This window comes from Dechloromonas hortensis, from assembly GCF_009469765.1.
GTDB lineage: Bacteria > Pseudomonadota > Gammaproteobacteria > Burkholderiales > Rhodocyclaceae > Azonexus > Azonexus hortensis.
Window position 1 is genome coordinate 1 of record NZ_SSSQ01000018.1, and the last position, 57671, is coordinate 57671.

Below are 57671 nucleotides of genomic sequence, written 5' to 3' on the forward strand. Positions count from 1 at the left end.
GTGTTCGGCGATGACGAGAATGGTCATGATCAGATCACCTTGGCTTCGTTCTTGAGTTTGTTGACGAGTTCGGCGACATCGGCGACCTTGATGCCGGCCGAGCGCTTGGCCGGTTCGGCAACCTTGAGGGTGGTCAGGCGCGGGGTCACGTCAACGCCGAGGTCGGCCGGCTTGACGGTGTCGAGCGGCTTCTTCTTGGCTTTCATGATGTTGGGCAGCGTCGCGTAGCGCGGTTCGTTGAGGCGCAGGTCGGTGGACACCACGGCCGGCAGGCTGAGGGCCAGGGTTTCGAGGCCGCCGTCGATTTCGCGGGTAACGGTCGCCTTGCCGTCGGCGATGACGACTTTCGAGGCGAAGGTGGCTTGCGGCCAGTTCTGCAGGGCGGCGAGCATCTGGCCGGTCTGGTTGGCGTCGTCGTCAATGGCTTGTTTGCCGCAGATGACGAGTTGCGGTTGTTCCTTGTCGCACAGGGCCTTCAACAGCTTGGCGACGGCCAGCGGTTGCAGGTCGACGTCGGTCTCGACCAGGATGCCGCGGTCGGCGCCGATGGCCATCGCGGTGCGCAGGGTTTCCTGGCAGGCGGCGACGCCGCAGGAGACGGCGATGACTTCCGTGGCAATGCCGGCTTCTTTCAGACGCACGGCTTCTTCGACGGCGATTTCGTCAAACGGGTTCATGCTCATCTTGACGTTGGTCAGGTCGACACCCGATCCGTCCGCCTTGACGCGAACCTTGACGTTGTAATCAACTACCCGTTTTACGGGGACGAGAATTTTCATGGGAATTCCTTTTCCGGTGGCACGTCATTCCGGGCTTGACCCGGAATCCAGTCGCATTGCCTCTGGATTCCCGCCTACGCGGGAATGACGGAGAGGGATTACTCGATGGCGAGCGCGGAGTTGGCGTGCTGGCGCAGGACGTATTTCTGGATCTTGCCGGTCGACGTCTTCGGCAATTCGCCGAACACCACCTGCTTCGGCACCTTGAAGCGGGCCAGGTGGGCGCGGCAATGCTCGATGATCTCGGCCTCGCTGGTCGGCACGCCGTCCTTCAGTTCGATGAAGGCGGCCGGCACTTCGCCCCACTTCTCGTCGGGCTTGGCGACCACCGCGGCGGCGATCACCGAGGGATGGCGATAGAGCACATCCTCGACTTCGAGCGACGAGATGTTCTCGCCGCCTGAGATGATGATGTCCTTGGAGCGATCCTTGATCTTGACGTAGCCGTCGCTATGCACCACCGCCAGGTCGCCGGTATGGAACCAGCCGCCGGCGAAGGCTTCCTCGGTCGCTTTCGGGTTCTTCAGGTAACCCTTCATCACCAGGTTGCCGCGGAACATGATCTCGCCCATCGTTTCGCCATCCCAGGGTACCGGTTCGAGACTGACCGGATCGCGCACTTCGATCGCTTCCTGCATGTGATAGCGGACGCCCTGGCGGCCGTTGCGGGCAGCGCGCAGGTCGATCGGCAGCTTGTCCCATTCCGGATGCTTGGCACAGACCGAAGCCGGGCCATAGGTTTCGGTCAGGCCGTAGACATGGGTGATATTGAAGCCCATCTGCTCGGCACCTTCGATGATCGCGGCCGGTGGCGCGGCGCCGGCGATCAGGCCATTGACCTGGTGCTCGATGCCTTCTTTCAGCGCGGCCGGGGCGTTGATCATCATGCCGTACACGATCGGCGCACCGCACATGTGGCTGACCTTGTGCTCCTTGATCAGGCCGAAGATCAGCGCCGGATCGACCTTGCGCAGACAGACGCTGGTTCCGGCATTGGCCGCCAGCGTCCACGGGAAGCACCAGCCGTTGCAATGGAACATCGGCAGCGTCCACAGGTAGACCGAATGCGGCGGCATGCCCCAGGAAATGATGTTGGAGGCCGAGTTCAGGTAGGCGCCACGATGGTGATAGACAACGCCCTTCGGATTACCGGTGGTGCCCGAGGTGTAGTTCAGGGCGATGGCATCCCACTCGTTGTCGGGCAATTGCCAGGCGAAATCGGGCTCGCCTTCGTTCAGCAGGGCCTCGTAATCCTTTTCGCCGAGCGCTTCGCCGCCGGTGAATTCCGGGTCGAGGGTATCGATGACGATCGGCTTCGGCCCTTCGAGCAGCGCCAGCGCGCCTTTGACGATGACGGAGAATTCCGGATCGGTGATCAGCACCTTGGCTTCGCCGTGGGCCAGCATGAAGGCGATGGCTTCGGCGTCGAGGCGGGTGTTCAGGGTATTGAGCACGGCGCCGATCATCGGCACGCCGAAATGGCACTCGAACATCGGCGCCGAGTTGGGCAGCATCACGGCGACCGTGTCGCCCTTGCCGATACCGCGATTCTTCAAGGCGGAAGCCAGCTGACGACAACGGTCGTAGCTTTCCTTCCAGGTGTATTGACGCGCCCCCTGGATGACGGAAATTCGCTTCGGATAGATAAACGCCGAGCGCTCGATAAAGCTCAGCGGGGAAAGCGGAACATAATTGGCCGGGTTCTGTTCGAGCCCGACGGCGTACGGATTTGCCACAAATATCTCCTCACGATTCTTGCGAAAACGCTGTTCTCTTTTTTGGGGCTTTTTTTATAGCTAGCGAGGATGGCAAAACACTCTTGCTGAACTATTGGCAGAATGTAACGAATGGTTACACCCACCAAGTCAGCCAACCGAGTGCTCTAGAATCGCCCCATGGATACTGCCCCGCCCGCCCCCGACATTGCCCAGCGCTACGAGATGCTGCAGGCCGGGCTCGATCTGCTCGACCAGGGCATCACCGTTTTCGACGGCAATCTGCGCCTGGTTGCCTGGAACCAGCCCTTTCTGCGGCTGCTCGATTTCCCGGACGATCTGGCCCAGGTCGGCACACCGTTCGAGACTTTCATCCGCCACAATGCGCTGCGCGGCGAATACGGCCCGGGCGACCCGGAAAGCCAGATTGCCGAGCGCGTCGCCGCCGCCGCCAATTTCGCCGCCCATGTCACCGAGCGTCAGCGGCCGAACGGCCGGGTCCTGCTGCTGCGCGGCGAACCCTTGCCGCACAAGGGCTTCGTCACGCTGTACAGCGACATTACCGAACAGCGCTACATCGAAAACCTGACCGAGCATCAGAACATCCAGCTCGAAGAACGCGTCCGCCGGCGGACGGCACAGCTGGAAAACGCCAACGCCAACCTGACCCGGGCCAATACCGAAAACACCCGCATCACCGCCGCGCTGCGCCGCAGCGAGGAACGGCTGCGCCTGATCAACGACACCATTCCCATCCTGATCGGCTACGTCGACAAGCACGAGGTCTATCAGTACGCCAACAAGGGCTACTCAGACTGGTACGGCGATCCGGTAAACGGTGTGATTGGCCGGGCGGTGCGCGACGTCGTCGGCGATCACGTCTACGGCCAGGTCCGCGACCCGGTACGCAAGGCGCTCGGCGGCCAGCAGATGACCTACGAATACCAGATGGAGCGCCAGGGACAGACCGTTTTCGCGCGCAGCACGCTGGTTCCGGAAACGACGCCGGAAGGCGAGACGCTCGGCTTCTTCGTCTTCTCGCACGAAATCACCGAACAGAAACGGATGCAGGCGGCGCTGGTCCAGGCCCAGAAAATGGAGGCAATTGGCCAGTTGACCGGCGGACTCGCCCACGACTTCAACAACCTGCTCACCGTCGTCATCGGCAACCTGGCCGCCTTGCAGGATCACCGACCGAACGATGCCGAGGTCAATGAATTCGTCGAACCGGCGCTGCAATCGGCCCGCCGCGGCGTGCAACTGATCAAGCGACTGCTCACTTTCTCGCGCCAGCAGCCGCTGGAGCCGCAGGCGGTCGATATCGGCCGGCTGATCAGCGGCCTGTCGAAACTGGTCCGCCGCTCGCTGCCCGAGTCGATTGCGGTGTCCACCGACCTGGCCGGCGCTTCGCTGCATGCGCTGGTCGATCCGGGACAACTGGAAAGCGCCCTGCTCAACTTCGCGCTGAACTCGCGCGATGCGATGCCGGAGGGCGGCCGCCTGCATGTCGCGGCGCGCGCCGTCGAGCTGTCGAGCGATGCCGGCGCCTTCGACGTGCCGGCCGGCAGCTACGCGATGATCGAAGTCGCCGACAACGGCTGCGGCATGGACGCGGCGACGCTGTCCCGCGTCTTCGAGCCCTTCTTCACCACCAAACGCTTCGGCCTGGGCAGCGGCCTCGGCCTGTCGATGGCCTACGGTTTCGTCAAGCAGTCGGGCGGCGGCATTTCGATCCAGAGCCAGCCGGGCCAGGGCACCACCGTGCTGATGGTGCTGCCGTTGACCACGCCGGAACTGGACGTCGATCTGCCGGAGGACGACATCCAGCTCGCGCACGGCGGCGAACTGGTCCTGCTCGTCGAGGACGAACCGAACGTCCGCCGCGTCGTCCGCCAGTTGCTGATCGATCTCGGCTACCCGGTGATCGAGGCGGAAAATGGCGCCCAAGCACTGGAAATGATCGAACATATCCCGGATATCGCCATCGTCGTCAGCGACGTCATCATGCCCGGCGGCATCAACGGCCGGCAACTGGCCGATGCCGTGCTGTCCGGCCACCCGCAGATGCGCATCGTGCTGATGAGCGGCTATACCGACGAAGGCGACGAAGCGGGCGTGGTCAGCGATCTGCCCATCCTGGCCAAGCCCTTCGTCCGCCAGGACCTGGTGCGGGCCTTGCAACGAGCCAACAAAGAGAAATCATGAGCGAAGCGGATGCCCACAAACTGATCGTCATCGTCGAGGACGACCCCGATGTCGCCCGCATCATCGAACAGGTGCTCAGCGACTTTTCCTTCCGCACCGTCTGGTGCCGCAGCGCCGGCGACCTGCTGCGCCGCCTGCGCTCGCTAAGCCCGGACCTTTGCATCATCGATCTCGGCCTGCCCGACATGGATGGCCTCGAAGTCATGCAACGCGTGCGCAGCCAGTCTGGCTGCGGCATCGTCATCCTGACCGGGCGCGCCCACGTCAGCGACCGCGTCATGGGCCTCGAACTGGGCGCCGACGACTATGTGCTGAAGCCATTCGAGCCGCGCGAACTGGTCGCCCGCGTCCGCAGCATCCTGCGTCGCCGGGAAACGGCAAGCAACAGCGGCGCCCGCCAGGTCGCCGAATTCTCCGGCTGGAAATTCAATCTCGGCAACAACGCGCTGCATGCCCCGAACGGCGAGGAACACCTGCTCAGCACCTCGGAAGCCGAATTACTGAAGGTCTTCGTCAACAACCCGAACCGCATCCTGCAACGCGAGCAACTGATGGGCACCCGCGACCTGGCGCCAACCGACCGCAGCATCGACGTCCGCATCTCCCGACTACGCCGCAAACTGGAGCCCGACCCGCAAAGCCCCGCTTTCATCAAGACAGTCTATGGCGCCGGCTATCTCTTCCTGGCGACGGTTAACTGGCCGACGGAGAATCAGGCGGGGGGTTGAGTCGTCAGGCCGCTTCGCGCCCTGAGCTGAAGTTGATGAGTTGGAGGGGCGGACCGTCGGGAACTGGAAGTTGAAACACAGGGTTAGAGACCACCAGTACTCGAATAACGTTATTGTCCATACTGTTGTTCCAGTTCAGAGGCGGCGAGATGTGCCTCTTCTGCGAACTGAAGCAGGTTTAGCCTACATTGCCACCGATCCTTGCCAAACCAGCCGGAGACTTCGACGGTTGACTCCTGCACTCGATTACTAAATGACTGACCATCTTCGGCAACTGAGTCGTAGCGTCCATACTGAAAAAGGAAGTAGCCGGCATGGATGACCTTGTTCGCGCACTCGCGCAGAGTAGTTGGCCCACGTCCCTGAAGGAAGGAGATCGCTGTTGTTTGACGCCCCGCTTGCTCTAGGGGCTTTGGGTTCGATAGCGAAGCACAACGATCAATTAGCGCCCGCAGATTAACGGCAAGCTCAATAGCCTTTGTATTAATCACTGATTCGTAGTGCTCGTCAAAATCCTGATACAGCGAAGACTCACGCCTCGGTAATTGCACTGTTGCAGCGACATGGAAGTTCGCATGAATGACGGAAGCAAGCTCAACGCAGAGCTTCTTCACTCCGTTGGCATCGTGTCCAAATCCCATAATGTTTAATGGCTATTCAACGGACTCACTGGTCCATATATTGATAATTGGATTACATGGCAACACAGCCCTAACGAGTGGCCGCTATCGAGAAAAACTGAATGGCGACCTCTGGATGACTGCTGGCGCATAAAAAAGGGGCTGAAAATCAGCCCCTTTCTCTCGAACACCTTTGCCTTATTCGTCTTCGTCGTGCAACTGGAACTTGCTGGCCAGTTGCTGCTGGATGGTTGGCGGCACCGCGGCGTAGCGGGCGAACTCGATGGTATAGCTACCCTGCCCGCCGGTCAGTGACTTCAGGCGGGACTGGTAGTCGTTCAGCTCGGCGAGCGGCACTTCGCCGCTGATCGCCGCCATGCCGTGGCCGCGGCCATCGGTCCCGGTGATGTGACCGCGGCGACCGGACAGATCGCCGCTCAGATCGCCGATCGCCGTTTCCGGGACGACGATCTCGATATTGACGATCGGCTCCAGCACGATCGGCCGGGCCGCCCGGATCGCCTCGATGACCGCCTTGCGACCGGCCGTCACAAAGGCGACTTCCTTGCCATCGACGGCATGGGTCTTGCCGTCGAAAACCGTCACTTTCAGGTCGTCGACCGCATAGCCAGCGACCACGCCACCTTCCAGCCCTTGTCGCACGCCTTTTTCGACGGCCGCCATGAAGACGCCGGGAATGACGCCGCCCTTGACGGCATCGACGAACTCGAAGCCTGCGCCGCGCTCCTTCGGCTCGATGCGCAGGTGCACTTCGCCAAACTGGCCGGCACCGCCGCTCTGCTTCTTGTGGCGATGCATGCCCTCGGCCGGGCCGGTAATCGTTTCGCGGTAAGGAATGCGCGGCGGCTTGGTATCGACTTCCAGCTTGTACTGGCTGGCCATCTTTTCCAGCTTGGCCTTCAGATGGATTTCGCCGAGGCCGCGAATTACCGTTTCGTTGCTGCTCGGATGGCGCTCGACGACGAAAGTCGGATCTTCCATCGCCAGCTTGCCGAGAATATCGAACAGCCGCTGCTCGTCGCCCTTCTTGCGGGTTTCGACGGCCAGGCCGGCCATTGGTTGCGGAAATTCGAGCGGTACCAGGTGGATGTGATCCTCATCGTGCGAGTCGTGCAGCACGCAGTCGAAGTCGATTTCATCGACCTTGGCGATGGCGCCGATATCACCCGGCAGCAGTTCGTCGACCTCGACGCTGTCCTTGCCCTGCAACTGGTAGAGATGGGCGACCTTGAACGGCCGCTTGCCGTCGCCGACGAACAGTTGCATATCCTTTTTCAGCGTCCCTTGATGGACGCGGAAGATGCCGATCTTGCCCATGTAGGGGTCAGCCACCACCTTGAAGACGTGGGCCAGCACATGCTTGTCCGCTGCCGGCTCGGCCTGGAACGCCGTCGTTTCGCCGCCCGGTTCGCCCCGGTAGAACGACGGCGGGTTGCCTTCGGCCGGGTTGGGTGCCAGCGAGGCCAGCACATGCAGCAGTTCCTTGATGCCGGCGCCGGTCTTGGCCGAGACAAACAGGATGGGGATCAAATGGCCGGCGCGCAGCGCCTTTTCGAACGGCGCATGCAGATCGGCGACACTCGGATCGGCACCGTCTTCGAGATATTGCGCCAACAGATCTTCGTCTTCCTCGACGATCTGGTCGATCAGGGCGCGATGGGCGGCGGCGACCGACTCGAAGTCGGCATCGCCAGAGGCCTGCTCAAGCACTTGGACAACTTCCGCCGCGCCATGGACCGGTAGGTCGAGCAGCATGCACTGTTTGCCAAAGCGCTCGCGGATATCGGCGACCAGACTCGGCAAATCGAGGTTGTCGGCATCGATCTTGTTGATGACGATCATCCGGCAAAGCTTGCGCTCGGCGGCGTGGCGCATCATGCGCTCGGTCATCAGTTCGACGCCGGTCTGCGCGTTGACGACGACCAGTGCGGTATCGACCCCGGCCAGTGCGGCGATCGACGGGCCGGCGAAATCCGGGTAGCCCGGGGTGTCGATCAGGTGAATATGGGTGTTTTCGTAGCCAAAATTGACGATGGCCGAGTTCAGGGAGTGGCCGGCTTCCTTTTCCTGGGTATCGAAATCACAAACGGCGCTGCCTTTTTCGACACTGCCTTTGGCCGTAATGGCGCCAGTCGCGAACAACAGGGCTTCGGCCAGTGTCGTCTTGCCTGCGGCGCCGTGACCAACCAGCGCGATGGAACGAAGAGTTTCGGTGCTGTACTTGGACATCTTGTTCTCCCTGAACTTATTGGGTTTACCCCTAAATCATATTACGCCTGCCGCCATGCGGTTGACGATGTACGGACCGCCTTTGTAGAGGATCAGAATGGCGAGCAGGATCAGCGCGAGGCCGACGAACAGCTGCTTGCCCGGGCGCGAGAAATCCTTCCAGTGCCGCCAGGCAAACCAGAGCGGACCGATCACCGGCAGCAGCAGGGTCGGCAGCCAGTTGCGCCAGCCGAAAGTAAAGGAAGCCGGCAAGGTGCCTACGTAACCAACCAGCAGCAGCGAACCGCCGACCGCGACCAGGATGGCGATCAGAAAGACGAAGGCGGTGAATCCGGCATCCATTATTTCTTGACCTTCTGCGGCCGTTCCCAGCCAGTCAAGGTGATCTGCTTGGCACGCGACACGGTCAACGCGTCGGGCGGGGCATTTTTGGTCAGCGTCGTCCCTGCCCCCAGCGTGGCACCGCGACCGACGGTGACCGGCGCCACCAGTTGGGTATCGGAGCCGATGAAGACATCGTCCTCGATGATGGTCTTGAACTTGTTGGCGCCGTCGTAGTTGCAGGTGATGGTGCCGGCCCCGACATTGACGCGCTGGCCGATCTCGGCATCGCCGATGTAGGCCAGGTGATTGGCCTTGGACTGGGCGCCGATGGTGCTCTTCTTGACCTCGACGAAGTTGCCGATATGCACTTCCGGACCGAGTTCGGTACCCGGACGCAGCCGGGCGTAGGGGCCGAGCACGCCGTCCGGGCCGATCACCGCATCCTCGAAATGACAGAAGGCGGCGATCCGCGTGCCGGCGCCGACCTTGACATTTTTCAGCACGCAATACGGACCGACCTCGACCGCATCGGCCAGTTCGACCTTGCCTTCGAATACACAGCCGACGTCGATGGCGACGTCGCGGCCGTGGCTCAATTCGCCACGAATATCGATGCGCGCAGGATCGGCCAGGCGAACACCGGCGACCAGCAATTGGTCGGCGATATTGCGCTGGTGCTGGCGCTCCAGTTCGGCCAGTTGGACCTTGCTGTTGACGCCGAGCACTTCCCATTCGCCTGCCGGCTGCGCGGTGTGCACCGGCAGGCCTTCGGCGACGGCGAGGGCGACGATGTCGGTCAGGTAGTACTCGCCCTGGGCATTGTCGTTTTTCAGCTTGCCCAGCCAGTCGGCGAGGCGAGCGGTCGGGATCGCCATGATGCCGGTATTGACTTCGCGGATACCCTTTTGCTCGGCCGTCGCATCCTTTTCCTCGACAATGCACTGCACGCTGCCGGCGGCATCGCGCACGATGCGGCCGTAGCCGGACGGATTGGCGAGATCGACAGTGAGGATGGAGAGGCCATCCTTGCCGGCTTGGAGTAGGCGCTTCAGGGTCGCCGCCGTGGTCAGCGGCACATCGCCGTAGAGGACCAGGGTCTGGGCCGCCGCCCCTAGTTCGGGCAGTGCCTGAGCGACGGCATGACCGGTGCCCAGTTGCTGCGCCTGCTCGGCCCAGGCGACATCGGCGGCGGCCAGCGTGGCGCGGACGGTGTCACCGCCATGGCCGTAGACAACAATCAGCTTTTCCGGCGCCAGCGTGCGCGCGGTATCGATGACGTGCTGGGCCAGCGCCTTGCCGGCAACCGGATGCAGCACCTTGGGCAGATTGGAATGCATGCGCTTGCCTTGGCCGGCAGCGAGGATGACGATATTCATGGTTTATGGGTTTCTATCTGGGACCGGCCCGGGGCCGGCCGGGTTCATGCGGATTTCTTGTCGTCCTGACCGGCCATGATTTCGCCGAGCACGGCCTTGCCGCGTCCCGAAACCCCCCAGTGCAGGACGTTCTTGTCATTGATGCGGGTTTCGATGACGCCCATCGATTTCATCACCGTCAGGCGATGGCTGACGAAATCGCGGGCCAGGCCGGTCCGTTCGCAGATCGCGGCCAGATTGCCATAGACGAAGCTCTCTTCGGCCAGCGCACGCAGAATCTCGACATCGTTGTAGGAGAGGACTTCGCGCACTTCCGGCTCAGCCGGCTTTTCGCTTTCGACCTTGGCCGGCAAGACCACCGGCTCGTCGCGCCGCTGCTTGAGGTGGCCGACCTCGCGCTTGACCTGATCGAGTTGCCCCATCAGGCGCTGGGCGACGTTTTCGAGCAGGCGTCGGGAAGCGATCACGTAAATCAGGCAAAAACCGGCGAAAGCGTAGAAATCGACCGGTTTGGTGCGCGCCCCTTCGAGCAGGGTGCTGGAAATCATGTTCAGGAAGAGCGGTACGGTCAACGCCGCCACCACCCCTAAAACCGGATACTTGATCCAGTCCCGGCGCCCAGGTTCGCCCTGGCGATCGGCCAGAAAGTAGTTGGCCGCGCCGCCCAGCATGCCGGCCAGCAGCATGATGACCAGAATGAGCAGCATATGCGTATCGATACCGCTATTGGGTGCGGTGACCTGAAAAGCCGTTTGCAATTCGCCTGACATTGTGTTCCCCCCTGTTTTTCGCCATTCTCACACGATTGCCGCGGACTGTCGAAGCCGGTTGGAATAAGGACAGGCTCACCTCCCACCCTGCTTGCGCCGGTCGCTCTTGCGTTCGGCCAGCAGCGCCCATTCGCCGTTGGCCTGCTGGTGTTCAAGACGGACCGTGAAGCCCCACAGGGTGGCCAGGTGTTCGAGAACGACCAGGCTGGCCGAGGACAGCGGCCGACGCTGGTGGGCGAAATGGCGCAGGGTCAGCGAACGGTCGCCGCGCAGGTCTACATTCCAGACCTGGATGTTCGGATCGCTGCTGCCCAGGTTGTACTGTTCGGCCAGATTCCGGCGCAAGGCACGGTAGCCTTGTTCGTTGTGGATGGCATCGACTTTCAGCTTGGCCTGGCTGTCGTCGTCGAGCACTGAAAACAGCCGGAATTCGCGCATCAGCCGGGGCGACAGGTACTGGGCGATGAAGCTTTCGTCCTTGAAGTTGCGCATCGCGAATTCGAAGGTTTCGCGCCAGTTGGAGCCGGCGATATCGGGAAACCACTCGCGGTCCTCATCGTCCGGCCGCTCGCAGATGCGCCGGATGTCCTGCCACATGGCAAAACCGAGAGCGTAGGGATTGATGCCGGAATACCATTTGCTGCTGTAGGGCGGCTGGTAGACGACATTGGTATGCGACTGCAGGAATTCGAGCATGAAGCCGTCGTTCACCCGCCCCTCGTCGTACAGCGTGTTGAGCAGGGTGTAATGCCAGAAGCAGGCCCAGCCTTCGTTCATGACCTGGGTCTGGCGCTGCGGATAGAAATACTGGCCGATCTTGCGCATGATGCGAACGATCTCACGCTGCCAGGGTTCGAGCAGCGGCGCGTTCTTTTCGACGAAATAGAGCAGGTTTTCCTCCGGCTCCTCCGGGAAGCGCCTTTCCTCGGCCTCGGCAAACGGCGCATCGTGGCGCGGCAGCGTCCGCCACAGATCGTTGACCTGCGCCTGCAGGTAGGCCTCGCGTTCACGCTGCCGCGATTTCTCCTTCTCCAGCGACAGCGGCGGCGAGCGCTTGTAGCGATCGACGCCGAGATTGGACAGGGCATGGCAGGCATCGATCAGTTGCTCGACGGCATCGAGGCCGTGGCGCTCCTCGCACTCGGCAATGTAGTTCCGGGCAAAGACCAGGTAGTCGACGATGGCGTCGGCGCTGGTCCATTGCTTGAACATGTGATTGCCCTTGAAGAAGGAGTTGTGGCCGTAGGCGGCGTGGGCAATGACCAGCGCCTGCATGGTCAGCGTGTTCTCCTCCATCAGGTAGGCGATGCAGGGGTCGGAGTTGATGACAATCTCGTAGGCCAGCCCCATCTGCCCGCGCTTGTAGCGGTTTTCGGTCTCCAGGAAGTGTTTACCGAAGGACCAGTGATGGTAATAGACCGGCATGCCGATTGCTGCGTAGGCATCCATCATCTGCTCGGCGGTGATCACCTCAAGCTGGTGACGATAGCAATCAAGGCCGAACTGGCGGGCGAGGCGGCCGATCTCGGTGTCGTACTGGGCAATCGACTCCAGCGTCCAGTCCGAACCTTCGGCAATCAGGCGGGAGCGTTTTTTGGTCATGCCAGACGCTTTCTGAACAATTCGCGGAAGACCGGGTAAATATCGCTGGCGGCGCCGATGCGCTGCAGCGCGAAAACGCCGGCATGAGTGACGGCCAGTTGTTCGTATTCCTGCCAGAGGTTTTGCGCTTCGCCATCGGTGATTTCGATATAGGCGAAGTACTGGACCATGGGCAGGATCGAGTCGGCCAGGATTTCCCGGCAGAGCGGCGAATCGTCGTTCCAGTTGTCGCCATCGGAAGCCTGCGCACCGTAGATGTTCCAGGTGCTGCTGGCATAGCGCTCGGTGATGATCTGCTGCATCAGCTTCAGGGCGCTGGAAACGATGGTGCCGCCGGTTTCGCGCGAGTGGAAGAAGCCATCCTCGTCGACCTCTTCGGCCGCCGTGTGGTGACGGATAAAAACGACCTCGATGTGCTCGTAATTGCGATTGAGAAAGAGGTAGAGCAGCATGAAGAAGCGCTTTGCCATCTGCTTCTTGGCTTCATCCATCGAACCGGAAACGTCCATCAGGCAGAACATCACGGCCTGCGTCGACGGTTCGGGGATGCGGATGCGATTGCTGTAACGCAGGTCGAACGGATCGATAAAGGGAATGGCCTCGGCGCGCGCCCGCAGGCAGGCGATTTCGCGCTGCAGACGCTCAACTTCTGCCTCGTCGACCGGCATTTCATCGAGCACCTGCTCCAGCTCGGCGAGCAGGCCACGCAAGCGGGCGGCGTACGGCCCGCCGATGGCGACCCGGCGCCCGGCGGCACCGCGCATGGTGCGCACCAGATTGATGTTGGTCGGCACGCCGCTCTGCGTATAGCCGGCCCGCACCCGCTTGTATTCGTCGATGCGCGCCAGTTGCCGCTTGATCAGGTTGGGCAGGGCCAGTTCATCGAAGAAGATGTCGAGAAATTCGTCGCGGGTCAGGGTGAAGACGAAGTCGTCGATCCCTTCGCCGTCCGGACTGGCCTGGCCGCTGCCCTGCCCTTGCCCGCCGGCCGGCGGCCGGTCCATCTGGTCGCCTTGCTGGAAGCGGTCGTTGCCCGGATGCACCGACTCCCGCACGCCCCCCTTGCCATGGTGGAACTGTGGCTCGGAGATATCCTTGCCCGGGATGCCGATCTTCTCGCCATTCTCCAGGTCACGAATGCCGCGTTTGGTGATGGCATCGGCCACTGCCTTGCGAATCTGTCCCTTGAAGCGGCGGATGAACCGGCTCCGATTGATGGAACTCTTGTTTCTGCTGTCCTGCCGCCGGTCGACAATGCGTACCGTCATGCTGAAGCTCCCTTGAGGAAGCAGAGAGAAGCTCTCCGCCCCCTACCCTGTCAAGATGACTTGCGGACCCGCAGATACCATTCGCAGAGCAGGCGGACCTGCTTTTCGGTGTAGCCCTTGGTAATCATGCGGTCGACGAAGTCCTGATGCTTCTTTTGCTCGTCGGCACTGGCCTTGGTATTGAACGAGATGACCGGCAGCAGTTCCTCGGTATTGGAGAACATCTTCTTCTCGATCACCGCGCGCAGCTTCTCGTAACTCGTCCAGGACGGGTTCTTGCCATCATGCTTGGCGCGGGCCCGCAACACGAAGTTCACCACCTCGTTGCGGAAGTCTTTCGGATTGCTGATGCCAGCCGGCTTTTCGATCTTTTCCAGTTCATCGTTCAGGGCGCTGCGATCGAGCATCTCGCCGGTGTTCGGATCGCGGAATTCCTGATCCTGGATCCAGAAGTCGGCGTAGGTGACGTAGCGGTCGAAAATGTTCTGGCCATATTCCGAATAGCTTTCCAGGTAGGCGGTCTGGATTTCCTTGCCGATGAACTCGGCGTAGCGGGGACTGAGGAATTCCTTCAGGTGGCGCAGGTAACGATCCTCGATTTCCGGCGGAAACTGTTCCTGCTCGATCTGCTGTTCGAGCACGTACATCAGGTGCACCGGGTTGGCCGCCACCTCGCGATGATCGAAGTTGAAGACCTTGGACAGGATCTTGAACGAGAAGCGGGTGGACAAGCCGTTCATGCCCTCGTCGACCCCGGCAAAATCGCGGTATTCCTGATAGCTCTTGGCCTTGGGGTCGGTATCCTTGAGGTTTTCGCCGTCATAGACCCGCATCTTGCTGTAGATGCTGGAGTTTTCCGGCTCCTTGAGGCGCGACAGCACCGAGAACTGGGCCATCATGCGCAAGGTATCGGGCGCGCAGGGCGAGTTGGAGAGCGACGAATTGAACATCAGCTTCTCGTAGATGTGCATCTCGTCGGTCACCCGCAGGCAGTACGGCACCTTGACGATGTAGATCCGGTCGAGGAAGGCCTCGTTGTTGCGGTTGTTCTTGAAGGTCAGCCATTCCGCCTCGTTCGAGTGGGCGAGCACCATGCCGTCGAACGGGATGGCGCCGAAACCTTCGGTGCCCTTGTAGTTCTGCTCCTGGGTCGCGGTCAGCAGCGGGTGCAGGACCTTGATCGGCGCCTTGAACATTTCGACGAATTCCAGCACGCCGCGGTTGGCCAGGCACAGCCCGCCGGAGTAGGAATAGGCATCCGGATCGTTCTGCGAGTAGGTTTCCAGCTTGCGGATATCGATCTTGCCGACCAGTGAGGAAATGTCCTGGTTGTTCTCGTCGCCTGGCTCGGTCTTCGACACGGCAATCTGCGACAGCACCGACGGATGCAGCTTGACCACCCGGAAGCGCGCGATGTCGCCACCGAATTCGCGCAGCCGCTTGACCGCCCAAGGGCTCATGATGGTGCCGAGATAACGACGCGGAATGCCGTAATCCTCTTCGAGAATCGGCCCGTCTTCATGCAGGTTGAAAAGGCCAAGCGGCGACTCGTGCACCGGCGACCCCTTGATCGCATAGAAGGGCACTTTCTCGATCAGGTATTTCAGGCGTTCGGCCAACGACGACTTGCCGCCGCCGACCGGGCCGAGCAGGTAGAGGATCTGCTTCTTCTCTTCCAGGCCCTGCGCGGCGTGCCGGAAGTAGGAGACGATGTGCTCGATCACCTCTTCCATGCCGTAGAACTCGCGGAAGGCCGGATACAGCCGCAGCATCTTGTTAGCAAAGATGCGGGAGAGTCGCGGGTCGCTGCGGGTATCGACCAGTTCCGGCTCTCCGATGGCCAGCAACATGCGCTCGGCGACGCTGGCATAAGCCGTCTTGTCGTTCTTGCAGACTTCCAGGTATTCCTGGACCGACAACTCCTCTTCCTGTAGCGCTTCATAGCGACTCTGATAGCGGGCGAATATCGACATGGCTGCCTCCTTGAGGTTTGCTTCGACTACTTGGCGGTACTCCCTTTTCTTCTTAACGGCTCGACCGGCCGTTTGGTTTATGCCACCAGACGCGGGCGGCGGCTAAAGTTGTTCAACACTTCGTCAATCCGGGTCATTCCCCAGAGCAACTCTTCTTCGCTGATGACCAGCGGCGGGGCCAGGCGCAACACCGTACTGTGCGTATCCTTGCTCAACACGCCGTGTTCAAGCAGGGCCACCGCCAACTCGTGGGCATCGGCATGCTGCGGGTCTAGCTCGATACCGGCAAACAACCCGCGCCCGCGCACCGCCCGAATGATCGGCGACCTCTCTGCCAATTGGTGTAGTTGGGCGAGCAAAAGTTCGCCCAATCGGGCGGAATTTTCGATCAGGCCTTCTTCTTCGAGCACATCGAGCGCCGCCAGCGCGACGCTGCTGGCCAGCGGATTGCCACCGAAAGTCGAGCCGTGATCGCCCGGCGTAAACACCTGCATGACATTTTCGTCGGCCAGGAAAGCCGAGACCGGCAGCAAGCCGCCACCCAGCGCCTTGCCGAGAATCACCCCATCCGGCCGCACGGCCTCGTGCTGACAGGCCAGCAACTTGCCGGTGCGCCCGAGGCCGGTCTGGATTTCGTCGACGATGAGCAGCACGTTTTGCCGCTTGCAGATCGCCCAACAGGCAGCGAGATAGCCGCTCGGCGGCACGATGATGCCGCCCTCGCCCTGAATCGCTTCGACCAGGAAGGCGGCAGTATTTGGCGTGATGGCCGCAGCCAGGGCGGCCGGGTCGCCATAGGGAACACGCTTCAAGCCGGGCGGGAAAGGACCGAAGCCATCCCGATACTGCGCTTCCGACGACAGCCCGACGATGGCTATCGAACGGCCATGAAAATTGCCCTCGCAGGCAATGATCTCGGCCTGATCGGCGGGCACGCCCTTGATCCGGTAAGCCCATTTGCGCACCGCCTTGAGCGCGGTTTCGACCGCCTCCAGCCCGGTGTTGGCCGGCAAGACGCGGTCGTAGCCGGTGAGCAGGGCCAGGCGACGCAACAACAAGGGCAGCCGGTCGTTGGAATAAGCCCGCGAGGTAACCGCCAAGCGCGAGGCCTGTCCGGTCAGCGCAGCCAACAGCCGGGGATGGGCATGGCCGAAGCTGGTCGCCGAATAGGCCGACATCATGTCGAGATAGCGGCGACCATAGACATCAGTCAGCCAGCAACCCAGCCCTTCCTGCAAGACCACCGGCAAGGGCGCGTAGTTCCGGGCCCCGAAGCCGGCCTCCCAGCGGCGCAGGGTTGCGCCGTCCGGGGCCGAGGCGGCGTCCAGCAGATCGAGAACGATCCTGGCCGTCCGTCCCTCCGGATCGAGCAGCGGGTTGTACTCGGCAATTTCCAGACCGACACAATCGCGTTCACGCAGGATGCCCCGCAACGCCTGGCGCAGATCCGCGACGGCCAGGCCGCCGGCCACCGGGGTCGAAACGCCGGGAGCAGCATCCGGGTCAAGCGCATCGAGATCCAGACTGATGCCCCACGGGCCATCGCTGACGATAGCCCGCGCCTCGGCAAAAATCTCGGGCAGACCGCGTTCATTGATCTCGGCCATCTCGAATATTCGTACCCCGAGCCGATCGAGCCGTTCGCGCTCTGCCGCTTCGTAGCTGCGGATGCCGAGCAACACGGTACGCGCCGGATCGAGCGCTGGTCCCGGAATATCGGTCAGCGCCGGGTCACCCTCGCCGAACAAGGCGGCCAGCGGCATACCGTGGGCGTTGCCGGATGGACTGCTGGCCGGCGTATGAGCATCAAGATGGGCATCGATCCAGAGCAGGCCCGGCGCTTCGCCCAAGGCCCGGGCAATGCCGCGCCATGTCCCGGCCGCCATGCTGTGATCGCCACCGATGACCAGCGGCCGCTCGCCTGCCGCGATGCTGGCCGCCGTCGTATCGGCCAATTTGCGCAGCAAAAGAGCCATGCCTGCGGTCGACTGCTCTGGAAGCAGGATTTCCGGCCACAGCGCTGCCAAGCCATTGTGCCGGATGACCGAAGGCAAACCGGCCCGCCGCAGACTTTCCGGGCCGCTCGCGCAGCCGGCAACGGGCGCCCCCAATGAACTGGCTACCCCGATGCAACGCACCGTCGGGTTAAGGGAAACGAGTCGGCGCATGATGCGGCTCCTTTCTGCCTGCCAGAAATCCTGCCTGTTGCCGATTGGACTACCGCGACGGCGGCAGGTTCGCTCAACCTGAACGTCATGGGTAAATTCCATAAAGAAAAAGCCCCGCCGGTCTTGCGACCGGCGGGGCTTTTGGGGGGGCTGTACGGCTTAGCGCGGCAGCGAAGTGCTGCCCATCAGGAACTGATCGACTTCACGAGCGGCCTGGCGACCTTCGCGGATCGCCCAGACCACCAGCGACTGGCCGCGACGCACGTCACCGGCAGCAAAAACCTTGGCGACGTTGGTTGCATAACAGCCTTCGCCATCGGTCGTTGCCTTGGCATTGCCGCGGTTGTCCTTGTGGACGCCGAAGGCTTCGAGCAGGCTACCCACCGGATTGGTGAAGCCCATGGCCAGGAAGGCGGCATCGCACGGCAGTTCGAATTCCGAACCGGCGACTTCGCTCATCTTGCCGTCCTTCCATTCAACGCGAACAGCCTGCAATGCCTTGACGTTGCCTTTGCCATCCTCGATGAACTTCTTGGTGGCAACCGCGAAATCGCGCTCGCAACCTTCGTTGTGCGAGGAAGAAGTGCGCAGCTTGTACGGCCAGTACGGCCAGGTCAGCGCCTTGTTTTCCTCGGCCGGCGGCATCGGCATCAACTCGAACTGGGTGACTGAAGCCGCACCATGACGGTTCGAGGTACCGACGCAGTCGGAACCGGTATCGCCGCCACCGATGACGATGACGTGCTTGCCCTTGACGTTGATCGGGTTGGCCTTGCCCTGCTGAACTTCCTTGTTCTGCGGAATCAGGAATTCCAGCGCGGCATAGATACCCTTCAGCTCGCGGCCCGGCACCGGCAGATCGCGCGGCACTTCCGAACCGGCCGCCAGAATCACCGCATCGAAATCCTTGGCCAACTGCGCGGCGGAAACGACTTCGGTCGCATCGTTGTTGATACCGGCCGGCAATTCCTTGCTGCCAACCACAACCTTGGTCTTGAAGGTAACGCCTTCGGCTTCCATCTGGGCAACACGGCGATCAACCACCGTCTTTTCCAGCTTGAAGTCGGGAATGCCATAGGCGAGCAGGCCACCCAGGCGGTCGCTCTTTTCGAACACGGTCACGGCGTGGCCGACGCGAGCCAGCTGCTGGGCAGCAGCCAGGCCGGCCGGGCCGGAACCAACCACGGCAACCTTCTTGCCGGTCTTGGTCTTCGGCGGCTGCGGCACGACCCAGCCCGATTCCCAGCCCTTGTCGATGATGAAGTGCTCGATCGACTTGATGCCGACCGGCGCTGCATTGATGCCCAGCGTACAGGCAGCCTCACAGGGGGCCGGACAGATACGGCCGGTGAAATCCGGGAAGTTGTTGGTCGAATGCAGCACTTCCAGCGCCTGCTTCCAGTTGCCGCGGTAAACCAGATCATTCCAGTCCGGAATGATGTTGTTCACCGGGCAACCGTTGTTGCAGAACGGAATGCCGCAGTCCATGCAACGCGCGCCCTGAACCTTTGCATCGTCGTCGGACAGGGTATGAACGAATTCCTTGTAGTGCTTCAGACGCTGTTCTACCGGCTCGTAGGCCTCATTGAGACGCTCGAACTCCATGAATCCAGTCGGCTTGCCCATTATGCGGCCTCCTTCTGTGCAGCAGCGGCCATCTCGGTGAGCGCCCGCTTGTACTCGTGCGGATAAACTTTGACGAACTTCTCACGGTAGGCATCCCAGTTGGCCAGGATAGCCTTGGCGGTTGCGCTGCCGGTGAACTCGGCGTGACGCATGATCAGCTCCTTGAGCTGCGTCTCGTCAGCCAGGCCTTGGTGCAGCGGCTCGCCAGCGGCGTGACGGCTGGCCGGCAGCACCTTTTCGAGGGCAACCTGAGCCAGATTGGCGCGTTGCTTGAAGCTGCCATCCTCGTCCAGCACGTAGGCGATACCGCCCGACATGCCGGCGGCAAAGTTACGGCCGGTCATGCCCAGCACCACCACGGTGCCACCGGTCATGTATTCACAGCCATGATCGCCGACGCCTTCGACAACCGCCGTACCACCGGAGTTGCGAACGCAGAAACGCTCGCCGCCAACACCGGCCAGGAAGGCTTCACCATCGGTGGCACCGTACATCACGGTATTGCCGACGATGATGTTTTCCTGCGTGTTGCCACGGAAATCCGGGCTCGGCTTGATGATGATGCGACCACCCGACAAGCCCTTGCCGACGTAGTCGTTACCTTCGCCGGTCAGTTCCAGCGTCACACCCTTGGCCAGGAAGGCACCGAAGGCCTGGCCGGCGGTACCGGTCAGCTTGACGTGGATGGTGTCGTCCGGCAGACCGGCATTGCCGTAGCGACGGGCGACTTCGCCCGACAGCATGGTGCCGCAGGTGCGGTTGACGTTGATGATCTTGGTCTCGATCTGGACCTTCTGGCCCTTTTCGAGGGCCGGCTTGGCTTGCTCGATCAACTTGTGGTCGAGTGCCTTTTCCAGACCATGATCCTGCGCTTCGGTATGGCGGCGCGGCACTTCGGCCGGCACCGCCGGCTGGAAGAAGATCTTGGAGAAGTCCAGACCCTTGGCCTTCCAGTGTTCGATACCGGCGCGCATGTCGAGCAGGTCGGCACGGCCGACCAGATCGTCGAACTTGCGGATGCCGAGCTCGGCCATGATCTCGCGAACTTCATCGGCAACGAAGAAGAAGTAGTTCACGACATGTTCCGGCTGACCGGTAAAGCGCTTGCGCAGTTCCGGGTCCTGCGTGGCAACGCCGACCGGGCAGGTGTTCAGATGGCACTTGCGCATCATGATGCAGCCTTCGACGACCAGAGGTGCCGTGGCGAAGCCGAATTCGTCGGCACCGAGCAAGGCACCAACGACGACGTCGCGACCGGTCTTCAACTGACCATCAACCTGAACGCGAATACGCGAACGCAAGCGGTTCAGCACCAGCGTCTGCTGGGTTTCGGCCAGGCCGAGTTCCCACGGCGTGCCGGCGTGTTTGATCGAGGACTGCGGCGAAGCACCAGTACCACCGTCAAAACCGGCGATCACGACGTGATCGGCCTTGGCCTTGGCAACACCGGCGGCAACCGTACCGACGCCCACTTCCGAGACCAGCTTGACGGAAATGGAAGCGCGGTCGTTGGCATTCTTCAGATCGTGAATTAGCTGCGCCAGATCCTCGATCGAGTAGATGTCGTGGTGCGGCGGCGGCGAAATCAGGCCAACGCCCGGTACAGAGTGACGCAGGAAGCCGATGTACTCGGAAACCTTGTGACCCGGCAACTGGCCGCCTTCACCCGGCTTGGCGCCTTGCGCCATCTTGATCTGGATCTGGTCGGCATTGACCAGATACTCGGTGGTCACACCAAAGCGGCCTGAAGCAACCTGCTTGATCGCCGAGCGCAGCGAGTCGCCATCCTTCAGTTCGATATCACGCTCGATGCGACCGGCACCGATGATCTCGGACAGCTTGGTACCGCCCTTGACAGGGGCGAAACGCTTGGCATCCTCGCCACCTTCACCGGTATTCGATTTGCCGCCGATGCGGTTCATCGCGATCGCCAGCGTGGTGTGCGCTTCGGTCGAAATGGAACCGAGCGACATGGCGCCGGTAGCGAAGCGCTTGACGATTTCCTTGGCCGGTTCAACTTCTTCCAGCGGAATCGGCGCGCCTTGCGGCTTGAAACCGAACAGACCGCGCAAGGTCAGGTGACGCTTGGTCTGATCGTTGATCAGCGCGGCGTATTCCTTGTAGGTCTCGGACTTGCCCGAGCGCGTCGCATGTTGCAGCTTGGCGATGGAGTCCGGCGTCCACATGTGCTCTTCGCCGCGCGTCCGGTAGGCGTACTCGCCACCGGCATCAAGCATGCTGGTCAGCACGGGGTCGGCCGAGAAGGCTTCTTCGTGCAAACGAATGGCTTCTTCAGCCACTTCGAAGACACCGATACCTTCAACGTTGGACGGCGTGCCGGTGAAGTATTTCTCGACGAAATCCTTCTGCAGACCGATCGCTTCGAAGATCTGAGCGCCGGTGTAGGACATGTAGGTCGAGATGCCCATCTTGGACATGACCTTGTTCAGACCCTTGCCGATTGCCTTGACGAAGTTCTTGACGTACTTCTCTGCCTTTTCGGCATCGCCCTTGGCAAAGCCTTCGATGGTTTCGAGGGCCAGATAGGGGTGGACCGCCTCGGCACCGTAACCGCCCAGCAACGCGAAGTGGTGCGTTTCGCGGGCAGAACCCGTTTCGACAACCAGGCCGGTGCTGGTGCGCAGGCCCTTCTTGACCAGATGCTGATGGATGGCGGAAGTTGCCAGCAGCGCCGGAATCGCCACATGATCCTTATCCAGCTTGCGGTCGGAAACGATCAGGATGTTGGCGCCGGAACGAACGGCATCCTCTGCATCGGCGGCCAGCGATGCCAGACGCGCTTCGACGCCAGCCTTGCCCCAGGCCACCGGGTAGCAGATGTCCAGTTCGAAGGAGCGGAACTTGCCGGAGGTGTACTTCTCGATATGGCGGAGTTTCTCCATATCGGTCCGGGTCAGTACCGGCTGCGACACTTCCAGACGAATCGGCGGGTTGATGTCGGTGGTGTTCAGCAGGTTCGGCTTTGGGCCGACGAAGGAAACCAGCGACATGACCAGTTCTTCGCGGATCGGATCGATCGGCGGGTTGGTCACCTGCGCAAACAGTTGCTTGAAGTAGGTGTACAGCGTCTTGTTCTTCTTCGACAAGACCGGCAATGCGGAGTCGGTACCCATCGAACCGGTCGCTTCTTCGCCGTTCTGCACCATCGGCTCCAGGATCACTTTGATGTCTTCCTGGGTATAGCCAAAAGCCTGTTGACGGTCGAGCAAGGAGGCACCGGCTTCGGCACATTGCTCGGCAGCGGCCGGCACTTCGTCGAGCTTGATGCGGATCTTTTCGATCCACTCACGATACGGTTTGGCGTTGGCCAGGGAGTTCTTCAACTCCTGGTCGTCGATGATCCGGCCTTGTTCCATGTCGATCAGGAACATTTTGCCCGGCTGCAGGCGCCATTTCTTGACGATCTTCTTTTCCGGAATCGGCAACACGCCCGATTCGGAAGCCATGACCACGAGGTCGTCGTCGGTCACCAGATAACGGGCCGGACGCAGACCGTTACGGTCGAGCGTCGCCCCGATCTGGCGGCCGTCAGTAAAGGCCACGGCGGCAGGGCCATCCCACGGCTCCATCATCGCGGCATGGTACTCGTAGAAGGCGCGACGGTTTTCGTCCATCGTCGTGTGCTTTTCCCAGGCTTCCGGGATCATCAGCATGACGGCCTGGGCCAGCGAGTAACCGCCCCCCATGACGAGCAGTTCGAGTGCATTGTCGAAGGAGGCGGAGTCGGACTGACCCGGGTAATGCAGAGGCCAAACTTTCTTCAGGTCATCACCGAGGATCGGTGAGGAGATGGCCTGTTCGCGCGCCTTGAACCAGTTGACGTTGCCGCGCACGGTGTTGATTTCACCGTTGTGGGCGATATAGCGGAACGGATGCGCCAGATCCCAGGTCGGGAAGGTATTGGTCGAGAAGCGCTGGTGCACGAGGGCGAGCGCCGAAACGGTACGCTTGTCCTGCAGGTCGAGGTAATACACACCGACCTGGTCGGCCAGCAGCAGGCCCTTGTAGTTGACGGTACGGGCCGAGAAGGACGGCACGTAGAATTCCTGACCGTGCTTCAGCTTCAGCGACTTGATCGCATTGGCGGCACGACGGCGGATGATGTACAGCTTGCGTTCCAGCGCATCGGTTACGAAGACGTCTGGACCGCGGCCGACGAAGATCTGGCGAATGACCGGCTCTTTGGCACGGACCGTCGGCGACATCGGCATTTCGGAATTAACCGGCACTTCGCGCCAGCCGAGAATCACCTGACCTTCAGCCTTGACTGAACGCTCGATCTCTTCGACACAGGCGTGACGCGAGGCGGCTTCCTGCGGCAGGAACACCATGCCGACGCCGTACTCGCCAAGCGGTGGCAACTCAACGCCTTGCTTGGCCATCTCTTCGCGATAGAACTGATCCGGAATCTGGATCAGAATACCGGCGCCATCGCCTTGCAGCGGGTCAGCACCAACAGCGCCACGGTGATCCAGATTTTTCAGGATCAACAAGCCCTGTTCGACGATGCTGTGACTTTTCTGGCCTTTGAAATGGGCAACGAAGCCCACGCCGCAAGCGTCGTGCTCGTTGGCTGGGTCGTACAAACCCTGCCGCTCAGGTACTGCCGGTTCCATCACACTAGTTCCTTCAAAAGACTCGGCCAATGAAATCAAGGACCAAAGATAAAGAAAGCCGGCCTCCCGAAAAGCTAGCCGGCTTGTACGAAATTTCGGGGCGACCGCAGAATATACCGCCAAACCCCTGTCAATTCAAGATGCTGCGACGCACCAATCCCGTTCAACTAAGCCTCAGACACTCCCTGTTTGGGTGCATCTGACTTCAATTGCCGCCCGAATCAAGGCATCACTCGCCTGATCCGAGAGCACCGCCTCACCAATTCGCTTAAGCAGCACAAGGCGCAGACGACCATCCTCAACCTTCTTGTCATGACTCATCAATTCTAGATAGCGCTCAACACCAAGCGGCGCCCCGTGCACCGGCAAACCGGCACGGAGGAAGAGTGACTCGATTCGCAGCACATCGCCGGCAGCCAGCCATCCCATCCGACATGAAAGCTCAGACGCAATTACCGTGCCGGCCGAAACAGCCTCGCCATGCAACCACTCGCCGTAGCCCATCCCTGTTTCAATGGCATGGCCAAACGTGTGACCAAGATTCAGCAAGGCTCGCTCACCAGCCTCCCGTTCGTCAGCAGCCACAACCTCGGCTTTGTTGGCGCATGAACGATGAACTGCGTAGGCCAATGCTTCTTTATCCCGCACTAGCAACTTCTCGATATTTGCTTCCAGCCAGCAAAAAAACTCGGGGTCGCGGATCAGGCCATATTTGATCACCTCGGCCAAGCCCGCTTTCAATTCACGATCAGGCAGAGTGTCGAGGGTTGATATATCCGCCAGAACCAGACGTGGCTGATAGAACGCCCCGATCATATTCTTGCCCAGAGGATGATTGATTGCTGTTTTTCCGCCGACAGAAGAGTCGACCAGAGAGAGGAGAGTCGTTGGTATCTGAATGAAGGGCATGCCACGCTGATAGCACGATGCAGCAAACCCGCCCATATCGCCGATGACACCGCCACCCAAGGCTAGTAATGGGGTACTCCGCTCGCAATGCGCCCCGAGAAGCGCATCAAAGATCAAGTTAAGCGTCTTCCAGGTTTTATATTGCTCACCATCCGGCAGCACAACAGGAATCGCTGAAATACCTATCTTTTCCAGCGTGGACCGCAGCAAGTCGAGATAAAGAGGAGCCACCGTCGAGTTGGTTACGACCACCACTTTTTTTTGCTTCAGATACGGCACCAGCAATTCAGGATTGGCCAACAAACCACACCCGATGTAAATCGGATAGGAGCGCTCGGCCAATGATACGTTTAAGGTCTGAATCATGATTTGTATAAACGACTATATTCCCGCAACAGATACTGGACGATGCCAGCAGCCACAAGATGGCCGCCTTCGACTGTCAAATGAGCCACCTCACGATACAGGGGATCACGACTGGCATGCAACTCCTCCAGCCGAGCCAAAGGATTCTCTACCTGCAATAGCGGCCGGTTCTTATCGTGCTTAGTACGCTCGAACAGCAAGGCAGGCGGCACATTCAGGTAAACAACCCACCCCGACTCATGCAGGCGCTTCCTGGTCTCAGCATTGAGCACCGCCCCTCCGCCAGTAGCCATGACAATACCGTCCAACTCAGTCAGTTCAGCAATAGTCTGCGCCTCACGACGACGAAAGCCATCCTCACCTTCGATTTCGAAAATCGTCGGGACGGCAACCCCGGTCCGCGCCACGATCTCGTGATCAGAGTCGAAAAATACTCGCCCCAAACGACGCGCCAACTGACGACCCACCGTCGTCTTCCCAGCGCCCATCAAACCCACTAAATATATGTTACGACGATTGTCCACGCCAAGACTCTATCTGACTCTGTTAAATCGACAAAAAAAAGGCCGACATCGCCGGCCCTTGGTTCTTGCCATCCATTCTTCTTAATCCACTCGCAATTTCTCTGAAATTATTCTTGGTGTAATAAAAACAAGCAATTCACGACGCGTCCCGGAATCGCTCTTTATTTTGAACAGCCACCCCAAGAATGGGAGATCACCAAGAAAAGGAACCTTTTCAGTCGATGTCTGAGTGTCCGTAATAAACACTCCACCAATAACAACGGTACCGCCATTTTCAACAACAACGTTAGTTTCTACGACCGAACTCTTGATCGGTGGATTGTTCAATATTGCCTTTGTCCAGTCTGGCTCTTCTTTCTTAACAATCAATGCCATTTTTACCGTGCCCTCTGGGGTAATTTGTGGCGTTGCTTCTAAAGAGAGTTTGGCGGACTTAAAACTAACAGTTTGTGTGGTTGTACCTCCAGAATTTTGGGTAACCACATAAGGTACTTCAGTACCGTCTTCTATTTTTGCTTTTACGTTATTTGCAGTAATAACTCGCGGGCTAGAAATTATTTTGCCGACCCCGTCAGACTCCAAAGCTGCGATTTCCAAATTCAGAATACGGCTCAGAGACGCATTGAACAATGATAGTGCCAACGTCCCCCCCGTAGAGGTGTAGGACGGCAAGTTAACTCCAACCATAGAATTTTGCACTAAGGTCGCAGGAGTCGTTGCCCCACCACTTGTAACAGAAGGTGTTACTGACCCCCCTACGGTATATATCCCGCTTCCACCAACCTGAGTTCCCTGTGAGTTGATAAAATTAAGTTTAGCTCCTAGACTGCGATTAAAACTGTCATTAGCTTCCACTACCCGAGCCTCGATCAGCACCTGACGGGCTCCAATATCAATTGCTTTTATAAAAGTTCTAATTTCTTCAAGCTTGCTGGCAATATCATTGATAAAGATGATATTGGACTGCGGGTCAGCTACAGCACTGCCTCGCTTACTAAGAATACGCTGAGCAGCCGTAGGCACCCCTCCCGTAGCACCCGCTGGAGCCAAACCTGCGAGCAAACGAGCAACATCAGTTGCTTTTTGGTAGTTCAAAACAAACTGCTCAAGTTGCAACGGTTCCAAATCACTGATTTGTTGTTTGGATTCAAACTCCAGTTTTTCTCGAGTGGCAATTTCATCGCGAGGGGCAATCATGATGATATTGCCCTTCTTGCGCATATCTAGCCCCTTCTGCTGGAAAATAATATCGATTACCTGATCGGCTGGTACATCCTTCAACACAAGGGTTGTCGTCCCCGTAACTGTTTCGCTGATAACCGCATTCAAATTCAACTCTTCAGCCATCAAGCGCAACAATGCACGTACATCGCCATTTTGGTAATTGATGCTGACGCGCGGTCCTTGGTAACCTGTTTTTGACCCTTGGACCAGCTTATTGGGATCTTCGACAATTTTCTTGACCTCGATAACAAACTGATTATCTGTCTGGTATGCGTTATGCTCCCAAAGGCCTTTCGGTGAAATAGTCATTCTGACATTTTCCCCCTGTGCCTTGGTCTCCACGGTACTAACCGGGGTGGCAAAATCAAGCACATCAAGCTTGCGCCGAAGATGGTCAGGTACAGTCGTCTTCATGAAGTCTATAATTAATCCGCTTCCTTGCTGGCGAATATCTATTGCCGTACCACTGTCACTGAGATCGACAATAATACGACCTTCACCATCCTTGCCACGCCTGAATATGATGTCACGGACAGAATGCCTGCTACCAACAGCACTCTCTTCAGAAAAACGAGTCGCCCGTTGCGCGGCAGAATCAGTCAAACGGGTTATCGGCGCCAGAACGACATACAACGACTTACCATCAAGTCGAGTCGTGTAATTCATGTTGCGCACCAAATTTAGCACTAGTCGGGTGCGCTCCCCGACCTGTACAACATTCATGCTACGCAAATCGCCTTCATTTAGAGTTTGACTATTTTTCCCCAGTCCATTTGCTGTAGACGGGAAATCAAAAGCGATCTTTGCAGGATTTGCTACGCTAAATCCTGCTGGTGGCATCGTCAAAGGCTCTTTGAGGTCAATCTTTACTGCGATCTCATTGCCCTGCTGCGCAACATTGATCGCCTCAATGCTATTTGCCGGAACCGACTCAGCATGCAACGGGGAGATGAAGGCAAAGCAGGCCGAAATTGCAACCTGTGCGTAAGTTATAAATTTCATTTTTTGCTTCCCTCCTTGCTCTGCAGGAACAGCGAACTTTTACGCTCACTCCAGTCACCAGCAGAATCCTGTATCAATTCACGCAACTCAACATCTTTATCACTAATTTTGGTCACCATGCCGAAATCGAGGCCGATGTAATCGCCAACTCTAACCTGCTTGACCTTATCATCAACCTGAATCACTGCAAGCGGCTGTTTATTTACATTCAAATAGCCAATCATTTTCAGTGATTCAATCGGATATTTCTCAAGCAGACTATTTCTAAGCTCTCTTGCCTCAAAATCGGGTTGGAATGCACCTCCCTTCCCGGCTGCTTGCTTGTATTTTGATTCTGGCTCAATCTTTCCGGGCTTAAATGGGTCAAGCATAGCCTCAACATCATACGGCACCGGCTGATAAGGCTGAACTTCCGGCAATTTTGGAATATTACCTCGCATACCCGTGGCACTATCTGCCATCCATTGACGCAGCTCTTCATGATCACCGCTGGAACACGCTGCCAAGACCCAGCACAAGCCGAAGAGAATCATTCGTTTCACTTCTTCGCTCCTTGAGAAGCTTTCTTCTGCCGAGCAACTTCTTCATCGTCTAGATAACGGAAGGTCTTGATGGAGGCATCCAAGGTCAATGTGCCATCCTTGGCCGGTGCGATCGAAATATTATTGAGCGTTACAATTCGCGGCAGCTTTGCGACATCAGCGGCGAACGCCCCAATGTCATGGTAGGAACCATTTATTTTCACCGCCACCGGTAGTTCTGCGTAAAAGTCCTTCATCTGTTCAGCCCCGGGCCTAAAGAGATCAAACTGCAAACCCCGTCCCAAACCCGCTTGATTGACTTCGATCAGCAAAGCTTCAATTTCTGATTTATTTGGCAATTGCTTGAGCAAGGCACCAAACGATCGATCTATTTCGGCGAGCTGCTGAGTATAGAGATCGAGGTTAACCGCCTGGCGCTTTTTGTCGAGGTACTGTTGTCGCAGCGTTTCCTCTTCATGCTGTTTGGTCTCAAGCTCAAGCAACTGATCACTCCAGACGAACCACCAGCCACCAACCACCAGCAGAATAAACAAGCCTAACAATACGGCAATCTTCGGTATTAAAGGCCATGCCCCCGGATCATTCGGATTCATGTACCGAAAATCATCGGCAATGGCCTGAAAGTCAAATTGTGGAAGAGAAACTGCCTTTACGCTCATTTCTTCACCCCTGCGTCCTCAGGCTTCACGCGCGTCAGAGTAACGTTCATCGAAAAATCGTTAATTCGACGGCCATTGAGCACCCCGGCCTTGACCTCAATCAGCTGTGGCGCCTCAAGCCACGGCGATGCCTCGAAATTGCGCATCAAAGCTGAAACACGTGCATTCGACTGGGCAAACCCGGTGACATTGACCTTCAGGCCATCCTGCTTGAGTGACTTCAGATAGATACCTTCAGGCACCTGCTTGACCATCTCGCTAAGTAGATAGACTGTTTCGCCACGGTCTCGCTGCAGATTTTCAATGACTTGCTTGCGGGCAAGCAAGGCCTGGGTCTGCTCCTTGAGACGCTTGATCTGGTCCAGTTCCTTATCAAGGATAGCAATTTCCTTTTTCAGGAACTCGTTGTTGCTGTCCTGGTCACTGATGTAACCGCCAATTGTGGTGTAGACCGCAAACACGATCAACAAGCCCAAGACACTAACCAAACCGGCCAATACGAAAAACTGCTGTCGCCGTTCTTTCTTGGCCTCTTCGCGATGGGGAAGAAGGTTGATACGAATCATGATGGATCGAACCTCCGCAAGGCAAGGCCGCACGCCACCATTAGTGAAGAAGCGTCTGCCAGCAAGCTCTTGGCTCGCACCCGGTCGGACAGCACCATATTGGCGAAAGGATTAGCAATCAAGGTATTCACTTGCGTCCGCGTGGCAACGACTTCATCGATGCCCGGAATGACGGCGCAACCACCGGCCAGAATAAGATGATCAATCTGGTTGTACTGAGTCGAGGTGAAGAAGAACTGCAAGGCTCTTGAGACCTCCAGAGCCAGATTCTCCATGAACGGATTAAGCAATTCAGCCTCATAACCCTCAGGCAGGTTGCCAGCGCGTTTGGCCGCTTCCGCATCCTCGAAATTCATGCCGTAATGGCGGGCGATATCCTGAGTTAGCTGACCGCCGCCGAATGCCTGTTCACGGGCATAGACCTGCTGACCGTTACGCAGCACGGTCAGATTCATGACATTCGCCCCAGCATCAATCAGCGCGACAATCTGGTCTTTACCTGCCTCGGGCAACTGGCGCTCAATCAACTCGAAAGCCGACAGCACGGCCAGTGACTCGACATCGACCACGACCGCCTTCAGGCCGGCCGCATCGGCAACCGCGACGCGATCCTCGACGCGTTCCTTTTTCGAGGCGGCAATCAGCACTTCCAACTCATCGGGCACCGCCGGTGCCGGACCAATAACCTGGTAATCGAGATTGACTTCCTCGATCGCGAACGGGATGTACTGATTGGCCTCAGACTCGACCTGAGCTTCAAGCTCTTCATCGCGCAACCCGGCCGGAACGATGATCTTCTTGGTAATCACTGCCGAGCCAGGCAGGGCCATGGCAACGTTACGGGTTGATGTTCCCAAGCGTTTCCACGCTTTCTTTACACAATCAACCACGCCATCAAGGTTGGCAATATTGCCATCCGAAACCGCATCTTTCGGCAACACCTCAATGGTGTAGCGCTCGACACGGTAGCCATCTTTCCCATTGGCAGTCAGTTCCACCATCTTTACTGCGGATGAACTGATGTCCAAACCGAGCAAGGAACGCGCCTTGGGATTTAACAACGCTGAGATATCGAAGCGCACCAGACCCCCAAAAAGTCCTTACAAAATGCGAAGTTAGCGAAACAACCAATAATTCACTTCAGATCCTAGCAACAAGCCCCAGGCATGTAAAGCACTTTCGCGGCAGCAACAGGGGGCAGCGTATAATCGGTCCAACGCCTTTTTGACCGGTCATTCCCTTGTCCTCTCTTCCTCTGCCCTTGCGCCTGGCGCTTTATCCCATAGTCATACTAGCCGGCATCGTCGCCATGGTTATTGCCATCGGATTGATTATCCTCATCCTGGCCTACCCAAACCTGCCATCACTGGAAGTACTGACCGACTACCGCCCCAAGATACCACTCCGCATCTTTACCGCCGACGGCTACCTGATCGGCGAGTTCGGCGAGGAACGACGAGCCGTCGTCAGCATCCAGGAAGTCCCTCCCGTCATGAAACAAGCCATTCTCTCGGCCGAGGACGACCGTTTCTATCAGCACGGTGGCATCGATTATCTCGGCATCCTGCGCGCCGCTGGGGCCAACCTGATCGGTGGCGGCAAACGCCAGGGTGCATCAACGATCACCCAGCAGGTTGCCCGCAACTTTTTCCTGACCGGGGAGAAAACCTATACCCGCAAGCTCTATGAGGCACTGCTCTCGTTCAAAATCGAAAGCAACCTTTCCAAGGATCAGATTTTCGAACTCTATATCAACCAGATATTTCTCGGGCAACGCGCCTATGGCTTCGCCGCCGCCGCCCAGATTTATTTCGGCAAGCCGCTGAAAGACATTTCGATCGCTGAGGCCGCCATGTTGGCCGGCTTGCCCAAGGCACCTTCAGCCTACAACCCGATCGTCAATCCGAAACGGGCCAGACTTCGTCAGCAATACGTCTTGCGCCGCATGCATGAACTGAACTTTATCAGCGACACTCAATATGAAGCAGCCCTCAAGGAACCGCTAATCGTCAAGCGCGAACTTGCCGAGTATGCGGTACACGCCGAGTATGTTGCCGAAATGGCTCGCCAGATTACGGCCGAGCGCTTCCCGGAGGACGTTTACTCACGCGGTATGCGGGTGTACACAACCCTGATCAAGGCCGAGCAGGAAGCCGCCTACGCCAGCCTGCGCAAGGGCGTCATGGACTACGACCGGCGCCATGGCTACCGCGGCGCCGAATCCTATCTCGACATGAAGGATATTCAGTCCGATCAGGACGAAGCGATCGACGAAGCATTGCAGGACATTTCCGATACCGGCGACCTGATTCCGGCGCTGGTCCTGGCCGCCGACGCCAAACAGATCCGTGCCTATCGGAAAGGCGGCGAAATTGTCGCCCTGCACGGCGACGCCATGAAGTTCGCCGCCAAGATGCTCGACGACAAGGCGCCGCCTAACAAGCGCATCAAGCGCGGCGCCATCATCCGCCTGCAGAAGGATGACAAGGGCGGCTGGCAGATCGCCCAATTGCCCGAAGTCGAATCGGCCTTTGTCGCCGTCGCACCGCAAGACGGCGCCATTCGCGCCCTGGTCGGCGGTTTCGACTTCAACCGCAACAAGTTCAACCATGTGACCCAGGCTTGGCGCCAACCCGGCTCGAGCTTCAAGCCGTTCATCTATTCCGCTTCGCTGGAAAAGGGCTACAACCCGAACAGCATCATCGCCGACGAGCCGATCGTCATCCCGGCCAGCCAGACCGGCGCCCAGGCCTGGGAGCCGCACAACTACGACGGCAAGTACGAAGGCCCGATGAAGATGCGGACGGCGCTGGCCAAGTCCAAGAACATGGTCTCGATCCGTATCCTGCAATCAATCGGCACGCAGTACGCCCAAGATTACGCCGGAAAATTCGGTTTCGATCCGGAAAAGCACCCGCCTTACCTGACCATGGCGCTCGGTGCCGGTTCGGTCACCCCCTGGCAGATGGTTACCGCCTATTCGGTCTTCGCCAATGGCGGCTACAAGATCAGCCCCTATGTCGTCCACGAAATCCGCGACGAAAAAAACCAGGTGCTGGCGCAATCAGCCCAGGTTCAGGCTGGCGAAGAATCGATTCGGGCGATTGACCCGCGCAATGCCTTCATGATGGACGCCATGCTGCGCGACGTCGCCATCTACGGCACCGCCGCCAAGGCTTCGGTCGCCCTCAAGCGCCATGACCTGGCCGGCAAGACCGGCACCACCAATGAATATGTGGACGCCTGGTTCTGCGGCTATCAGATGACGGTGGCCGGTTGCGCCTGGATCGGCTTCGATCAGCCGAAAAAACTCGGCGACAAGGAAACCGGCGGCGCTGCAGCACTCCCGATCTGGATCGGCTACATGAGCCGCGCCCTGCGCGACGTTCCGATCACGATTCCGCAAGCACCGGAAGGGCTGATCAGCATCGGCGAGGGCCGCGATCGGAGTTATATCTACGCCGAGAATGCCGCTGCTCCCCGCTCGCCGGAAGAGGATGAACCGACCGAACAGCCCAAGCCGGAACTGGACAAGCCGCCGGCCGACTGATCAGGCGAGCGTCACCACCTCGCCGGCCTGCTGGCTGGCGAGCGCCGATAGTTTAGCCATTAGTTCGGCCCCGTCGCGGGTATCCAGCCAGGATTGACCATCCCAACGAAAATGAAAGCCGCCGGCCTTAGCGGCTACCCAGACTTCACGCGCCACGGCGTGACGATTGACGATGATCTTGCTGCCATCGGCGAACTCGATTTCGAGGACGCCGCCGGCGGCCAGTTCAAAATCAATATCCGCCTCGCATGCCTCCAGCGCCGCCTCGATCCGAGCCAGAGCCGCATCGGCTAAGGCGTTGAATTCCTTGTCTTCCATCGTGTGCTACCATCCCGCTCTTTGCTGACCGGTCCGTCATTTATGTCCAGAGTTGCTGCCGTTTTGCTGACCTGCTGCCTTGCCGCCTGCGGCATGAAAGGCCCGCTCGAACTGCCGCCCGGACCGGCACCCGCCCCCCTGTTCGGCAACCCGAAACCAGCACCGCAACCCACCAAACCCGCCGCTAAAAAACCTGCCGCAAGTGGCGGGGATGTTAGCACGGAGACCAATTCCGGAACCTCGAATAGCCAATGAGCTCCTTTAGCCTGAAGAACGGTGTCCTGCACGCCGAAGCCGTCGCCCTGCCCACTATTGCCGAACAGTTCGGCACTCCGGCCTACGTTTATTCCCGCGCCGCCCTACAAGGCGCGCTGCAGGAATTCCTCGACGTCCTCGGCGCCCATCCGGTCGGCAGCGGCGCGCTGGTCTGCTACGCCGTCAAGGCCAATTCCAACCTGGCCATCCTCAATCTGTTCGCCCGCATGGGCGCCGGCTTCGACATTGTCTCCGGCGGCGAATTGCAGCGCGTGCTGGCCGCCGGTGCCGATCCGCAGAAGGTCGTGTTCTCGGGCGTCGGCAAGACCGCCGCCGAAATGAAGCAGGCCCTCGACGCCGGCATCTTCTGCTTCAACGTCGAATCCGCTCCCGAACTGGAGCGCCTGAACGAAGTCGCCGGCCAGTGCGGCAAGCGAGCGCCGGTCAGCCTACGCGTCAATCCCAACGTCGACCCGAAGACCCATCCATATATCTCCACCGGCCTCAAGGAAGCCAAGTTCGGCGTCGCCTACGACGATGCGCTGGCCCTTTACCGGCGTGCCGCTGCCTTGCCGAATATCGAAGTGGCCGGCATCGACTGCCATATCGGGTCGCAACTGCTTGACCCGGCCCCCTTCGTCGAGGCGCTCGACCGCGTTTTGGCCCTGATCGACCAGTTGACCGCCGAAGGCATCGCCGTTCACCACCTCGACCTCGGTGGCGGCCTCGGTATCAAGTACAAGGACGACCAGGTGCAGCCGACCGTTGCTGCCTATCTGAACCCGCTGCTCGACAAGCTGGCCGGGCGCGGTCTCAAGGTCGTCCTCGAACCGGGTCGCCGCCTGGTCGGCAATGCCGGCCTGCTGCTCACCCAGGTCGAGTTCCTCAAGCCAGGCGAAGGCAAGAGCTTCGCGATCATCGATGCGGCAATGAACGACCTGATGCGCCCGGCTCTCTACGAAGCCTGGCACGACATCCTGCCGGTGACGCCGCGCGCCGGCGAAAGCCGCGCCTACGACGTGGTTGGCCCGGTCTGCGAGACCGGTGATTTCCTCGGCCAGGCCCGCCCGCTGTGCGTCGAACCCGGCGACCTGCTGGCCGTAATGTCGGCCGGCGCCTACGGCATGGCGATGAGCTCCAACTACAACACCCGGCCGCGCGCCGTCGAAGTCATGGTCGATGGCGAGCAGGTATATCAGATCCGCCGTCGCGAAACGGTGGCCGAGCTGTACGCCGGCGAGCAGGTCTTGCCGGCATGAGACGCGGCGTCCTGCTTCTCGCCACGGCATTCACCCTCGCGGCTTGCGGTGAAAAGCCGGCCGAGAAGAAGGGCGCCCCCGCCACGCTGATCACCACGACGCAAGCCAAGGTCGCGCCGCTGGAGATTTCCGAACGCACGCTCGGCACCCTGACCGCGGTCAAGGACCCGGCCATCGCAGCCGAGGTCGCCGGCAAGGTGGTCAAGATGCTCGCCCGCTCCGGCCAGTCGGTAAAGAAGGGGCAGTTGCTGGCCCAGATCGATGCTACCGACACCGAATACCAGGCAGCCTCCGACCGGGGCGAAATCGCCCGGTTGGAAGCCTTGCTCGTCCAGCAGGATCGCATGGTCGCCCGGCAGACCGAACTGTTGCAGAAAAACTTTATCTCGAAGAATGCCCTCGACGACGTCACCGCCCAGCGCGATGCGATGAAGAACCAGCTGGCCAGTGCCCGCGCCAAGGCAGGCCTGTCGCGCAACAACGTCGGCAAGACACGGGTGGTCGCCCCCTTCGACGGCATTATCGAAGTGCAGATCGCCTCGACCGGCGATTACATCAAGCTCGGCGACCCGCTATTCCGCTTCGTTGCCAACGACCGCCTGCGCGCCGACCTGCCCTTCCCAGAATCGGCGGCCCCCCGCCTGAAAGCCGGCATGCCGGTCCGCCTGACCACCCCACTGGCGCCCGGCGAAACCATCGAAGCGGTGATTGAGGACATCCGGCCGACTGTCGGCGAAGGCAATCGCGCCGTTCTCGCCATCGCCCGCCTCGACAACCCCGGCCCGCTCAAAGGCGGCGCCTCGGTCGATGCCGCCGTGATCACCGGCCGCAAGGACAAGGCCGTGCTGGTGCCGGAGCAATCGGTGGTGCTGCGCCCGGCCGGCAAGGTGGTCTACCTGATCGCCGACGGCAAGGCGAAGCAGCAGGTAGTCGAGGTTGGCGGCAAGCAAGGCGGCCAGATCGAGATCACCCAAGGCCTACAGGGTGGCGAGACGCTGGCCCTGGACGGCGCCGGCTTTCTCAGCGACGGTGCTGCGGTCAACATCAAGGAAACGGCAAAAACCACCCCGGCCGCCAAGCCCGAAGCCAAGCCGCAATGACCCTGCCCGAACTGTCGATCAAGCGCCATGTACTGGCCTGGATGCTGAGCGCCGTCCTGGTGCTGTTCGGCGTCATCAGCTACGACCGGATCGGCATGGACCGCTATCCATACATCGAATTCCCGGTCGTCTCGATCACCACGGCACTCAAGGGGGCCAACCCTGACATCGTCGACGCCTCGATCACCAACATCATCGAGAGTTCGGTCAATTCGACGCCGGGCATCGAGCACATCCAGTCCACGTCGTCGCCCGGCGTGTCGGTGATCGCCATCACCTTCAATCTGGAAAAGAAGATCGACGTCGCCTTCAACGAGGTGCAGGCGAAGGTTAACCAGGTGCTGCGCCGGCTGCCCAAGGACGTCGATCCGCCGGTCGTCGCCAAGGTCGAAACCAACGCCCAGCCGATCATGTGGCTGGCCATCCAGGGCGACCGCACGCAACAGCAACTGAACCAGTACGCCATCAACGTGTTGAAGAAGCGCCTGGAAACTATCGACGGGGTCGGCGAAGTCCGCCTCGGTGGGCGCCGCGACCGGACCATCCGCGTCGAACTGCTGCCGGCCCGGATGGCCGCACTCGGCATCACCGCGCAGGACATCAACGATGCCTTCGCCAAGGAACACGTGCAGATGGCCGGCGGCTTCGTGGTCGGCGAGAAGACCGAAAGCCTGGTCAAGCTCGACCTCGAATTCCATTCCATCGAAGCCCTGCAGCAGATGGTGATCGGCTACAAGAACGCGGCACCGATCCTGCTGCGCGACGTCGCCGAAGTCATCGACGGCCTGACCGACAACCGCCAACTGGCCCGCTTCAACGGCGAAACCACGGTCGGCCTCGGCATCGTCAAGGTCACCAACACCAATACCGTGGCCATCGTCGACAAGGTCAAGGAAAAGCTGGACAACGAGTTACGGCCGCAACTGCCGCCCGGCCTGCAACTGCACATCGTTTCCAACGACGCGGTGTATATCCTCGAAATCGTCAATGCGCTGAAGGAACACCTGCTCGAAGGCACGCTGCTCGCCGCGCTGGTCGTCTGGCTGTTCCTGCAATCGGTGCGCTCGACCATCATCATCGCGCTCGCCATCCCGGTCTCGCTGATGGGCGCCATCGCCGTCATCTACTTTTTCGGCTACACGCTGAATTCGCTGACCCTGCTCGGCCTGCTGCTGCTGATTGGCGTCGTCGTCGACGACGCCATCGTCGTGCTGGAAAACATCTTCCGGCATCGCGAGGAACTCGATGCCGATCCGGTGACCGCTGCGGTCAACGGCTCGAACGAGGTGGTTTTCGCCGTTATCGCCGCCACCCTGTCGCTGGTCTCGATCTTTGCCCCGGTCATTTTCATGAGCGGCATCATCGGCCAGTTCTTCCGCTCCTTCGCCGTCGTCGTCACCTTCGGTGTGCTGGTTTCGCTGTTCGTCTCGCTGACGCTGACGCCGATGCTCTGCTCGCGCTTCCTCACCGTGCGCGAGCACGGCCATCGGCACACGCGCATCCAGCAATGGATCGAGAACGGCTTCAAGCGCCTCGATGCCTTCTATCGCCGCCTGCTCGACTGGTCGCTGGCCAATCGCTGGAAAATCGTGCTGCTGACGCTGTTGACCGTAGCAGCGAGCACTTTCTTCTTCGCCAACGTCGGCAAGACCTTCGCGCCGGAACAGGACGAAGGTCGCTTCCTGGTTTACCTGCGGGCTCCGCTCGGCTCCTCGATCGACTACACCGATTCCCGCCTGCAGATGGTCGAGGAAGTGCTGCGCAGCCACCCGGAAGTCCATACGGAATTCGCCCTGATCGGCCTCGGCAGCGCCGGCCAGGTCAATCAAGGCACCGTCGTCGCCCGCATGGTGCCGCGCGAGGAACGCAAGCTGACACAACAAGACACCCTTGCCATCTTGCGCAAGGAACTGGCGCAGATCCCCGGCGCCCGGGTCTTTGCCGCGCCCTATCCGATGGTCCAGGGGCAGCGCGGCGAGCCGCTGCAATTCGTGCTCAGTGGTGAAAACCTCGGCGAAGTCGCCCGCCTCGGCCGCGAACTGCAAGGCAAGCTGGCCGCTGAACCCGGCCTCGGCGGACGGATCGACACCGACCTCCAGCTCGACCTGCCGCAACTCGTCTTCCAGCCCGATCGCCTGCGCATCGCCGCGGCCGGCCTGACGACCAGCGACGTTGCCGGCGCCATCAACATGCTGACCGGCGGCATCGACATCGCCAAGTACAACGACGAGCCGGGCGACGGCCAGCGCTACGACATCCGGGTCAAAGGCCGCGCCGGCGAATTCACCCAGCCGGCCGACCTCGGCAAGATCTACCTGCGCAACAAGACCGGCCAGCTGGTCCGTCTCGACTCGGTGGCCAGCTTCAAGGAAACCCTCGGCCCGGCCGTGATCGGCCGCTTCGACCTGCAGTATTCGGCGACCTTCTACGCGACGCCGAACATCCCGCTCGGCGAAGCCGTCGGCAAGCTGCGCGCGCTGACCGCCGACCTGCCGCCCGGTTACCAGGTCAAGCTGATCGGCCAGGCGGAGGAATTCGGCAAGACCACCAAGTACATGGCCTTTGCCTTCATCCTGGCCATGGTCCTGCTCTACATGGTGCTGGCCAGCCAGTTCGACTCCTTCCTGCAGCCGCTCATCGTCATGCTCGCCCAGCCGCTCGCCATCATCGGCGGCGTCGCCGCGCTGTGGGCGACCGGGCAGACGCTGAACATCTACTCGATGATCGGCCTCGTGCTGCTGATCGGCCTCGTCGCCAAGAACTCGATCCTGCTCGTCGACCTGACCAACCAGCGTCGCGAAGGCGGCATGGGCATCGACCAGGCGCTGAGTAACGCCTGCCCGATCCGCATGCGGCCGGTGCTGATGACCTCGGCCACCGTCATCCTCGCCCTGTTGCCGGCCGCACTCGGCCTCGGCGCCGGGGCCGAAACCAACCAGCCGCTGTCGGTCGCCGTCATCGGCGGCATGATCTCCTCGACCCTGCTGACCCTGGTCGTCGTACCGGCCGTCTATTCACTGGTCGAGAACTTCCTGGCCCGTCGCCATGCGGCTCGATAAATGGCTGTGGGCGGCGCGCTTTTTCAAGACGCGCAGCCTGGCCACCGACGCGATCAACGGCGGCAAGGTGCAAGTCGATGGCAACCGGGTCAAGGCAGCCCGCGAGGTCAAGGTCGATGACAAGCTCGAAATCAGCAACGGCGAGGTGCGCTGGGCGGTGACCGTGAAAGCGCTCTCCGAGAAGCGCGGCCCGGCCCCGGAAGCCAGGCTGCTCTACGAGGAAACGGCGGAGAGCATCGCCGCTCGCGAAACGCAGAAGGAAATGCGCAAGTACCAGGCCGACCCGGCCGCCGACCTGCATGGCCGACCGACCAAGCGCGACCGCCGGCAAATGGGCCGGCTCTCCTGAAGCGCCGGCTTAGAGCACCAGGACCAGCGCCAGCGGCAGGAAAACCAGCGCCGCCAGATTGCCGATCAGCACGATCGAGGCGACCCGCTGCGGCTCCTGCTTGTAGCGTTCGGCAAACAGGAAGTTGAGCACGGCCGGCGGCAAGGCGCCGAACACCAGTAACATCGCCGCCTCGCGCCCCTGCAAGCCGAGCAGCTGGATGACGCCGGCGGCGATCAGCATGCCGGCCAGCGGGCGAAGGATGGCGCTGCCGGTCGCCACTTTCCATTCCCGGAACGAGACATCAGTCATCCGCACGCCAAGTGAAAAAAGCAGCAGCGGCACCGAGACGTCGCCCAGCATCTTGATGGCGATGACCAGCGGCGACCAGATCGGGATTTTGAGGACGGCTACGGTCAACCCGGCGATGGCGGCAAAAACCACCGGCACCCGCCACAAGGTCAGCAAGCGGGTATTCGGGTCGAGCAGGCGTGCCCCGAACGAGAAATGCAGCGTGTTTTCGACCATGAACAGGATCACCGCCGCCGGCAGGGCTTCTTCACCCCAAGCCAGCACTGCGAGCGGCAGGCCGATGTTGCCGGAGTTGTTGAACATCATCGGCGGCGCCAGCGTCTTCGGCTGAATGCCGATCAGTCGGGCAATCGGCCAGGCGAGCAGGCCGCAGCTCGCCAATACGATGAAACCACCCAGCGCCAGCGGTGCGTAGGCAGTCAGGTCGAAGGACTTGCCGGCCATCGCCGCAAAGACCAGGGCCGGCACGAAGACATCCATGTTCAGCCGGTTGGCCACCGCCATTTCCGGCTTGTGGTGGCGGGCGTAGAAATAGCCGGCAGCGACGATGCCGAAAATCGGAAAGAGGATGGCGGCGAGGCGCAGGGTCAGGCTGGTATCGGCCAAGCGGGGTACCTCGCAGCGTGGCGGTTGAATGGCAGGATTGTGCGGAAAAATGCAAAGCGGGCGCAATCGGGAATACCCTCATGCGCCCGCCCACTGGAGCAAGGATTTACAGCACGTAACGCGACAGGTCTTCGTCGGCAGCCAGTTCACCCAGCCGCTGATTGACGGCAGCGGCGTCGATGACGATGCTCTGCGGCCCGGCCTTGCCGGCCTCGAAGGAAATCTCCTCGAGCAGTTTTTCCATCACGGTATGCAAGCGGCGCGCCCCGATGTTCTCGGTCTTTTCATTGACCTGATAGGCGATCTCGGCCAGCCGCTTGATGCCGTCCTCGGCAAATTCCAGCGTCACCCCTTCGGTTTCGAGCAACGCCTGGTACTGACGGGTCAGGCAGGCATCGGTCTGGGTCAGGATGCACTCGAAATCGGCGACCGACAGCGAATCCAGTTCGACGCGGATCGGGAAACGACCCTGCAGTTCCGGGATCAGGTCGGACGGCTTCGACAGATGGAAAGCGCCGGAAGCGATGAACAGGATGTGGTCGGTCTTGATCATGCCGTACTTGGTCGACACCGTCGTCCCTTCGACCAGCGGCAGCAGGTCGCGCTGCACGCCCTGGCGCGAGACGTCGGCTCCGTGGCTGTCGGAACGGCTGGCAATCTTGTCCAGCTCGTCGAGGAAGACGATGCCGTTCTGCTCGACCGCCTTCACCGCCTCCAGCTTGACCTCCTCGTCATTGACCAGCTTGGCCGCTTCCTCGTCGGTGAGCAGCTTGAGCGCTTCGGGAATTTTAAGCTTGCGCGACTTCTTCTTGCCGCCGCCCATGTTCTGGAACATGCCCTGGATCTGCTGGGTCAGTTCCTCCATGCCCGGTGGTGCGAAGATTTCGGCCTGCATGCTCGGCGCCGCGACGTCGATGTCGATTTCCTTGTCGTCGAGTTCACCTTCGCGCAGTTTCTTGCGAAATTTCTGCCGGGTCGTATTGTCTCCGGCGGTCGACTCGCTGTTTTCGGCAAAAAAGCCCGGGCTGCGCGCCGGCGGCAGCAGCACGTCGAGGATGCGATCCTCGGCGGCATCCTCGGCGCGAGCCCGCATGCCCTTCATCGCCCGTTCGCGGTGCGACTTGATGGCCATTTCGACCAGATCGCGGATGATGGTCTCGACGTCACGGCCGACATAGCCGACTTCGGTGAACTTGGTCGCCTCGATCTTGATGAAGGGCGCGTTGGCCAGGCGGGCCAGGCGGCGGGCGATTTCGGTCTTGCCGACGCCGGTCGGTCCGATCATCAGGATGTTCTTCGGGGTGATTTCCTGGCGCAGCGGCTCGGCGACCTGGGCCCGCCGCCAGCGGTTGCGCAGCGCGATGGCGACCGATTTCTTGGCGTTGTTCTGGCCAACGATGTGCTTGTCCAGTTCGGAAACGATTTCCTGCGGCGTCATCGCGGTCATTCGAGGGCCTCGATCGTGAAATTGCGGTTGGTATAGATGCAAATATCGCCGGCGATTTCCAGCGACTTGGTGACGATGTCGCGCGGCGACAGCTCGGTATTTTCCAGCAGGGCGCGCGCCGCGCTCTGGGCGTAGGAACCGCCCGAACCGATGGCGACGATGCCTTGTTCCGGCTCGAGCACGTCGCCGTTGCCGGTAATGATCAGCGAGACTTCCTTGTCGGCTACCGACAGCATCGCCTCCAGCCGGCGCAGCGCGCGGTCCGAGCGCCAGTCCTTGGCCAGTTCGACGGCCGAACGCATCAGGTTGCCTTGGTGCTTGTCGAGCTTGGCTTCGAAACGTTCAAACAGCGTGAAGGCATCCGCCGTACCGCCGGCAAAACCGGCCAGGATGCGCCCCTGATACAGCCGGCGCACCTTGCGCGCCGTCGCCTTGATAACCACATTGCCGAGCGTGACCTGGCCGTCGCCGGCCATGGCGACGGAACTTCCCCGGCGCACCGACAGGATGGTCGTGCCGTGATATTGCTCCATGTTTTTTCCTGACTCTTAAGACTTGGGAACGATGATGCGTGCCTGTTTATTGAGGCCGACAACGGCCATCAGTTCCGCAACCAGATGATTCGGGCTGCGAATGATGATGTCGCGCCCGGCCGCCTTGTAGGGCGCCAGGCGATTGACCAGTTGCCCGGCCGAGAAAAAATCCATCCGGCGAACCGCCGAAAAATCGAGGATCGGCGACTCGTGCTGCTCGATGACGGCGACCAGCTCTTCAAAACGCGAACTCTTCAGGTCGCCGGCCAGGTAATAGGCATCGGCCGCCCGGGTTACCGCCGGCAGCGGCGACTTGCTGACCGGCTGCACTTCCCAGGAGGGCGGCGACAATTCGAAGGTCACCGCGTAATCGACTGCCCGCTCCTCGAAAGCCTCTTGCGGCCCGAGGCGCTGCAGCAATTCGAGCAACAGTTGCCAGGATGCGCCATGTACCGGATCGCCCGCCTGCAAACGATCGTTCAGCCGCCCCATGAAAGCCTCGGCCCGCTCCAGGGTCAGCGCGACCCCGCGCCGCCGGGCCTGGCTGAGCAGTTCGGCGAACTGGCCGGCGACTTCGTCGTCGCAGCCGATCAGCTTGCCGCAATCAATCAGCGCTGGCTGTTTGGCAGCCAGCATATGGCGCAACTCATCGAGCGGTTGCAGGCCCTCGGCGGTCAACACGCCCTGCAGCGAAAAAAATTTGACGCCGTTTTCGCTGTTGCGCACCACCGGTGCCTGTTCGCGCCAGGTCGGCGGCGAGGTTTCGCAGGCCTCGGCGAATTCGACGCCGAGCTTTTCAAAACCTGCCTGATCACCGACCACTTGCAGCAGATCGAACAGCAGCAGCCAGAAACGCAACCCCTCCTGCCCCGGGTAGGTGCGAATGAAGGTTTCCAGCAAAGAACGGGCGGCGGCATCCTGACCGTTGGCAAAGAGGACGACGGCTTGCTCGATATCTCCCTGCAGCGGGTCGAGGTCGTGACCGACGTCGATCGCCATGACGCTCGACTCGGTGAAATCACGGTCGAATTCGTCCATGTCGAAGCCCGAATCATCCTGGACGGCGAGCGCCTTTGCGGAGCCGGGCGCGATAGCGGGCTGGTCGTCCAGCGTGAACTCAAGATCGGGCAGCGGCTCGGCGAGCGGGATCACCTCTTCAACCGGCTGCACCGGCGGCGGCACCTCGGGCAGCCGGACGGCCGGGGCACGCGGGCGCGCTGCCTGGCGCTCCGGCATTTTTTCAGGCTGCTTCTTGAAAAAGGAAAAAACCATGACCACTCCACATACTGAGAGCGTGTTTTAGCATGCCCTAATGCGTCATGCAATGACCAGACCGATGACGATCAACAGCAGGGCGAGCACCGGGCCGAAGGGTTGATCCAGGCCAAGCGCGATGCCAAAGGCAAGGACATAGCCGAAGACACCGATCAGTAGCGCCAGCCAGAGGCCGGCCCGCCAGTTCCGGGCGCGCCGGAAAGCCAGCCAGGGGGGGATGAACACCAGCGCAAAAGCGCCCATCACACCGAGGTTCATCGTCGCCAGCGCCAAGCACAGCGCGGCCAGCAGATCGAAACCGCTCTGCGTCGGCCAAGCGCGCAGACCACGAATGCGGAAAAAATCGGGGTAGACGTGGGCCAGCAACAGGTTTTTGGCCAGCCGGCGCAAAACGACCAGCGCCAGCAGACCGCCCGGCACCACCACCGACAGTTGCGCCGGACCGGCGAAATAGAGCTGGCCATCAAACAGGGCATGGCCCAGGCGCTCCGCCATCGGCTGGTTGGCAGCCAGCAGCACGGCAACCGCCCAGCCACCGAGCAACAATAGCGCATAGCTGGCGCCACCGCTCAGCCGGCCGGCAAACAGGCGCTTGCTGGCCCCGGCCAGACCAGCCGCCGCAACGCCGCCGATGGCCGGTACAAAGCCGCCGACCAGGGCGAGCAAGGCGCCAGCCGCGGCCACATGCGAATAGGCCAGCGCAGCCAGCCATTCGTCGCGCAGGCGCAGGTAGGCGCCGAGCAGCGGCAGCAAAACGGCCAGGCACAGCCCGGTCAGGAAGGGAATCAGGAACAGGTCACTCGCCATTTCCGGCCTCCAGCCGAAGAACGCGATCGCAGGCCGCCTCGACAAAGGCGGCGTCATGGCTGACGACGACGATGCCGGCCCCGGCCCGGGCCCGGTCGTGCAAGTGCGCCGTCAAATGCTGGACACCGGCGGCATCGAGGTTATTGGTCGGTTCGTCGAGCAGGACCAGGTCGGCCGGCGCGTGCAGGATCGCCCACAAGGCCAGGTAGTGGCGCTGGCCGCCGGACAGGCGATCGAGGCGTTGGTCGAGGCGATCGATCAGCCAGGGCGGCAGCCCCTGCGGGCTGGCTCCAGTCAGCTGGAGTAGCTCACGCCCGGACAGCGGCAGGCCGTCCACCGGCGGCACATCCTGCGTCTGCAGGGCCAGGCGCAGGCCCGGCTGGCGCACGATGCGGCCGGCAAAGACCTGCGCCCGGCCGGCCAGGGCGGCCAGCACGGTGCTTTTGCCGACGCCGTTCGGCCCGGTCAGGCCGATGATTTCGCCGGCCGCCAGGCTGAGATTGACGGGCGGCGTCGCCGGCTGCTGCCAGCCGGCGACCAATGCCTCGACCTGGAGCAAGGATGTCAACGCAGGCCTTTCAGCAAGCGCTGCACGGTATCGTCGAACAGACCGAACAGGTCTTTCGCCTCCGCCGTACCGCCCACCGTATAGGGCAGCAGCACCGCCGGCAGGCCGGTTTTGCCGGCAATCCATTGGCTCGGCCCATCCGGGTTGTAGGCGGTGCGCAGCACCATCTTGGCCGGCAGCGTCTGCTGCCGCGCCAGCAGGCTACTCAGGTGGCCGCTGGTCGGCTCGATACCCGGCTTCGGCTCCAGCGTACCGACCTCTTTCAAGCCCAGCCAGTTGGCCAGGTAAAGGAAGGAGGCGTGATGGACCAGCACCGGCACGCCGCGCAAGGGCGCCGCTTCCTTCTCCCAACGCGCCATGGCAGCCTGCCATTTGCCGGCAAAGGTCTTGTAGCCGGCCTGGTAGGCCGCGGCATTGGCTGCATCGAGCTCGGCCATGCGGCCGGCCAGTGCTTCACCGACCTTCAGGACATTGTGCGGATCGAGATGGAGATGCGGATTGCCGGCGGCATGGACATCGCCCTGGGCGCGGTCGACGGAGGTCGGCACTTCCAGCCGGCTGACGAAATTGGCCGCCTCGAAGTAGCCCGGCCGCCCGGCCTGGATGGCCGCATTGCCCGAATCGCGCAAAACTAGCGGTAGCCAGCCGACTTCCAGATCGGCGCCGGCCGCCACCACCAGGTTGGCCTGCCGGGCCTGGGCCAGCAGCGAGGGCTTGGCCTCGATCCGGTGCGGGTCCTGGAAGGCATTGGTGGCGCTATAGACGCGCACCTTGTCGCCGCCGATTTCCCGGGCCAGGCTGGCCCATTCCGGCACCGTGGCAAAGACGTTGAGATTGGCCCAGGCCGGCAGCGAAGCCAGCGTCAGCAACAGCGTGGGAAACAATTTGCTCATCGCCGTCTCCTAGAACTTGTGCGCACCATGCGCCCCGAGGCTCATGATGTACTGCATGGTGACCTGATTGTCGGTAATGCCCTGCATCGACTTGTCCTGGGCAAACTGCAGGCGGAGGCGCGAGAACTCGCTCCAACTGTAATCGATCATCGCTGTGGTTTTCTTCGGTTTGTAGTGGTCGACCGCAAGATAGTTGCCATTTTCACCCAAATCGCGCGTGCCGCTGTCGAGTTGCTCGTAACGCAGGCCGGCCCGCCAGTTCGGCGTGAACTGGTAGACGCCCTGGGTGTACCAGCCGGACTGCCGGGTCCGGTAGCCGCTGGTGATGTCCTGGCAGGATACGGCGACGCCGGCTTCGGCTTCGCCGCAACTCAGGTCGCCCTTTTCGCTGCGCAGGAAGTACTCGCTCTGGAACTTGAAATTCTGGTATTTCGGATTGCCGTTCGGCGCCCATTTCCAGACGAAATCGGCCAGCCAGGTCGTCGAATCGCCGGTGAACTTGCTCAGCGCCTCGACCCCATTCACCGTATCCTCGAAATGCGCCTCGCGTTCGCGGGCCGAGGTCTTCAGGTAAGACAGCCCGGCCCGCCAGCTATGGGCGACACCGAGATCGTCACCGACGTGGGCAAACAGCGCACCTGCCCCGCTGCCGTTCTTGTTGCGATCGGAACCCGGGAAATTGGCACCGCGCCCGAACTCGGCGCCGAATTCGAGGAAGACCGGCGTCGGCGCCAGCCATTTCAGTTGCACGCCATCCTGCGCGTAGCCGCCTTCGGTGCCGAACATCGCCTGATACATCAGTGGCGCATCGGCGAAATCCCACATGTGCGGGTGCTGCTCGTTCAGATAGCCGATCCCGGAACGGAAACGACCGGCCTTCAGGCCGATGCCCTGGCCAATCCCGAGCGACTGGAACCAGGCCTCCTCGACCTCGGCCTGGCCATCGAGGGCGGCGATGATCGCCTGGCCGCGCCAGTAGGGATCGATATTGGCGGCAAAGACCAGTTCGGTATGATCGAGCGAGAAACCGCGCTTGTTGATGCCCTCGATCGTACCGCTGCCATGATCGTGGCCGCCGGCTGGGACAAAACCGGTAATGCCGCGTTCGGCGACATTCTTCATGTTCTTGTACTGGCCCTGCAGGATCAGCGAGACCTCGGGGTTGAAGCCGCTGGCCGTCGTTGCCGCGCCAACCGGACGGCTCTCGGCAACGGGGGCCGGCGCTGGCGACACCGGCGGCGGACTGCTTTTGGCCTGCGCCTCAGCCTGGACCAGCTTTTGTTCGAGCGCGGCAATGCGCTGCTCGTAGGACTTCTTCATTTCGTCGATCTGGCCGCGGATGGCCGCCAGATCGTTATCGGATGCTGCCTGGGCGCCGCATGAGGCGGCCAGCAGGGCAGCCACGGCAAATGGCTTATGCATGGAATTCTCCTGAAAAATGCGCTGCGTCGACCGCCCATGGGAAATACCCGTGGGCTGCGGTCGACAGTCAAAAAGGGGCGATTTTCAGGATTGAGGCGGCGCGCCCTGGCGGGCCAGCGGCGGCGGCAAAGCGCTGCGCCCGCCGAGCGGCAGCGCAACGGGACGATCGTGCGCCGCCAGCAGCGGCGGCAGCGCCAGTACGGACGGCAAGGCCGAACCGAGATCGTGCGCTGCCAGGCACAGCTCGCAGACATGCGTCGGCAGAACCCCCTCGTTGCCCGCCGCATGCTCGACGGCGTGCGCCCCCGCCGCCAGTTGGGCGAAGAGGAGAACGGCAACGAGAAGGAGGTGGCGCAAGGGATTCACGACGAGAGTTTAATCGACCTGGACGAGCAGGCCTTTGAGATATTCACCTTCGGAGAAGTTCAATGCAACCGGATGATCGGCCGCGCCGGCCAGTCGGCGGACGATGCGCGCCTCCCGACCAGCATCGTGCGCCGCGCCGGCAACGATCTTCTGGAACAGTTCGAGACCGATGCCGCCGGAACAGGAATAGGTCATCAGCAGGCCGCCCGGTTTCAGCAGCTTGAAGCCGAAGACGTTGATGTCCTTGTAGGCGCGCGCCGCGCGCTCGGCATGCGAGGCCGAGGGGGCGAACTTGGGCGGATCGAGGACGATCAGGTCGAACAGGCGGCCCTCCTTCTTGAAGTCGCGCAGCGCCTGGAAGACATCGGCCTCCTGCCACTGGGCCCGTTCGGCCGGCAATTGCGGATTGAGCGCCAGATTGGCCTGGCCCTGGGCGAGCGCCGGGCCGGAAGAGTCGATCGACAGCACGCTGGCCGCACCGCCGGCCAGGGCCTGCAGCGAAAAACCGGCGGTGTAGCAGAAGCAGTTCAGGACGTCCTTGCCGGCCGCCAGTTGGCCGAGCAGCGCGCGGTTGTCGCGCTGGTCGAGATAGAAACCGGTTTTGTGCCCGCCGACCACGTCGACCGCCAGCCTGACGCCGTTTTCCTCGATGCTCAGCGGTGCCTCGGGCGCCGCGCCGTACAGCCAGCCGGTCGTCGGTTCGAGGCCTTCGAGGCCGCGCACGTCGGAATCGGAACGCTCATAGATGCGGGCGCAACCGGTCGCCTTGACCAGTCCGGCGACGATGGCATTGCGCCACTTGTCGGCGCCGGCCGAAGTCAGCTGGATGACGACGGTGTCCCCATACTGGTCGGCGATGACGCCGGGCAGGCCATCCGACTCGGCGTGGATCAGGCGCAGGCCCTGCTGGCCGCGCAGTTCGGGCAACGCCTGGCGGCGCGCCACGGCGGCGCTGACCCGGCGCTTGAAGAAGGCGTCATCGACCGATTCGTCGGCATCGAAGGTCCAGAAACGGGCGCGGATCTGCGATTTCGGGCTGTAGGCGGCGCGCCCCAGCGGGCGCAGGTTATCGGCCAGCACCTCGACCGTATCACCCGGCCGGGCACGCCCTTCCAGGCGCCCGACCGAACCGGCGAACACCCACGGATGGTGCTGTTTGAACGCGGAGCGCTCCTTACCCGGCAGCAAAATCAGCTGAGCCATGTTTTCTCGACCTCAAATGAAAGAAGCCCCGGTCACCTTGCGGCGACCGGGGCTTGAAATACTGTCAGCAGCTTAAGCGCCCAGGGCCTTGCGGTTACGTGCGTGGCATTCGGCAGCGTAGATGACCTTGAACATGGTCTTGCCGTCGCCCTTGAACAGGCGCTTGGTGGACTTGGAAACGCAGCGGCGTTCCAGGGAAGAACGGCGGTTACGGTTGATTGCCATGACTAACTCCTTGATTCCGGCGATTTTTCGAAACCGCCAATCATAGTGCTTGGTGAACAAAAGGTCAATTGAAGCCTGATTTTACGGCTTTTTCAGTAGTCGACCGCAGCAATTTCGGCAAAAGCCCGGCCGCGTCCGCCTACTTGCGCTTGGCCCGCGGATGCGCCGTATCGTAAACCTTGGCCAGATGCTGGAAATCGAGGTGGGTATAGACCTGCGTCGACGCGATGCTGGCGTGGCCGAGCATTTCCTGCACGGCGCGCAGATCGCCGGACGACTGCAGCACGTGCGAGGCGAAGGAATGGCGCAGCATGTGCGGATGGACGTGGCGCGGCAAACCGGCCAGCACCGCCTGCCGGCTCAGGCGCAACTGGATCATCCGGTGACTCAGGCGCCGGCCGCGCAGGCCGACGAACAGGGCCAGCTCGTCGGCTGCCGCCAGTTCGCTGCGCACTTCGGCCCAGGCCGCCAGCGCCTGCCGCGCCTTGCTGCCGACCGGCACCAGCCGCGCCTTGCTTCGCTTGCCGAGAACGCGCAGCTCGCCTTCATGGAGGACGCTATCCAGCGCGTCGCAATCGAGCGCCGCCAGTTCGGCCAGCCGCAAACCGGAGGAATAGAACAACTCGAAGATCGCCGCATCGCGGGCGGCCAGCCGGGGATCGTCGCCGTCGACCGGCTCGAGCAGCCGCGCCGCCTCATCGACCGCCAAGGCCTTCGGCAACAGCCGCGGCGCCTTCGGCGAACGGACGCCTTCACAAGGATTGGCTGGTACCGCACCGTGTTCGCCCAGCCAGGCAAAAAAGCCCCGCCAGGCCGATAGCGTCCGCGCCAGACTGCGCCCGGACAGGCCCTGGCCGTGCAACTGGGCAACATAGCGGCGAATCTGGTGCACCTGCAGTTGGCCAAGCGGGGTTTCCCCGGCCGCGGCCAGCAGCTTTTCCAGATCGCGCCGGTAATTGCTGACGGTATGCGGCGACAGCCGGCGCTGCTCGGCCAGTTCAGCCAGATAGCCAGCCAGCGCCGCACTCGCCGTACTCACCGCCTAGAGCACGCTCTTGGTTACCCGGGCCAGCGCCGCGGAAACCATTTCACCCATCCGCTCCAGATACAAGGTGCCCATGTCGGCGTAGAAGCGCTGTGCTTCCTCGCTACCCAGCGCAATCATGCCGATCGTGCCACCGCCATTGCGCAGCGCGATCAAGGCCTGCGAACGGATATGGCCGGCATGTTCGCCGAACCACGATGCCGTGCCGAAGCCGGCGGTCGAGCCGCAGTACGGGCGACCGAGGGTTTCGGCAAAGACCTGCAACTCCTCGCTGACCGCGGCGAATTCCGGTAGATCCTCGATGCCGGCCGGCTTGTGCCACAAGCGCAGGGCGACATGCGGCACGGCAAAGTCGTCGCGCAAGTGGAAATTGAGCAGATGAATCACCGCCTGGAAGGTCTCGGCGGCGATCAGGGCGACCGACAGGCGATGCACTTTCTCGCTGATTGCATCGTTCTCTTCGCCGAAGGCAATCAGTTCGGCCAGCTTGCTTTCGGTCTGCCGGTTTTTTTCGCGCAGGGTCAGCATCTGGCGCTCGGCCAACGACACCGCCCGGCCGCCATGCGGATGCGGCAGGAAAATCTGCGCCATCAGGTCGGCGTATTGCTCGAAGAAACCCGGATTATTCTTCAGGTAATCCGCGACATCTTCGGGAAACAGGGCGCTCATAATTCAATCTCTCCAGAGAAGACCGTCATCGCCGGACCGGTCATCAAAACCGGGCGGTCAACGCCGCCCCAGGCAATATTCAGGTCGCCGCCGCGCGTCGTGACGCGCACCGGCGAATCGAGCAGGCCACGCCGGATACCGGCGACCACGGCGGCGCAAGCGCCGGTCCCGCAGGCCAGCGTCTCGCCCGAGCCGCGCTCGTAGACCCGCAACTTGATGGCGTGACGATCGACGACCTGCATGAAGCCGGCGTTCACCCGCTGCGGGAACTGCGCATGGTTCTCGATCAGCGGGCCATGCTCGCCGACCGGCGCCGTGTCTACGCTCTCGACAACCTGCACGGCATGCGGATTGCCCATCGAGACGACGCTGATTTCCAGCGTTTCATCGGCCACAGCGAGGTTGTAGACGACGACATCGTCGTCGTGCAGGAAGGGAATCTCGTTCGGCAAAAATCGGGGAATCCCCATGTCGACCGTGACATTGCCATCGCCTTCGAGGCGCGGCGTGATGATGCCTTTCAGCGTTTCGACGCGAATTTCGCGCTTGTCGGTCAGGCCCTGCTCATGCACGAAACGCACGAAACAGCGCGCGCCATTGCCGCACTGCTCGACCTCGCTGCCATCGGCATTGAAAATCCGGTAGCGAAAATCGACATCCGCCTGGCTGGCCTTTTCGACCAGCAGAATCTGGTCGCAACCGACGCCGAAATGGCGATCCGCCAGATAGCGCAACTGCTCCGGGGTCAGGGTCACCGCCTGGCGGATGCCGTCCAGGACAACGAAATCGTTGCCCAGGCCATGCATTTTCGAGAATTTGAGCTTCACAGCCTGCTCCGCGTGTTAATTAAAAAAGGATAGCAGAGGCAGGGGGTTACCTCAAATTCCTAAAGTTTCTTCTCCATGATGAAATCGTCCATCACAAAGCCGCGGCCGATATCGTCAACCACCGTCTCGCGCACGGCAAAGCCGTATTTCTTGTAGGAGGCAATGGCTTTTTCGTTGCGCTTGTTCACCGCCAGGATCACGCACGGGTAGCCCAGCTTTGCAGCGCGGCGGGCGACGTGCGCGATCAGCTGACCACCGACGCCCTGACGCTGCACATCAGGGTGAATGTAAAGCTTGTCCAGCTTGAATTCACCCTTGTAGAGCTCGCTGAAGGCGAAACCCACCCGCCGGCCATTATGAAAGGCCTGGTCGAGCCACTTGTCGGCATCCTCGATATCGTCATAGAGCCGCTCGTGGCCGTAACGCTGTTCGAGCATGAAATCGATCTGTTCCTGGGTGATGATCCCCGGATAGGTCGCCTGCCAGATTTCCCGGGCCAGTGCCGAGATGGCCGGCACATCGGGCGGCGTGACGGGACGAATTTCGATGTTCAGGCTGTTCATTTATAAAACCTCTGTTCTCCGGGCGGCCGGGTTTTGAAGCGCTTGTGCAGCCAGAAGTACTGTTCCGGCATGCGCAGCACCTGGCTCTCGATAAAACGATTCACGAATGCGGTGTCTTCTTCGATGCTGTCACCGGGAAAATTGTCCCAGGCCGGCATCACCTCGACTTCGTAGCCATCCGCCACCTGCCGCGTAATGCAGGCCACCACCTTCGCGCCAGTCAGCCGCGCCAGACGGGAAACCCCGGGAATGGTCGCCGCCGGCACACCGAAAAACGGCACGAAAATCGACTCTTTCGGACCAAAATCCATGTCCGGCAGATAGTAGAACTTGTAACCGTCCTTCATCGCCTTGATGATCTTGCGCATGCCATCCTGCCGTGAAAGCAGCACCGCCTCGGTGAATCTGATCCGTCCATCATAAAGCAACTTGTTGAAAACCGGATTCTTCTGGTTTGAGTAGACACTGCAACCGCGGACAAACATGGAGATACGTGTCGCTCCGGCATCGAGACCGACAAAATGGGGCGACAACATGATGATCGGCCGCCCGTCGGGGTCGTTCAGGTGTTCAACGCCTTGAATCCGGATGATGCGCTCCAGCCGTTCCTTCGAGGCCCACCAGCCCAGAGTGCGGTCAAGTACGGCGCGGCTGAAGGCAATGAAATGGCGGCGGGCCAGATTTTCGCGCTCGACCTCGCTTTTTTCTGGAAAGCACAAACGAAGATTGATCAGCGCCACCTTTCGCCGTTCGCGGCCGGCGGCATAGAGCAGACGCCCGAGCAGCCAGCCCAGTCCGCGCAGGAAGGGCAAGGGCAGCCAGTGCAAAAGCCAGAGAAAACCGACCAGGATGTAAGTAAAAAAAAGTTTCAAGACGAATCACTCCACCGGAGGCGCTTCGGCGCCGCCCGGATGTTTGTAGCGGTTGTAACCCCACAGGTATTGGCTCGGGCATTGGCGCACCAAGGCCTCGATTTCGAAATTGATCTGCTGCGCCCGATCCACCGTCGCCCCTTCGAGTGCCCGGCTCGGCGGCTGCAGGTGCAGCCGATAGCCGCGCCCGTGCGGCAGGCGCTCACCCCAGGCCATCAGCGTCGTCGCCCCGGTTTCGGTCAGGCGGGCGGCCAGGGTCATGGTGTAGGCCGGCTTGCCGAAGAATTTGAGCCAGACACCCTCGCCGACCTTGGGCGCTTGGTCCGGCAACATGCCGACCGCCTCACCCTTCTTCAGCGCCTTGATCAGCGAACGCACGCCGGACAAGTCGGCCGGTGCCAGATGCAGGCGCTCCCGCTTGCGGCCTTCGAGAATCATCTGGCGCAGCGAAGCCTGGCGCGGCGGGCGGTAGAGCACGGTGATATCGCCGAAGGCCGCGTAATACTGCGCCGTGATCTCGAAGCAACCGAGGTGGGGGGTCAGGAAAACGATGCCCTTGCCGGCCCGCTGCGCGGCCTCGACATGCTCCCAGCCGACCACCTCGGTGACCAGGGCGGTCGCCTGTTCGAGCTTAAGCAACCAGATGCGGGCCAATTCGAGCATCTGCTTGCCGGCTTCGGCCGCGACCTGACCACGCAAAGCCGGATCGACGCCGGCTTGCGCCATGTTTTCCCGGACGTGCCGGCGATAGGTCGGCGACAGCAGATAAACCAGGCGACCGAGCCAGCCCCCCAGCATATGTAGCAACCACAAGGGCAGCTTGCTCAGAAATCTAAATAGAAAAACCATGCGGCTCCGGGGGTTGAAACCCACCGTGAAAAGATTAACATTATGGGATTGCCGAGTTAAACAGACAACTTGCGGGGCAATTAATAAATACCGCTAAAGCGTCGCCTGCTCGTGGTCCGAAGCCGGTAGCGCCGGAACCTAGGACCATTGGAGCTTCGCATGAGCGAATATTTCTTCACTTCCGAATCAGTCGGCGAAGGCCATCCGGACAAGGTCGCCGACCAGATTTCCGATGCCATCCTCGACGCCATCCTGGCCCAGGACAAGCACTCCCGCGTCGCCGCCGAAACCCTGTGCAATACCGGCCTGGTCGTCCTGGCTGGTGAAATCACCACCAGCGCCAACGTCGATTACATCCAGGTCGCCCGCGAGACGATCAAGCGCATCGGCTACGACAACACCGACTACGGCATCGACTACAAGGGCTGTGCCGTGCTGGTCGCCTACGACAAGCAGAGCCCGGATATCGCCCAGGGTGTCAACAAGGCCTACGACGACGATCTCGGCCAGGGCGCCGGCGATCAGGGCCTGATGTTCGGCTACGCCTGCGACGAAACGCCGTCGCTGATGCCGCTGCCGATCTACCTGTCGCACCGCCTGGTTGAACGCCAGGCACTGCTGCGCAAGGACGGCCGCCTGCCGTGGGCCCGCCCGGACGCCAAGTCGCAGGTCACCATCCGCTACGTCGATGGCAAGCCGCACTCGATCGACACCGTTGTGCTGTCCACTCAGCATTCGCCGGACATTAGCCTGGAAGACCTGCGCGAAGCGACCATCGAAGAGATCATCAAGCCGGTCCTGCCGAAGGAACTGATCAAGGGCGACATCAAGTTTCTGGTCAACCCGACCGGTCGCTTCGTCGTCGGCGGTCCGCAGGGCGACTGCGGCCTAACCGGCCGCAAGATCATCGTCGACACCTACGGCGGGGCTGCCCCGCACGGTGGCGGCGCCTTTTCCGGCAAGGATCCGTCCAAGGTCGACCGTTCCGCCGCCTATGCCGGCCGCTACGTCGCCAAGAACATCGTTGCCGCTGGTCTGGCCTCGCGCTGCCTGGTTCAGGTTTCCTATGCCATCGGCGTTGCCGAACCGACTTCGGTCATGGTCGACACCTTCGGCACCGGCAAGGTCAGCAACGAAACGCTGACCGCGCTGATCAAGAAGCACTTTGACCTGCGCCCGAAAGGCATCGTCAACATGCTCGACCTGCTCCGCCCGATCTACCAGAAAACTGCCGCCTACGGCCATTTCGGCCGCGACGAACCGGAGTTCACCTGGGAAGCGACCGACCGTGCCATATTGCTGAAATCGGACGCCGGCCTGTAAATCCACCAGGCCTAGTTTTACAAAGGGAGCCAGCACGGCTCCCTTTTTTATGGCTAAACTTGCAAGCTATGCTTAAAAAGATAGCCGTCGAACATCTCCGCCTCGGCATGCACCTGCAGGCTTTCTGCGGCGCTTGGCTGGATCACCCCTTCTGGCGGACACAATTCGTTCTGTCCGACCCCAACGACATCGCCCTTGTTTTGGGAAGTCCGATCAAGGAAGTCTGGATCGACATCAGCAAGGGGTTGGATCTCGACACTGGAATCGTGGCCACCGAATCGGAAACCGTTCTGGTCGATGAAATTCCAGTCGAATGCCCGACCATCCAGGAAAGATCTTCCTTCAACGATGAAATCAAACGTGCCTCGCGCATCGTCACCAAGGGTAAGGAAGCCGTCGTTTCGATGTTCCAGGAAGCCCGCATGGGTAAGGCCATCGAAGCAGAGGCAGCCGCACCGCTGGTCGAGGAAATTTCCAACTCGGTCCTGCGCAACCCAGGTGCATTGATCAGCCTGGCCCGGCTGAAGACCGCCGACGACTACACCTTCATGCACTCGGTTGCCGTCTGCGCCCTGATGATCGCACTGGCTCGCCAGTTGGGCCTCGACGAGCAACAAACTCGCGAGGCCGGTATGGCCGGACTGCTGCACGACTTGGGCAAGGCGACAATTCCGCTTGAGGTGCTGAACAAACCGGGGAAGCTGACCGATGCAGAATTTGATCTGGTCAAAACACACCCGGATGAGGGTTACAAAATGCTGCTGACCGGCTCGGGCATCAGCGAGATGACCAAGGACGTTTGCCTGCATCACCACGAAAAGGTCGACGGCAGTGGTTACCCAAAAGGCCTGAACGGAGAAACAATGAGCCTGTTCGCCAAAATGGGGGCAGTCTGCGACGTCTACGATGCCGTCACCTCCAACCGCCCCTATAAAGCGGGCTGGGACCCGGCCGAATCGATCAAGCGCATGGCGGAATGGAAGGGGCATTTTGACCCCAAGGTTTTTCAGGCTTTCGTCAAGAGCTTGGGAATTTATCCGATCGGCTCTTTGGTTCGCCTGGAATCCGGCAAGCTGGGCGTCGTCATCGAACAGGGCGAGCAGTCCCTGCTCAAGCCCAAGATCAAGGTTTTTTTCTCGACCAAGTCGCAAGCCTACATTCGCCCCGAAATCATCGACCTGGCACGCAGCCCGGAGAAGATCGCCGGTCGTGAGGATGCGGCAAAATGGGGCATCAAGGACATCGACCGCTACTGGGCCGGCGAAAACGCCTGAAATCGGTTTATAATCCGCAACCTACCGAGGGGCGCTGCAGGAGATCACTCCCAGGCTCGGTTTAAAACGGCGCTCACTGATCAACCCTGCCGGGCGCAGGGGGCCGCCGGTGAGCAGAAACCGTCTTTCCCCTCCCCGTCACAGTTCATTTGGAGCTTACTGTGGCTGAATTCAAAGACTACGTTATTGCCGATCTTTCCCTTGCCGACTGGGGTCGCAAGGAAATCCTCATTGCCGAAGGCGAAATGCCCGGCCTGATGGCCATTCGCGAAGAATTCGCGAAGACCCAGCCGCTCAAGGGCGCGCGCATCACCGGTTCGCTGCACATGACCATCCAGACCGCCGTGCTGATCGAGACGCTGACCGCGCTCGGCGCCGAAGTCCGCTGGGCTTCCTGCAATATCTTCTCGACCCAGGACCACGCTGCCGCTGCGATCGCCGCGCAGAACATCCCGGTCTTCGCCGTCAAGGGCGAAACCCTGGTCGACTACTGGGATTACACCCACCGCATCTTCGAATGGGCCGATGGCGGTTATTCGAACATGATCCTCGACGACGGCGGCGATGCCACCCTGCTGCTGCATCTCGGTGCCCGTGCCGAAAAGGACATCTCCCTGCTCGCCAAGCCGGGTTCGGAAGAAGAAACCATCCTGTTCGCCGCGATCAAGGCTAAGCTGGCCGTCGACCCGACCTGGTATTCCGTGCGCCTGGCCCAGATCAAGGGCGTCACCGAGGAAACCACCACCGGCGTGCATCGCCTGTACCAGATGCACCAGCGTGGCGAACTGAAGTTCCCGGGCATCAACGTCAATGACTCGGTGACCAAGTCCAAGTTCGACAACCTCTACGGCTGCCGCGAATCGCTGGTCGACGGCATCAAGCGCGCCACC

The 57671-nt window shown here is 60.9% G+C and carries 49 protein-coding genes and 1 riboswitch (1 of these 50 running past the window's edge); of the genes, 11 read left to right on the top strand and 38 right to left on the bottom strand.

The window, feature by feature from the left end; translation table 11 throughout:
• Positions 1–29 precede the first annotated feature (29 nt).
• Both GH663_RS19570 and GH663_RS19575 read right to left on the bottom strand, forming a co-directional pair.
• Positions 30–779, bottom strand: coding sequence for an electron transfer flavoprotein subunit beta/FixA family protein (locus tag GH663_RS19570; RefSeq protein ID WP_153133277.1), 750 nt, complete (start codon positions 777–779; stop codon positions 30–32).
• 98 nt (positions 780–877) lie between these two features.
• A complete protein-coding gene (locus tag GH663_RS19575) occupies positions 878–2515 on the bottom strand; it encodes an acyl-CoA synthetase (protein ID WP_153133278.1) in 1638 nt (545 codons plus the stop codon).
• A gap of 159 nt (positions 2516–2674) precedes the next feature.
• Between GH663_RS19575 and GH663_RS19580 the strand changes: the two genes are divergently transcribed.
• Positions 2675–4699 carry a PAS-domain containing protein gene (locus GH663_RS19580; RefSeq protein ID WP_153133279.1) on the top strand — a complete coding sequence of 675 codons (2025 nt, stop codon included), beginning with the start codon at positions 2675–2677 and terminating at the stop codon, positions 4697–4699.
• The gene (locus GH663_RS19585; protein WP_153133280.1) at positions 4696–5427 is read left to right on the top strand and encodes a response regulator transcription factor; all 732 of its coding nucleotides are present in this window, start codon (positions 4696–4698) and stop codon (positions 5425–5427) included. The genes GH663_RS19580 and GH663_RS19585 overlap by 4 nt, the downstream gene beginning before the upstream one ends.
• A gap of 110 nt (positions 5428–5537) precedes the next feature.
• Here the strand turns inward: GH663_RS19585 and GH663_RS19590 are convergent, their stop codons facing one another.
• The 18 genes from GH663_RS19590 to GH663_RS19675 form a co-directional block, all read right to left on the bottom strand.
• Positions 5538–6041, bottom strand: coding sequence for a hypothetical protein (locus GH663_RS19590; RefSeq protein WP_153133281.1), 504 nt, complete (start codon positions 6039–6041; stop codon positions 5538–5540).
• 204 nt (positions 6042–6245) lie between these two features.
• Positions 6246–8297 (bottom strand): elongation factor G, encoded by a 2052-nt coding sequence (gene fusA / locus GH663_RS19595; protein ID WP_153133282.1) that lies wholly within the window; start codon positions 8295–8297, stop codon positions 6246–6248.
• Positions 8298–8333: 36 nt separating this feature from the next.
• Entirely contained in the window at positions 8334–8639 is a 306-nt protein-coding gene (locus tag GH663_RS19600) for a hypothetical protein (RefSeq protein WP_153133283.1), read from the bottom strand.
• Entirely contained in the window at positions 8639–9997 is a 1359-nt protein-coding gene (gene glmU, locus GH663_RS19605) for a bifunctional UDP-N-acetylglucosamine diphosphorylase/glucosamine-1-phosphate N-acetyltransferase GlmU (protein ID WP_153133284.1), read from the bottom strand. Before glmU ends, GH663_RS19600 begins: the two co-directional genes overlap by 1 nt.
• 44 nt (positions 9998–10041) lie before the next feature.
• Positions 10042–10767, bottom strand: a complete 726-nt coding sequence (locus tag GH663_RS19610; protein WP_153133285.1) for a YEATS-associated helix-containing protein — start codon at positions 10765–10767, stop codon at positions 10042–10044.
• Between the two features lie 75 nt (positions 10768–10842).
• Positions 10843–12369 carry a SpoVR family protein gene (locus GH663_RS19615; RefSeq protein WP_153133286.1) on the bottom strand — a complete coding sequence of 509 codons (1527 nt, stop codon included), beginning with the start codon at positions 12367–12369 and terminating at the stop codon, positions 10843–10845.
• Entirely contained in the window at positions 12366–13637 is a 1272-nt protein-coding gene (locus tag GH663_RS19620; protein ID WP_153133287.1) for a YeaH/YhbH family protein, read from the bottom strand. The genes GH663_RS19615 and GH663_RS19620 overlap by 4 nt, the downstream gene beginning before the upstream one ends.
• Positions 13638–13687: 50 nt before the next feature.
• Positions 13688–15610: a PrkA family serine protein kinase gene (locus GH663_RS19625; protein ID WP_066880897.1), complete on the bottom strand. Its 1923-nt coding sequence runs from the start codon at positions 15608–15610 to the stop codon at positions 13688–13690.
• Positions 15611–15687: 77 nt separating this feature from the next.
• Positions 15688–17778 carry an ornithine--oxo-acid transaminase gene (rocD, locus tag GH663_RS21400; RefSeq protein ID WP_153133288.1) on the bottom strand — a complete coding sequence of 697 codons (2091 nt, stop codon included), beginning with the start codon at positions 17776–17778 and terminating at the stop codon, positions 15688–15690.
• A gap of 159 nt (positions 17779–17937) precedes the next feature.
• Complete coding sequence (locus tag GH663_RS19635; protein ID WP_153133289.1) at positions 17938–19404, bottom strand: glutamate synthase subunit beta; 1467 nt, start codon at positions 19402–19404, stop codon at positions 17938–17940.
• On the bottom strand, positions 19404–24041 hold the full coding sequence (gltB, locus tag GH663_RS19640) for a glutamate synthase large subunit (protein WP_153133290.1): 4638 nt from the start codon (positions 24039–24041) through the stop codon (positions 19404–19406). The genes GH663_RS19635 and gltB overlap by 1 nt, the downstream gene beginning before the upstream one ends.
• Before the next feature lie 174 nt (positions 24042–24215).
• Entirely contained in the window at positions 24216–25313 is a 1098-nt protein-coding gene (aroB, locus tag GH663_RS19645) for a 3-dehydroquinate synthase (RefSeq protein ID WP_153133323.1), read from the bottom strand.
• On the bottom strand, positions 25313–25840 hold the full coding sequence (locus tag GH663_RS19650; protein WP_153133291.1) for a shikimate kinase: 528 nt from the start codon (positions 25838–25840) through the stop codon (positions 25313–25315). The genes aroB and GH663_RS19650 overlap by 1 nt, the downstream gene beginning before the upstream one ends.
• 81 nt (positions 25841–25921) lie before the next feature.
• Complete coding sequence (locus GH663_RS19655; protein WP_153133292.1) at positions 25922–28066, bottom strand: type IV pilus secretin PilQ; 2145 nt, start codon at positions 28064–28066, stop codon at positions 25922–25924.
• Complete coding sequence (locus GH663_RS19660) at positions 28063–28599, bottom strand: pilus assembly protein PilP (RefSeq protein WP_153133324.1); 537 nt, start codon at positions 28597–28599, stop codon at positions 28063–28065. Before GH663_RS19660 ends, GH663_RS19655 begins: the two co-directional genes overlap by 4 nt.
• Before the next feature lie 5 nt (positions 28600–28604).
• Positions 28605–29267, bottom strand: coding sequence for a type IV pilus inner membrane component PilO (locus tag GH663_RS19665; RefSeq protein WP_153133293.1), 663 nt, complete (start codon positions 29265–29267; stop codon positions 28605–28607).
• On the bottom strand, positions 29264–29833 hold the full coding sequence (locus GH663_RS19670; RefSeq protein ID WP_066882518.1) for a PilN domain-containing protein: 570 nt from the start codon (positions 29831–29833) through the stop codon (positions 29264–29266). The genes GH663_RS19665 and GH663_RS19670 overlap by 4 nt, the downstream gene beginning before the upstream one ends.
• A complete protein-coding gene (locus tag GH663_RS19675) occupies positions 29830–30915 on the bottom strand; it encodes a pilus assembly protein PilM (RefSeq protein WP_153133294.1) in 1086 nt (361 codons plus the stop codon). Before GH663_RS19675 ends, GH663_RS19670 begins: the two co-directional genes overlap by 4 nt.
• 158 nt (positions 30916–31073) lie before the next feature.
• On the opposite strand from GH663_RS19675, the gene GH663_RS19680 reads away from it, so the two are divergent.
• On the top strand, positions 31074–33383 hold the full coding sequence (locus GH663_RS19680; RefSeq protein ID WP_439329197.1) for a penicillin-binding protein 1A: 2310 nt from the start codon (positions 31074–31076) through the stop codon (positions 33381–33383).
• Here GH663_RS19680 and cyaY read toward each other — a convergent pair whose 3' ends face one another.
• Positions 33384–33701: an iron donor protein CyaY gene (gene cyaY, locus GH663_RS19685; protein WP_153133295.1), complete on the bottom strand. Its 318-nt coding sequence runs from the start codon at positions 33699–33701 to the stop codon at positions 33384–33386. It lies immediately after the preceding gene.
• A 42-nt stretch (positions 33702–33743) separates the two neighbouring features.
• Here cyaY and lptM point away from each other — a divergent pair, with 42 nt between their 5' ends.
• Genes lptM through GH663_RS19705 form a run of 5 tightly spaced genes read left to right on the top strand, consistent with a single transcriptional unit; the run spans position 33744 to position 39723 of the window.
• A complete protein-coding gene (lptM, locus tag GH663_RS21465; protein ID WP_369334274.1) occupies positions 33744–33956 on the top strand; it encodes an LPS translocon maturation chaperone LptM in 213 nt (70 codons plus the stop codon).
• Positions 33953–35215 (top strand): diaminopimelate decarboxylase, encoded by a 1263-nt coding sequence (lysA, locus tag GH663_RS19690; protein ID WP_066887060.1) that lies wholly within the window; start codon positions 33953–33955, stop codon positions 35213–35215. Before lptM ends, lysA begins: the two co-directional genes overlap by 4 nt.
• Entirely contained in the window at positions 35212–36315 is a 1104-nt protein-coding gene (locus GH663_RS19695; protein ID WP_153133296.1) for an efflux RND transporter periplasmic adaptor subunit, read from the top strand. Before lysA ends, GH663_RS19695 begins: the two co-directional genes overlap by 4 nt.
• Positions 36312–39374 (top strand): efflux RND transporter permease subunit, encoded by a 3063-nt coding sequence (locus GH663_RS19700; protein ID WP_153133297.1) that lies wholly within the window; start codon positions 36312–36314, stop codon positions 39372–39374. Before GH663_RS19695 ends, GH663_RS19700 begins: the two co-directional genes overlap by 4 nt.
• On the top strand, positions 39361–39723 hold the full coding sequence (locus tag GH663_RS19705) for an RNA-binding S4 domain-containing protein (protein WP_153133298.1): 363 nt from the start codon (positions 39361–39363) through the stop codon (positions 39721–39723). Before GH663_RS19700 ends, GH663_RS19705 begins: the two co-directional genes overlap by 14 nt.
• A 9-nt stretch (positions 39724–39732) precedes the next feature.
• On the opposite strand, the gene GH663_RS19710 is transcribed toward GH663_RS19705, so the two are convergent.
• From GH663_RS19710 to GH663_RS19785, 17 genes are all read right to left on the bottom strand, one after another.
• Positions 39733–40620 (bottom strand): AEC family transporter, encoded by an 888-nt coding sequence (locus GH663_RS19710; RefSeq protein WP_246181656.1) that lies wholly within the window; start codon positions 40618–40620, stop codon positions 39733–39735.
• Positions 40621–40726: 106 nt separating this feature from the next.
• A complete protein-coding gene (hslU, locus tag GH663_RS19715; RefSeq protein WP_066883307.1) occupies positions 40727–42067 on the bottom strand; it encodes an ATP-dependent protease ATPase subunit HslU in 1341 nt (446 codons plus the stop codon).
• A complete protein-coding gene (hslV, locus tag GH663_RS19720; protein ID WP_066883305.1) occupies positions 42064–42600 on the bottom strand; it encodes an ATP-dependent protease subunit HslV in 537 nt (178 codons plus the stop codon). The genes hslU and hslV overlap by 4 nt, the downstream gene beginning before the upstream one ends.
• 15 nt (positions 42601–42615) lie before the next feature.
• Positions 42616–43872: an STAS domain-containing protein gene (locus GH663_RS19725; RefSeq protein WP_153133299.1), complete on the bottom strand. Its 1257-nt coding sequence runs from the start codon at positions 43870–43872 to the stop codon at positions 42616–42618.
• Positions 43873–43917: 45 nt separating this feature from the next.
• Complete coding sequence (locus GH663_RS19730) at positions 43918–44682, bottom strand: metal ABC transporter permease (protein WP_211371216.1); 765 nt, start codon at positions 44680–44682, stop codon at positions 43918–43920.
• Positions 44672–45250 carry an ATP-binding cassette domain-containing protein gene (locus GH663_RS19735; RefSeq protein ID WP_246181657.1) on the bottom strand — a complete coding sequence of 193 codons (579 nt, stop codon included), beginning with the start codon at positions 45248–45250 and terminating at the stop codon, positions 44672–44674. The genes GH663_RS19730 and GH663_RS19735 overlap by 11 nt, the downstream gene beginning before the upstream one ends.
• Positions 45247–46143, bottom strand: a complete 897-nt coding sequence (locus GH663_RS19740; protein WP_153133301.1) for a metal ABC transporter substrate-binding protein — start codon at positions 46141–46143, stop codon at positions 45247–45249. The genes GH663_RS19735 and GH663_RS19740 overlap by 4 nt, the downstream gene beginning before the upstream one ends.
• A 9-nt stretch (positions 46144–46152) precedes the next feature.
• Positions 46153–47565 (bottom strand): TonB-dependent receptor, encoded by a 1413-nt coding sequence (locus GH663_RS19745; RefSeq protein WP_153133302.1) that lies wholly within the window; start codon positions 47563–47565, stop codon positions 46153–46155.
• An 84-nt stretch (positions 47566–47649) separates the two neighbouring features.
• A complete protein-coding gene (locus tag GH663_RS19750; RefSeq protein ID WP_153133303.1) occupies positions 47650–47922 on the bottom strand; it encodes a hypothetical protein in 273 nt (90 codons plus the stop codon).
• A gap of 18 nt (positions 47923–47940) precedes the next feature.
• Positions 47941–49134, bottom strand: coding sequence for a class I SAM-dependent rRNA methyltransferase (locus GH663_RS19755; protein WP_153133304.1), 1194 nt, complete (start codon positions 49132–49134; stop codon positions 47941–47943).
• Positions 49135–49206: 72 nt separating this feature from the next.
• Complete coding sequence (locus GH663_RS21015; RefSeq protein WP_169795468.1) at positions 49207–49359, bottom strand: hypothetical protein; 153 nt, start codon at positions 49357–49359, stop codon at positions 49207–49209.
• Between the two features lie 139 nt (positions 49360–49498).
• Positions 49499–50398: a tyrosine recombinase XerC gene (gene xerC / locus GH663_RS19760; protein ID WP_153133305.1), complete on the bottom strand. Its 900-nt coding sequence runs from the start codon at positions 50396–50398 to the stop codon at positions 49499–49501.
• 3 nt (positions 50399–50401) lie between these two features.
• Positions 50402–51073, bottom strand: a complete 672-nt coding sequence (locus GH663_RS19765) for a DUF484 family protein (protein ID WP_153133306.1) — start codon at positions 51071–51073, stop codon at positions 50402–50404.
• A complete protein-coding gene (dapF, locus tag GH663_RS19770; RefSeq protein ID WP_153133307.1) occupies positions 51070–51900 on the bottom strand; it encodes a diaminopimelate epimerase in 831 nt (276 codons plus the stop codon). The genes GH663_RS19765 and dapF overlap by 4 nt, the downstream gene beginning before the upstream one ends.
• Positions 51901–51959: 59 nt before the next feature.
• On the bottom strand, positions 51960–52463 hold the full coding sequence (locus GH663_RS19775; protein WP_153133308.1) for a GNAT family N-acetyltransferase: 504 nt from the start codon (positions 52461–52463) through the stop codon (positions 51960–51962).
• Positions 52460–53335, bottom strand: a complete 876-nt coding sequence (locus tag GH663_RS19780) for a lysophospholipid acyltransferase family protein (RefSeq protein ID WP_153133309.1) — start codon at positions 53333–53335, stop codon at positions 52460–52462. The genes GH663_RS19775 and GH663_RS19780 overlap by 4 nt, the downstream gene beginning before the upstream one ends.
• 6 nt (positions 53336–53341) lie before the next feature.
• Positions 53342–54184 (bottom strand): lysophospholipid acyltransferase family protein, encoded by an 843-nt coding sequence (locus tag GH663_RS19785; protein ID WP_153133310.1) that lies wholly within the window; start codon positions 54182–54184, stop codon positions 53342–53344.
• A gap of 159 nt (positions 54185–54343) precedes the next feature.
• On the opposite strand from GH663_RS19785, the gene metK reads away from it, so the two are divergent.
• The 3 genes from metK to ahcY form a co-directional block, all read left to right on the top strand.
• Positions 54344–55507: a methionine adenosyltransferase gene (gene metK / locus GH663_RS19790; protein ID WP_153133311.1), complete on the top strand. Its 1164-nt coding sequence runs from the start codon at positions 54344–54346 to the stop codon at positions 55505–55507.
• A gap of 68 nt (positions 55508–55575) precedes the next feature.
• On the top strand, positions 55576–56781 hold the full coding sequence (locus GH663_RS19795) for an HD-GYP domain-containing protein (protein WP_153133312.1): 1206 nt from the start codon (positions 55576–55578) through the stop codon (positions 56779–56781).
• Between the two features lie 20 nt (positions 56782–56801).
• A riboswitch (S-adenosyl-L-homocysteine riboswitch) is annotated at positions 56802–56863 on the top strand.
• Positions 56864–56942: 79 nt separating this feature from the next.
• Positions 56943–57671 carry the 5' portion of an adenosylhomocysteinase gene (gene ahcY / locus GH663_RS19800; protein WP_153133313.1) on the top strand. The gene runs 684 nt beyond the window's last position, so only the first 729 of its 1413 coding nucleotides appear in the window; the start codon lies at positions 56943–56945; its stop codon lies off the right edge, out of view.

What these genes read in the sequence shown, in the direction of transcription:
- GH663_RS19570 (WP_153133277.1), bottom strand. Translation starts at nt 779, where the DNA reads ATGAAAATTCTCGTCCCCGTAAAACGGGTAGTTGATTACAACGTCAAG.
- GH663_RS19580 (WP_153133279.1), top strand. Translation starts at nt 2,675, where the DNA reads ATGGATACTGCCCCGCCCGCCCCCGACATTGCCCAGCGCTACGAGATG.
- GH663_RS19585 (WP_153133280.1), top strand. Translation starts at nt 4,696, where the DNA reads ATGAGCGAAGCGGATGCCCACAAACTGATCGTCATCGTCGAGGACGAC.
- fusA (WP_153133282.1), bottom strand. Translation starts at nt 8,297, where the DNA reads ATGTCCAAGTACAGCACCGAAACTCTTCGTTCCATCGCGCTGGTTGGT.
- GH663_RS19600 (WP_153133283.1), bottom strand. Translation starts at nt 8,639, where the DNA reads ATGGATGCCGGATTCACCGCCTTCGTCTTTCTGATCGCCATCCTGGTC.
- glmU (WP_153133284.1), bottom strand. Translation starts at nt 9,997, where the DNA reads ATGAATATCGTCATCCTCGCTGCCGGCCAAGGCAAGCGCATGCATTCC.
- GH663_RS19610 (WP_153133285.1), bottom strand. Translation starts at nt 10,767, where the DNA reads ATGTCAGGCGAATTGCAAACGGCTTTTCAGGTCACCGCACCCAATAGC.
- GH663_RS19615 (WP_153133286.1), bottom strand. Translation starts at nt 12,369, where the DNA reads ATGACCAAAAAACGCTCCCGCCTGATTGCCGAAGGTTCGGACTGGACG.
- GH663_RS19620 (WP_153133287.1), bottom strand. Translation starts at nt 13,637, where the DNA reads ATGACGGTACGCATTGTCGACCGGCGGCAGGACAGCAGAAACAAGAGT.
- GH663_RS19625 (WP_066880897.1), bottom strand. Translation starts at nt 15,610, where the DNA reads ATGTCGATATTCGCCCGCTATCAGAGTCGCTATGAAGCGCTACAGGAA.
- rocD (WP_153133288.1), bottom strand. Translation starts at nt 17,778, where the DNA reads ATGCGCCGACTCGTTTCCCTTAACCCGACGGTGCGTTGCATCGGGGTA.
- GH663_RS19635 (WP_153133289.1), bottom strand. Translation starts at nt 19,404, where the DNA reads ATGGGCAAGCCGACTGGATTCATGGAGTTCGAGCGTCTCAATGAGGCC.
- gltB (WP_153133290.1), bottom strand. Translation starts at nt 24,041, where the DNA reads ATGGAACCGGCAGTACCTGAGCGGCAGGGTTTGTACGACCCAGCCAAC.
- GH663_RS19655 (WP_153133292.1), bottom strand. Translation starts at nt 28,066, where the DNA reads ATGAAATTTATAACTTACGCACAGGTTGCAATTTCGGCCTGCTTTGCC.
- GH663_RS19660 (WP_153133324.1), bottom strand. Translation starts at nt 28,599, where the DNA reads ATGATTCTCTTCGGCTTGTGCTGGGTCTTGGCAGCGTGTTCCAGCGGT.
- GH663_RS19665 (WP_153133293.1), bottom strand. Translation starts at nt 29,267, where the DNA reads ATGAGCGTAAAGGCAGTTTCTCTTCCACAATTTGACTTTCAGGCCATT.
- GH663_RS19670 (WP_066882518.1), bottom strand. Translation starts at nt 29,833, where the DNA reads ATGATTCGTATCAACCTTCTTCCCCATCGCGAAGAGGCCAAGAAAGAA.
- cyaY (WP_153133295.1), bottom strand. Translation starts at nt 33,701, where the DNA reads ATGGAAGACAAGGAATTCAACGCCTTAGCCGATGCGGCTCTGGCTCGG.
- lptM (WP_369334274.1), top strand. Translation starts at nt 33,744, where the DNA reads ATGTCCAGAGTTGCTGCCGTTTTGCTGACCTGCTGCCTTGCCGCCTGC.
- lysA (WP_066887060.1), top strand. Translation starts at nt 33,953, where the DNA reads ATGAGCTCCTTTAGCCTGAAGAACGGTGTCCTGCACGCCGAAGCCGTC.
- GH663_RS19695 (WP_153133296.1), top strand. Translation starts at nt 35,212, where the DNA reads ATGAGACGCGGCGTCCTGCTTCTCGCCACGGCATTCACCCTCGCGGCT.
- GH663_RS19700 (WP_153133297.1), top strand. Translation starts at nt 36,312, where the DNA reads ATGACCCTGCCCGAACTGTCGATCAAGCGCCATGTACTGGCCTGGATG.
- GH663_RS19705 (WP_153133298.1), top strand. Translation starts at nt 39,361, where the DNA reads ATGCGGCTCGATAAATGGCTGTGGGCGGCGCGCTTTTTCAAGACGCGC.
- hslU (WP_066883307.1), bottom strand. Translation starts at nt 42,067, where the DNA reads ATGACCGCGATGACGCCGCAGGAAATCGTTTCCGAACTGGACAAGCAC.
- hslV (WP_066883305.1), bottom strand. Translation starts at nt 42,600, where the DNA reads ATGGAGCAATATCACGGCACGACCATCCTGTCGGTGCGCCGGGGAAGT.
- GH663_RS19725 (WP_153133299.1), bottom strand. Translation starts at nt 43,872, where the DNA reads ATGGTTTTTTCCTTTTTCAAGAAGCAGCCTGAAAAAATGCCGGAGCGC.
- GH663_RS19730 (WP_211371216.1), bottom strand. Translation starts at nt 44,682, where the DNA reads ATGGCGAGTGACCTGTTCCTGATTCCCTTCCTGACCGGGCTGTGCCTG.
- GH663_RS19740 (WP_153133301.1), bottom strand. Translation starts at nt 46,143, where the DNA reads ATGAGCAAATTGTTTCCCACGCTGTTGCTGACGCTGGCTTCGCTGCCG.
- GH663_RS19745 (WP_153133302.1), bottom strand. Translation starts at nt 47,565, where the DNA reads ATGCATAAGCCATTTGCCGTGGCTGCCCTGCTGGCCGCCTCATGCGGC.
- GH663_RS19755 (WP_153133304.1), bottom strand. Translation starts at nt 49,134, where the DNA reads ATGGCTCAGCTGATTTTGCTGCCGGGTAAGGAGCGCTCCGCGTTCAAA.
- GH663_RS21015 (WP_169795468.1), bottom strand. Translation starts at nt 49,359, where the DNA reads ATGGCAATCAACCGTAACCGCCGTTCTTCCCTGGAACGCCGCTGCGTT.
- GH663_RS19765 (WP_153133306.1), bottom strand. Translation starts at nt 51,073, where the DNA reads ATGAGCGCCCTGTTTCCCGAAGATGTCGCGGATTACCTGAAGAATAAT.
- GH663_RS19775 (WP_153133308.1), bottom strand. Translation starts at nt 52,463, where the DNA reads ATGAACAGCCTGAACATCGAAATTCGTCCCGTCACGCCGCCCGATGTG.
- GH663_RS19785 (WP_153133310.1), bottom strand. Translation starts at nt 54,184, where the DNA reads ATGGTTTTTCTATTTAGATTTCTGAGCAAGCTGCCCTTGTGGTTGCTA.
- metK (WP_153133311.1), top strand. Translation starts at nt 54,344, where the DNA reads ATGAGCGAATATTTCTTCACTTCCGAATCAGTCGGCGAAGGCCATCCG.
- GH663_RS19795 (WP_153133312.1), top strand. Translation starts at nt 55,576, where the DNA reads ATGCTTAAAAAGATAGCCGTCGAACATCTCCGCCTCGGCATGCACCTG.